The sequence below is a fragment of the Alishewanella sp. HL-SH06 genome (assembly GCF_052656265.1).
The window spans coordinates 3,764,948-3,822,618 of sequence record NZ_CP199752.1 but is presented as its reverse complement, the minus strand read 5'-3'; the positions used below and the strand labels follow the sequence as shown (position 1 = coordinate 3,822,618).

40 protein-coding genes and 2 pseudogenes (2 of these 42 running past the window's edge) are annotated in these 57,671 nt (G+C 46.9%); 29 read left to right on the top strand and 13 right to left on the bottom strand.

All coding sequences use genetic code 11. The annotated features are described in order from the left end of the window. The 8 genes and pseudogenes from ACUJFK_RS17460 to ACUJFK_RS17425 form a co-directional block, all read right to left on the bottom strand. On the bottom strand, window positions 1–2,946 hold the 5' portion of the coding sequence (locus ACUJFK_RS17460; protein ID WP_445425645.1) for an efflux RND transporter permease subunit. It extends 303 nt beyond the left edge of the window; 2,946 of the gene's 3,249 nt are visible here — the first part of the coding sequence; it begins with the start codon at window positions 2,944–2,946; its stop codon lies off the left edge, out of view. A 12-nt stretch (window positions 2,947–2,958) separates the two neighbouring features. Next, window positions 2,959–3,996 carry an efflux RND transporter periplasmic adaptor subunit gene (locus ACUJFK_RS17455; protein WP_445425644.1) on the bottom strand — a complete coding sequence of 346 codons (1,038 nt, stop codon included), beginning with the start codon at window positions 3,994–3,996 and terminating at the stop codon, window positions 2,959–2,961. Between the two features lie 310 nt (window positions 3,997–4,306). Next, window positions 4,307–5,014 carry an ABC transporter ATP-binding protein gene (locus ACUJFK_RS17450; protein WP_445425643.1) on the bottom strand — a complete coding sequence of 236 codons (708 nt, stop codon included), beginning with the start codon at window positions 5,012–5,014 and terminating at the stop codon, window positions 4,307–4,309. A 1-nt stretch (window position 5,015) separates the two neighbouring features. After that, the gene (locus ACUJFK_RS17445; protein ID WP_445425642.1) at window positions 5,016–6,218 is read right to left on the bottom strand and encodes an ABC transporter permease; all 1,203 of its coding nucleotides are present in this window, start codon (window positions 6,216–6,218) and stop codon (window positions 5,016–5,018) included. Then, the gene (locus tag ACUJFK_RS17440) at window positions 6,215–7,366 is read right to left on the bottom strand and encodes an efflux RND transporter periplasmic adaptor subunit (protein ID WP_445425641.1); all 1,152 of its coding nucleotides are present in this window, start codon (window positions 7,364–7,366) and stop codon (window positions 6,215–6,217) included. Before ACUJFK_RS17440 ends, ACUJFK_RS17445 begins: the two co-directional genes overlap by 4 nt. Further along, complete coding sequence (locus tag ACUJFK_RS17435; protein WP_445425640.1) at window positions 7,363–7,971, bottom strand: TetR/AcrR family transcriptional regulator; 609 nt, start codon at window positions 7,969–7,971, stop codon at window positions 7,363–7,365. Before ACUJFK_RS17435 ends, ACUJFK_RS17440 begins: the two co-directional genes overlap by 4 nt. A 117-nt stretch (window positions 7,972–8,088) precedes the next feature. Further along, window positions 8,089–8,748 (bottom strand): annotated as a pseudogene (locus tag ACUJFK_RS17430) (TonB-dependent receptor plug domain-containing protein); the annotation flags it as partial. 16 nt (window positions 8,749–8,764) lie between these two features. Further along, the gene (locus tag ACUJFK_RS17425) at window positions 8,765–10,162 is read right to left on the bottom strand and encodes a TSUP family transporter (RefSeq protein WP_445425639.1); all 1,398 of its coding nucleotides are present in this window, start codon (window positions 10,160–10,162) and stop codon (window positions 8,765–8,767) included. 404 nt (window positions 10,163–10,566) lie between these two features. Here ACUJFK_RS17425 and ACUJFK_RS17420 point away from each other — a divergent pair, with 404 nt between their 5' ends. Then, window positions 10,567–11,367: an alpha/beta hydrolase gene (locus tag ACUJFK_RS17420; RefSeq protein WP_445425638.1), complete on the top strand. Its 801-nt coding sequence runs from the start codon at window positions 10,567–10,569 to the stop codon at window positions 11,365–11,367. An 82-nt stretch (window positions 11,368–11,449) separates the two neighbouring features. Here ACUJFK_RS17420 and ACUJFK_RS17415 read toward each other — a convergent pair whose 3' ends face one another. Then, window positions 11,450–12,754, bottom strand: a complete 1,305-nt coding sequence (locus ACUJFK_RS17415; protein WP_445425637.1) for a helix-turn-helix domain-containing protein — start codon at window positions 12,752–12,754, stop codon at window positions 11,450–11,452. Window positions 12,755–12,987: 233 nt separating this feature from the next. Here ACUJFK_RS17415 and ACUJFK_RS17410 point away from each other — a divergent pair, with 233 nt between their 5' ends. The 6 genes from ACUJFK_RS17410 to ACUJFK_RS17385 all read left to right on the top strand — a co-directional run bounded on the left by ACUJFK_RS17410 (window position 12,988) and on the right by ACUJFK_RS17385 (window position 23,243). Continuing rightward, window positions 12,988–15,735: a TonB-dependent receptor gene (locus ACUJFK_RS17410; RefSeq protein ID WP_445425636.1), complete on the top strand. Its 2,748-nt coding sequence runs from the start codon at window positions 12,988–12,990 to the stop codon at window positions 15,733–15,735. 15 nt (window positions 15,736–15,750) lie between these two features. Beyond that, window positions 15,751–17,253 (top strand): tryptophan halogenase family protein, encoded by a 1,503-nt coding sequence (locus tag ACUJFK_RS17405; RefSeq protein ID WP_445425635.1) that lies wholly within the window; start codon window positions 15,751–15,753, stop codon window positions 17,251–17,253. 11 nt (window positions 17,254–17,264) lie between these two features. Further along, window positions 17,265–18,680, top strand: coding sequence for a glycoside hydrolase family 30 protein (locus ACUJFK_RS17400; protein ID WP_445425634.1), 1,416 nt, complete (start codon window positions 17,265–17,267; stop codon window positions 18,678–18,680). Next, window positions 18,670–21,213 carry a glycoside hydrolase family 3 N-terminal domain-containing protein gene (locus ACUJFK_RS17395; protein ID WP_445425633.1) on the top strand — a complete coding sequence of 848 codons (2,544 nt, stop codon included), beginning with the start codon at window positions 18,670–18,672 and terminating at the stop codon, window positions 21,211–21,213. The genes ACUJFK_RS17400 and ACUJFK_RS17395 overlap by 11 nt, the downstream gene beginning before the upstream one ends. A gap of 90 nt (window positions 21,214–21,303) precedes the next feature. Further along, window positions 21,304–22,527, top strand: coding sequence for a sugar MFS transporter (locus tag ACUJFK_RS17390; protein WP_445425632.1), 1,224 nt, complete (start codon window positions 21,304–21,306; stop codon window positions 22,525–22,527). After that, entirely contained in the window at window positions 22,527–23,243 is a 717-nt protein-coding gene (locus ACUJFK_RS17385) for an SGNH/GDSL hydrolase family protein (RefSeq protein ID WP_445425631.1), read from the top strand. Before ACUJFK_RS17390 ends, ACUJFK_RS17385 begins: the two co-directional genes overlap by 1 nt. A gap of 279 nt (window positions 23,244–23,522) precedes the next feature. On the opposite strand, the gene ACUJFK_RS17380 is transcribed toward ACUJFK_RS17385, so the two are convergent. Both ACUJFK_RS17380 and ACUJFK_RS17375 read right to left on the bottom strand, forming a co-directional pair. After that, on the bottom strand, window positions 23,523–24,818 hold the full coding sequence (locus ACUJFK_RS17380) for a type II toxin-antitoxin system HipA family toxin (RefSeq protein WP_445425630.1): 1,296 nt from the start codon (window positions 24,816–24,818) through the stop codon (window positions 23,523–23,525). Then, a complete protein-coding gene (locus ACUJFK_RS17375) occupies window positions 24,818–25,168 on the bottom strand; it encodes a hypothetical protein (protein WP_445425629.1) in 351 nt (116 codons plus the stop codon). Before ACUJFK_RS17375 ends, ACUJFK_RS17380 begins: the two co-directional genes overlap by 1 nt. 865 nt (window positions 25,169–26,033) lie before the next feature. On the opposite strand from ACUJFK_RS17375, the gene ACUJFK_RS17370 reads away from it, so the two are divergent. From ACUJFK_RS17370 to ACUJFK_RS17345, 6 genes are all read left to right on the top strand, one after another. Continuing rightward, window positions 26,034–26,417: a class I SAM-dependent methyltransferase gene (locus ACUJFK_RS17370; protein ID WP_445425628.1), complete on the top strand. Its 384-nt coding sequence runs from the start codon at window positions 26,034–26,036 to the stop codon at window positions 26,415–26,417. Beyond that, window positions 26,372–26,704 carry a hypothetical protein gene (locus tag ACUJFK_RS17365; protein ID WP_445425627.1) on the top strand — a complete coding sequence of 111 codons (333 nt, stop codon included), beginning with the start codon at window positions 26,372–26,374 and terminating at the stop codon, window positions 26,702–26,704. The genes ACUJFK_RS17370 and ACUJFK_RS17365 overlap by 46 nt, the downstream gene beginning before the upstream one ends. A gap of 45 nt (window positions 26,705–26,749) precedes the next feature. Beyond that, the gene (gene tnpA, locus ACUJFK_RS17360) at window positions 26,750–27,034 is read left to right on the top strand and encodes an IS66 family insertion sequence element accessory protein TnpA (protein ID WP_226752469.1); all 285 of its coding nucleotides are present in this window, start codon (window positions 26,750–26,752) and stop codon (window positions 27,032–27,034) included. A 2-nt stretch (window positions 27,035–27,036) separates the two neighbouring features. Then, window positions 27,037–27,393 carry an IS66 family insertion sequence element accessory protein TnpB gene (gene tnpB / locus ACUJFK_RS17355; protein ID WP_445425237.1) on the top strand — a complete coding sequence of 119 codons (357 nt, stop codon included), beginning with the start codon at window positions 27,037–27,039 and terminating at the stop codon, window positions 27,391–27,393. A 92-nt stretch (window positions 27,394–27,485) separates the two neighbouring features. Next, entirely contained in the window at window positions 27,486–29,066 is a 1,581-nt protein-coding gene (gene tnpC / locus ACUJFK_RS17350) for an IS66 family transposase (protein ID WP_445425506.1), read from the top strand. A 28-nt stretch (window positions 29,067–29,094) separates the two neighbouring features. Beyond that, window positions 29,095–30,168, top strand: coding sequence for an HNH endonuclease domain-containing protein (locus ACUJFK_RS17345; protein WP_445425626.1), 1,074 nt, complete (start codon window positions 29,095–29,097; stop codon window positions 30,166–30,168). Between the two features lie 551 nt (window positions 30,169–30,719). Here ACUJFK_RS17345 and ACUJFK_RS17340 read toward each other — a convergent pair. Both ACUJFK_RS17340 and ACUJFK_RS17335 read right to left on the bottom strand, forming a co-directional pair. After that, the gene (locus ACUJFK_RS17340; protein WP_445425625.1) at window positions 30,720–32,771 is read right to left on the bottom strand and encodes a metallophosphoesterase; all 2,052 of its coding nucleotides are present in this window, start codon (window positions 32,769–32,771) and stop codon (window positions 30,720–30,722) included. A gap of 64 nt (window positions 32,772–32,835) precedes the next feature. After that, a complete protein-coding gene (locus ACUJFK_RS17335; protein ID WP_445425624.1) occupies window positions 32,836–35,625 on the bottom strand; it encodes a TonB-dependent receptor in 2,790 nt (929 codons plus the stop codon). A 381-nt stretch (window positions 35,626–36,006) separates the two neighbouring features. Here ACUJFK_RS17335 and ACUJFK_RS17330 point away from each other — a divergent pair. The 16 genes and pseudogenes from ACUJFK_RS17330 to ACUJFK_RS17255 form a co-directional block, all read left to right on the top strand. Continuing rightward, a pseudogene (locus tag ACUJFK_RS17330) lies at window positions 36,007–36,444 on the top strand (phytase); the annotation flags it as partial. 1,327 nt (window positions 36,445–37,771) lie between these two features. Continuing rightward, the gene (locus ACUJFK_RS17325; RefSeq protein WP_306178790.1) at window positions 37,772–38,413 is read left to right on the top strand and encodes a peroxiredoxin; all 642 of its coding nucleotides are present in this window, start codon (window positions 37,772–37,774) and stop codon (window positions 38,411–38,413) included. 60 nt (window positions 38,414–38,473) lie between these two features. After that, the gene (locus ACUJFK_RS17320; RefSeq protein ID WP_306178789.1) at window positions 38,474–39,343 is read left to right on the top strand and encodes an MBL fold metallo-hydrolase; all 870 of its coding nucleotides are present in this window, start codon (window positions 38,474–38,476) and stop codon (window positions 39,341–39,343) included. Between the two features lie 19 nt (window positions 39,344–39,362). Then, entirely contained in the window at window positions 39,363–39,536 is a 174-nt protein-coding gene (locus ACUJFK_RS17315) for a hypothetical protein (RefSeq protein WP_371930778.1), read from the top strand. Between the two features lie 356 nt (window positions 39,537–39,892). Continuing rightward, the gene (locus tag ACUJFK_RS17310) at window positions 39,893–41,530 is read left to right on the top strand and encodes a methyl-accepting chemotaxis protein (RefSeq protein WP_445425623.1); all 1,638 of its coding nucleotides are present in this window, start codon (window positions 39,893–39,895) and stop codon (window positions 41,528–41,530) included. A 389-nt stretch (window positions 41,531–41,919) separates the two neighbouring features. Beyond that, the gene (locus tag ACUJFK_RS17305; RefSeq protein ID WP_445425622.1) at window positions 41,920–42,816 is read left to right on the top strand and encodes a methyl-accepting chemotaxis protein; all 897 of its coding nucleotides are present in this window, start codon (window positions 41,920–41,922) and stop codon (window positions 42,814–42,816) included. A gap of 483 nt (window positions 42,817–43,299) precedes the next feature. After that, window positions 43,300–45,348, top strand: a complete 2,049-nt coding sequence (locus tag ACUJFK_RS17300) for a TonB-dependent receptor (protein ID WP_445425621.1) — start codon at window positions 43,300–43,302, stop codon at window positions 45,346–45,348. Between the two features lie 319 nt (window positions 45,349–45,667). Next, complete coding sequence (locus ACUJFK_RS17295) at window positions 45,668–45,865, top strand: hypothetical protein (RefSeq protein ID WP_226752267.1); 198 nt, start codon at window positions 45,668–45,670, stop codon at window positions 45,863–45,865. Window positions 45,866–45,961: 96 nt separating this feature from the next. Next, the gene (locus tag ACUJFK_RS17290) at window positions 45,962–46,543 is read left to right on the top strand and encodes a class I SAM-dependent methyltransferase (protein WP_445425620.1); all 582 of its coding nucleotides are present in this window, start codon (window positions 45,962–45,964) and stop codon (window positions 46,541–46,543) included. Then, the gene (locus ACUJFK_RS17285) at window positions 46,510–48,951 is read left to right on the top strand and encodes a DEAD/DEAH box helicase family protein (RefSeq protein ID WP_445425619.1); all 2,442 of its coding nucleotides are present in this window, start codon (window positions 46,510–46,512) and stop codon (window positions 48,949–48,951) included. The genes ACUJFK_RS17290 and ACUJFK_RS17285 overlap by 34 nt, the downstream gene beginning before the upstream one ends. A gap of 691 nt (window positions 48,952–49,642) precedes the next feature. Continuing rightward, window positions 49,643–50,521, top strand: a complete 879-nt coding sequence (locus ACUJFK_RS17280) for an NAD(P)-dependent oxidoreductase (RefSeq protein ID WP_226752264.1) — start codon at window positions 49,643–49,645, stop codon at window positions 50,519–50,521. A 192-nt stretch (window positions 50,522–50,713) separates the two neighbouring features. After that, complete coding sequence (locus ACUJFK_RS17275) at window positions 50,714–52,984, top strand: chondroitinase-B domain-containing protein (protein ID WP_445425618.1); 2,271 nt, start codon at window positions 50,714–50,716, stop codon at window positions 52,982–52,984. A 45-nt stretch (window positions 52,985–53,029) separates the two neighbouring features. Next, window positions 53,030–55,204: a heparinase II/III domain-containing protein gene (locus ACUJFK_RS17270; RefSeq protein WP_445426803.1), complete on the top strand. Its 2,175-nt coding sequence runs from the start codon at window positions 53,030–53,032 to the stop codon at window positions 55,202–55,204. Window positions 55,205–55,209: 5 nt separating this feature from the next. Then, on the top strand, window positions 55,210–55,554 hold the full coding sequence (locus tag ACUJFK_RS17265; RefSeq protein ID WP_236130480.1) for a cupin domain-containing protein: 345 nt from the start codon (window positions 55,210–55,212) through the stop codon (window positions 55,552–55,554). Between the two features lie 2 nt (window positions 55,555–55,556). Continuing rightward, window positions 55,557–56,864 carry an MFS transporter gene (locus tag ACUJFK_RS17260; RefSeq protein ID WP_445425617.1) on the top strand — a complete coding sequence of 436 codons (1,308 nt, stop codon included), beginning with the start codon at window positions 55,557–55,559 and terminating at the stop codon, window positions 56,862–56,864. A gap of 4 nt (window positions 56,865–56,868) precedes the next feature. Next, window positions 56,869–57,671, top strand: the 5' portion of a protein-coding gene (locus ACUJFK_RS17255) for a sugar kinase (RefSeq protein WP_226752260.1). It continues 130 nt past the right edge of the window; only the first 803 of its 933 coding nucleotides appear in the window; the start codon lies at window positions 56,869–56,871; the stop codon falls past the right edge of the window.

The following is a 57,671-nucleotide window of genomic DNA, read 5'->3' as shown; positions in this document are numbered from 1 at the left end:
AATGCCGGCAAGGGCAATCATGCCAATCATCGATGTGGCGGTGAAGGCTTGTTGCATTATCCAATGTCCTGGCAATATCCCAATTAAGGTTAGCGGAATGGGCGCCATAATAATCAGCGGCACACCGTAAGATTTAAATTGTGCCACGACTAATAGATAAATCAGCACTAATCCCACCGCATAGGCTAATCCCATATCGCGAAAGGTTTCATAGGTTATTTGCCATTCACCGTTCCATTTTATGCCAGGTTGGGTAGATGCCTGGGGTGGGGCGATAAAGTGCTGCTTGAGATCAGGGCGTTGCTGCTTCAGGTGCTTACTGATTTCGAGCATGCCATACAACGGGCTGTCGCTGCCACCGGCTAGATCCGCAGTGACAAAGACGACCGGTCGCAAGTCTTTCCGATAAATTGTTTGTTGTCTTGATGTGGTTTCAATGCGGAGCAACTCACCTAGTGGCAAAGTGGTACCATCTCTTGTCGCAATGGGTAACTGCAATAATTGTGTTAAGTCTGCTAGCTCAGCCTCGGCTAAGCGCAGCGAAATCGGTGTGAGTTGATAGTGCTGTGCTGAGTATAAATACCCGGCAGCCTGACCGCTGATGGCAAGTTGAATGCTTTGATTAATGTCACTAACCGCCACGCCGAGTAAAGCCGCTTTTTGTTGATCAATCTGGAACAACCAACGGGTCTGGGCGGCTTCCTGAGTTGAATCAATGTCGGTAACATGGCGAGTTTTGGCGAAGAATTGTTTGAGCTCAGTAGCAATAGCTAACTGGGTGGCATAGTCTGCGGCGTACACTTCGGCTACCAGAGGTGCCATCACCGGTGGCCCGGGTGGGACTTCGACCAATTTTATGCTACTGCCTTCTGGCACCATGATCTGTGAAAGCTGTTCGCGAATTTGCAAGGCGATGGTATGACTTTGCTGATCACGCGCTGTGTGCGGATAAAGGTTAACCTGAATATCGCCATGCCACGGCTGTTGGCGTAAATAATATTGCCGGACCAAGCCGTTGAAACTAATCGGTGCCGCTGTACCGGCATAAGTTTGTAAATGCGCGACCGCAGGATGTTGTAGTAATTGCTGGCTGATGTCGTTAAGCACTCGCTGCGTTTGCTCAAGGGTGCTACCTTCAGGTAAGTCAACAATGATTTGAAACTCGGATTTATTATCAAAAGGTAGCATTTTTAGCACTACAGCTTGTTGTTGTACTAACAACATTGAACTGAATATCGCAATAAGTAGCGCCAATAACATCAGTAACCGATTACGTTTACCCTTCTGTTGGTCTAAAAAAGGTGACATCAGCCGCTTAAATAGCCGCTCACTGCCAGCGGTTGAGGTGTCGTGATGTGCGTCCTTCGGCTGATAATTAGCAAACACTTTATAAAATAACCAAGGCGTGAAGATAAAGGCGACCAGTAACGACAACAACATTCCCATACTGGCGTTAATCGGGATCGGGCTCATATAAGGTCCCATCAAACCCGACACGAAGGCCATCGGCAACAGCGCCGCGACTACGGTAAAAGTTGCAAGGATGGTCGGAGCACCAACCTCATCAACTGCTTTAGGAATGGCCTCTAGCAGACTTTGCTTACCCTCCAACCAATAGCGATGCAGGTTTTCCACCACAACGATGGCATCATCGACTAGAATGCCGATCGAGAAAATTAAGGCGAACAGTGACACCCGGTTTAAGGTAAAGCCGTAAGCCCAGGACGCAAAAAGTGTCAGAGCCAGGGTAATAATCACCGCCATACCAACCACGAAGGCTTCTCGCCAGCCAAGAGCAAAGCCAACCAACAGTACGACTGAAAGCGTGGCGAATAACAATTTTTTAATCAGGGTGTCGGCCTTGGCTTTCGCGGTCTCGCCATAGTTTCGACTAACCGTGTAGCGCACACCATGCGTCATGTAATCGTCACTCAATGCTATCAGCCGCCGTTCAATGGCCTGAGTCACTTCAACCGCATTCACGCCCGGTTGTTTGGACACATACAAGGTGACTGCAGGGTATTGGTGTAGTTGAGTGTCGTCAGATCCTGCGCTGATATCGCTTCTATCAGCGTGCACGATATGTTGCACATAGCTGGTTGGTTCAGCAGGTGCAAGAGTAATGTCAGCAACGTCACCTAAATACACCGGTACTTTGCCGTTTTCGGTTTGTCTGACGGCGATAATAAGCCCGGCTACGTCTTCAGGCGTTCGCAGCGGGTGGCCGGATTCTAATAAAATCTGTTGCTCCTGCTCCAGCATGCCCATTTGCTGGCTAAGCCCCTGGCTTTGTAATAACGCAGCCTTAACACTGGCCAGGTCAAGCTGGTAGGCTGCCAGCTGCGCGACACTAAAACGCACTAACAGTGAATCCTGGGTATCACCTATCGGATAAATATCTCGGGTGCCCGGTACTTGCTGTAGTTGTTCAGCCAAACTTCGTGCCGCAGCACTGAGTTGGCTGTGAGTAACCGTCTCGCGATCTCCCCACAGCGTGACCGCAAATACGGGCACATCATCTATTCCTTTAGGTTTAATTAAAACCGGGCCAATACGGCTATCTGCAGGTTGCCAGTCTGAATTAGCATAAAAAGCATTATAAAGACGAACTAGTGCATCGGTGCGGTGCTCACCGACTTTAAATTGCACGGTCAAGACGGCCATGCCGGGTTCAGATACCGAATAGATATGTTCAATACCGGCAATTTCAGCAACGATTTTCTCGGCAGGCACAGCGACCTGTTTTTCCACCATGGCGGCACTGGCGCCGGGATAGGCGATAAAGACATTGGCGAAGGTGACTTCAATTTGTGGCTCTTCCTCGCGTGGGGTCACCCAAACGGCGAAGGCACCAAGTAAAAAACCGACCAATGCCAACAAAGGCGTAAGTTGATTTACTCTAAAAAAACGGGCCAGCTGACCGGCAATACCAAGCGATTTAGTCATGCCAAACTCCTGCTATTCCATTATCGCTGAGGGTTGTTGACCCGTTGCAGGCAGTGACGCATTGGCTATAACTCGATCGCCTGCTACCAAACCGGACAGGACTTGTAGTGTACTATCAGGCAACTCCTTTACCCGGACCGGCTGTAAGATGCGACCACTAGGAGAGGCTAACCACACGGCTAGCATTTCGCCCCGTTTTACTAGCGCGAGCTTGGGGATAACCAACATAGTGTGCTCTGCTATTTTTAGCTTCAAACGATGCCAACTTCCAGGATAAAGACCATGTTCTCGATAATCACCCTGAGGTAAATCAAGCCGGAATAAAAAGCTATGGCCAAGCCGATCAGCTTCCGGAGCGATTTTAAGTTGGATGTTGTTAAGTGGAAGTACCGTGCCATCCTGCGCAACCAATTGTGCCATAGTGACTTGCTGGGCTGCAGCCACGTGTTGCTGCGAGAGTTGGCCACTTATTCGCAAGTGCTCCAGACTTAATCCCCGAATTAAAGGTTGTCCGGGATTAGCCAGTTCACCTAACTCGACAAAACGTTGCTGGACAATGCCAGTATACGGAGCGCGCACCACGGTTTGTTCCAGTTGTTCAGCTGCCGCCATTAATGCTGCCTGTGCTTGTTGATGTCTTGCTTTGGCAGCGGCGAAGTTAGCATTGGCCTGATCCAGAGCGGATTTAGCGACCAGCCCTTGTTCATGTAGTTCCGTGATCCGCTGTTGCTCTTTTTGCATTTCATCAAGCCGGGTTTGGGTTTCGTTGGCTTGCGCCTGAGCTTGTTTAAACCTCGCTTGCTGTTCGATATCAGTAAAGCGCACGATGATGGCGCCTTGTAAGACCATATCATTCACATCATAAGGAAGCTCAGTGATACGTCCCGAGGTTTGTGCTGAGACTGTCGCGGACGAGATGGCTTCGATTGTTACAGGCAGTGTTAGCCATTGTGGAAGAGTTTGCTGCTGAACCGTAAACCAGGTTTGCGCCTGAACAGGTGTAAACAAGAACACTATAAGCGAGATAGCGAGATTGCGTAGCGAATACATTGTTTACCCCTACTAAGAGAATAAATGTTTAATAACCAGGTTATTATCAAATTTAAACCAGACGAATTATACTTTAGGGAAAAATAATAAAGTTATTAACTTACAAACAGACTCTTCGTCAATCAGTTCATGAGCCATATGTCCAAAAATCTGTCTAAAATTAACGCAAAAAAGGCTAATGCAGCAATCATTGTTAATGCAACAGTGCATGCTGAACAAACCGCGGTTTGCATATCTGCTGATAATTCGGTCATGTCATCAACCAGATTGTTTTGCACCTGTTGAGTCAGGATGCCTGAGCTCAGATAAATCAAAACGCTCTGCCTTCACCGACTTCCTCATGCGTCACCCCATCTCGAATATGGTAAATCCGTTTAAAGGTTGGAATGATTTTTTCGTCATGGGTCACCACAATCACCGCTGTTTGAAAACGTTTAGCCATCTCGTTGAGCATCCGTATTACGGACAGTGCCCTGACAGAATCGAGGGGGGCAGTCGGTTCATCGGCCAGGATTACCGGCGGTTTGTTCACTAATCCACGGGCAATGGCAACGCGCTGTTGTTCACCACCTGATAACTGAGATGGCATGGCATGAGCCCGATGTTGCACATCCAACGCAGTTAGTAGCGCCATGGCGTGTTTCCTAGCGGTGATATTGTCCATACCGGCCAGCATAGGCAGTAAGGCAACGTTATCCAAAACATCGAGAAATGGAATTAAGTACGGTGCCTGAAAGACAAAACCGATTTTATCGCGGCGTAATGCTCGCAGATCCTTAACCTGCCAGCGCCCGTCAAAAATCACTTTATCACCCAGGGCTATTCGTCCCGCAGTTGGATCGATTACCGCTCCCAGACACTTCAATAACGTACTTTTACCCGAACCGGAAGGCCCGATTAAGCCGACGACTTCACCGGGAGCAACTCGCATATTAACATTTTTAAGTGCCAGGAATGCAGTATCACCGGTGCCGTACTGTTTGCTGAGTCCTTCAATATGAATGCCTTGTGTGGGCATTTTAACCTCCAATCGCTTCTGCCGGATCGACTTGAAGCGCCATTCTGATCGCCACCAGACTGGACAATACACAGATCAGCATTACCACAAAGAAACCGATAACAGAATCCAGCGGCAGCAGCAGAACATATTTGGGGAAAAGCGGGGCAGCAAAGGTTGCCGTGATTTTACCGACAATAAATCCGAGACCGCCGAGCACCAGTGCTTGCTGTAAGATCATCCAGGCGATAGTCCAGTTACGGGTGCCGATAAGCTTTAACACCGCTATTTCGCGGATTTTATCCATGGTCAGGGTGTAGATGATAAATGCAACGATTGCTGCACTGACTACCGCTAAAATCATCAGGAACATTGCTATCTGGCGTGCTGAGGTGGCAATAAGCTTACCGATGAGAATTTCTTCCATTTGCAGACGGGTATACACCGTCAGCCTGTTCCAGCGCCGGATGGATTCGGCGATGTCCTCAGCATCATAGCCGGGTTTAATGCGGACCAACACCGCATTGACGGAATGATTAACCAGCTGTGATTCCACTACGGACTCCAATAACCCCGGAGTCGCTGGCCGGTTAAACATCGGATTGTCGGCAGTCCGGCGCCGTTGCATTAAGATGGCATCATTGTCTTTCAAAAACTGTGCTTCCTGCGCATCCTTAAGCGGGATAAAAATCATCGGATCCCCGCCGGATGACACCATGCGCCGGGTTAGGCCAACCACGCGATAATAATTGCGGCGGATTTTTATTTCATCATCCAGCATAAACCCGGAAGCGATATCCGCAACAGCTTCATAATGACTGCGGATGATATGCCTGCCCGCCACAAGTTGCGGTGGCCAGCCGGCAGTACCGGGGCCATCCGGGGCAATACCAACCACCATGACCCGAACATCACGCTCACCTTTTTGTACCTGCATCGTCAGGTAGGTCACATTGGTGGCCTCAGATACACCCGGAATACCTCTGATCGCGCGCCACCAATCATCCGGCAAACTGGAAGATTCAGCATAAGGCCCTAAGGTATCCTTTTGCACGACCCAAAGCTCAGCACCGCTATTATCTAACAGCACACGACCATCATTAACCATACCCCGATAGACGCCTGCCATGATTAACGTTACGCCAATTAATAGCCCAAGTCCGGCACCGGTAAAAATAAATTTACCCCAGGAGTGCAGAATGTCCCGGCCAGCCAGGCTAATCAACGACCCGCTCCCGGTATCGCCTCAGTGACTTTGATTCTGCTGTTAAAACCGAGCGTTTTTTCACTATAAACGACGACCGAGTCGCCAATTTCTAAACCTTGCAGCACTTGCACATGACCAGCGAGATCGGTTCTCCCCAAAATTACCGGTACAAACTCTAAGTTATCATTATCCACTTTCCATACCCCGCGTTGTCCCTGTAATGAACGAATGGCGGCAATGGGGATACTTGGGCCCGGAGCTAAGGCGGGAAGTTTTACAGTGATTTCTGCTAATTCGCCTACTGACGGCAAAGGGAGAGGTGGCTGTGCAAAAATAATTTTGGCTAACATTTCTTCAGTCACCGCATCCGCCTTGGGTTCAACCCAAAGTACCGTGCCAGGCAAGGTTTGAGATTGCCGGGAGCGCAAGATAATCTCGGCTTGCAGTCCTGCGGTTAATCCCTCGGCGCTATGCTGATCAAACCGGGTATTAACCCATAAACTGGCCGGGTCAATGAGCTCGATAATGGTTTGCCCGGCTACCACGGTAGAGCCCGGCTCAGCGTTTCTTGCTGCCACCAGTCCGTCAGCTGAAGCAACGAGCTCCAGATTTTGTTGTTGTGCTATCAGGACCTGTTTTTCGGCGCGGAAGCGGGCAAGATCTGACAAACTGGCACTCAGGGTGGCACTGGCGATGGCCAGCTCCTGTTGTTTTGAGAGCAACATTTCTTCACTGGTTCCGCGGGTTAATATCAGTTGCTCATAGCGCCGCGCCTGAGTTTTGGCATACTCCTCTTTGGCCGCGGCTTGCACCACTGCTGCTTCAGCGGTTTTAATCGCAGCTTCCTGAGCCTGGATTTTCTGATCAAGGTCAATCGTATCCATCTCTCCCAGTACTTGTCCGGCATAGACGGTGTCTCCAACATTCACTTTGATGGAGCGGAGCTTACCGTTGATGATAGGGCCAATTTTATAGGTATAGCGAGCCTGAACGTTACCTATGCCGGTAAGTTCGGGTGTAATTGATCTGGATTCCACGGTGCTTAGCGTGACTGCAATGGGTGCGAGAGGCCCTGATCTTAAAGCGACGAAGAAAAATAAACCGACTAACGAACACAGCATTACGACCAGCAAAAGATGTTTAGTCTTTAAAGACGAGATGCTCATGTATTGTCTCCGATCCCGCGCTTATATATCGCAAACACACCGGCAGCATCACGATTAATAAGACTGATATCATCAGCAATAAGCGCCTGCATCACCAAGCCCTGGATAGAGCCAATAAAGAGAACTACCGCGCTCTGAATATCCAGCTCCGGAGGCAAGGCGCCGTGCGTCACGGCAGCCTTAAGCAGATGCGTGATCCTATCTTTATATCTAGCCAGTAAGCGTGTTGTCATTTTTTTGGGCAGTGTTGCTCCCGGACGTTGTAATTCGCCAAACAATAATCTTGGAACGCCCGGATGCTCTGTTACAAACTGGATATGTGTCATAAAGACTGCTTCAAGTGCGACTAACGGCGAAGACTTATTGTCGGCAGCCTGCTCAATTCTTAACAGCAAGCGCTCAGCTACCCAACCCATAACCGCTTCCAGAATACTGTCCTTGGTCGCGAAATGTCGAAATAGGGCCCCTTGCGTCAGTCCCATTTTTTTGGCGATTGCAGAGGTTGTGATATCACTGGGATTTTGTTCTGCGGCTAACCTCAAAACGGCGTCGACCGTTGCGGCCTTTCGCTCATCAGCGGGTAGGTGTTTGCGTGGTTCACTCATGGCGAATCCTTAAGATAGTAATCAATTACTATCTTAGTTGCTAATGCTAAGAATGCAAACTTAAATTTTAGGTTGTTCTAATTAAAGATGTCTTGAAATGTGAAAGTGCGGCTGACACTATAGCTGGACATTCCAAAGTGCATAGGCTTCAGTAGATGCAGTGCCGAACGGTAACCTATCGTATTGTGAAAAAGGTTCGTAAACACCGGCACTTTGTTTTTTTGCGTAATATTGCGTATTGAGATACAGCTCTGCAGCCTGAAAAATCAGTAACGTCTCTGGCTGCCACAGCAGCTCTGCATGAACTTTGTCAGCAGGAAGTAACGGCAGCTCCGTACCAATATCGCTAAGTTTACTGTTGATTTTGGTATAGTTTGCCTTAAGTTTGAGGCTATCAGTAAACTGCCATTGTGCCTCTATCTCACTGCCCCAGAGTTTAGCATCACCCTGCTTAAGCTGATGAATAGGTAGGCCAGATGGTGCATGCAGCTCTGCGGTCCTGGCTTGGTAGATATAGTCATCAATGGCGTTATGAAAGACAATAAATGAAACATTAACGCGCTGCGTAAAATAACGAATACCGACATCTTTGTTGAAAGAATATTCCTGCTCAAGCAAGGGGTTACCCTGCTGATAGGCTGCCACGCCGCCATGAACGCCCTTAGCATAAAGATCAAACACAGAAGGCGCCCGGAACCCCCTGGCCAGATGTGTGGTCGCTAACCAACTATCAGCAAATTGCCAGGTGAGTCCTAAAGAGCCACTTAATGCATTCCACTGACGCGAGTCGCTTTCACGCGTTGATTAAATCTGCTTGCTGCTTCATATGGTCGAAGCGTAAACCAATTTCCGTTACCCACCGTCCTGCTGATTGTCGTTCAAAGGCAAAAACGGAATAACTTTTGCTGTTAGCATCCGGAATCAGATTGCCCACATGGGTATATTGCTGCTTATTTACTACATCAATACCCAGTTCGCCTTGCCAACCACCTATCGCCTCATGCAATACTGAAAAGCGACCCTGATAACGATTAAGCTCAAGGCTCAAGTCAACGGTATCGTCATTGAGTGCCTGATAGGCAATACCGGTTCCTGCATCGCGCAGGTTTTGCTGCCAGCTTAAGCGTGATTTTATTAATAACACATCGTTAAATTGATAAGCGCTATCAAATAACACGTTGTGATTTTTCAGGAATTGGCCGGTGGGTTGACCGTTTTGTTGCAGATAATTCTGGTCATTCGACCAAAATGTATAGCGTAACGTGCTTTCAAATGTGTCATTAACAAAACCAATTGCAGAGGCTAAATCCCGTGCTTTGAAATCAGTAAAAGGGATCTCTCCGGAAAAAAGTGGGGCAGTACCGCTGTTGTTTGCAGGATAGGTTAGCACCTTAGGTGTTGCGAAGTTGTCCGCCTCGGTTTGACCTAATCCTAAATAGCCGCCCCAATTATTGTAGCTGGCATCGCCATCCAAATAGAGGCTACGCTGGTTGTTGTTCGAATGATATTGCGAAAAGAGCGTTGCGCGCTTTATTCCTGTCGAGCCTGAATCAAGCAGTAGAGGTCTGCTGATAACATTGACAACACCTCCCATCGCATCGGCGCCGTATAATACACTCATGGGACCTTTCACGACCTCAACCCTATCAGCTAAAACCGGATCAAGGTTAGGTGGGTGTCTCACGCCATATTGCTGATGATCCTGCGGGACTCCGTCTAAAAGAATACGGATCCGATCACCGCTAAGTCCTCTTAAAACCGGTTTGCCTGATTGAACACCCGTTGCAACGTTACTAACACCGGCCATTTTTTCTAAGCGTGCTCCTAAAGACAGTGACTGCATCCGAAAGCGCGTGACCAGCAATGTGTAAAGGATAATATCAGCGCCGGTACCAAATAAACTGGCACACATGCCACCTGAAATTAAGATCACCAACATCATCAGCAATTCACTGTACTGAGGCTTCCTCATTTTCGCTTGGCAGCCGCGATGTGATGCAAGACTGTACACCACGGCAAAGGCAGTTATTAGACTGAGGAATAGTGCTTGGATGATATAAACCGGTAAATTTTGCAAAGATTGCATCCCCAATATAAAACCAACGAAACAACAGGGGATCATCCATAACAACGGTTTAAAAATTTTGCGGTCTGTGGCTTGGCTTAAGATAAAAATACTGGCACTTGTCATGCCAATACTTTGGCGGCAAAGGCTTTGATGGTAAAGTCTGGAAGAATTTAATTTTGTTGAAGGTTCTGTATCGACGGAGTAAACATGGATTGTTTTAAAACGAATATCAGCTAACAAGGCAAAGTAGACATTCGTTTTTCCGAGAGAGCCTAAACTGAACAGCTGCTTCATCGCTCATAGCAGACGATCAAGTAACTGGATGAGTGCTGAAAATGGTATTTCCGTGAAAATGCAACGGGTGGTAATCAACCATTGATCGTGGTTGTAAATTCGGGTGCCGTTTTGCACCCCGCATAGTGCAGCAGCGTCTTCCAGAATTATGTAATGCAAAACGGGCGAAACCTACAACACAGTGTAAAATTTATTGAGTTGTTAATGTACCTACTCACTATGTGGAGAAGTAAATGCGATTTAAAAAGTACATATTCCTATTACTGTCCATGTTTTTGGTGAATTACTCAGTATTCTCAAAAGAATGGCGCAATATTCCCTACGTGAGCCACAATAGCGAGACCAAAGCTTACCTCATTGAGCGAGGAGTACTCGATATATACTGTCCGGAAGACAATGAAAAACGACCCGTTATTATCTGGTTCCACGGTGGCGGCTTAAGATCCGGCGAGAAAAATCTACCTCAAAGGCTATTAAATCAAGGCGTATGTGTTGTTTCACCTAATTATCGCCTGTACCCGAAGGTTAAATCCCCAAGCTACATCGAGGATGCTGCTAGTGCGGTAGCTTGGGTTTATCACAATATTCAAGACTTCGGTGGTGATCCGAACAAAATCATTTTATCTGGTCACTCTGCAGGAGGTTACCTCGCGCTTATGGTCGGTATGGATATCCAGTGGCTTGCGAAGCATAATGTCAATGCAAACAAATTAGCTGCACTGGTCCCGTTTAGCGGCCATACTGTAACCCACTTTACCGTGAGAGAAGAACGAGGCATCAAAGGTGAGCAACCTGTTATAGACGCTTTCGCGCCTCTCTTCCATGTTCGAAAAGATGCACCTGCCATTACACTAATAACCGGTGATAGAGAGCTTGAGCTTCTTGGCCGTTACGAAGAGAACGCTTATTTTGAACGTATGATGAAAGTAAACGGTCACAAATCTACCCGAATTTTTGAACTGGATGGCTACGGACACGATATGGTAGAGCCAGCGTTACCGCTGCTGTTGCAAATTGCTAAAACATATGAATAGAGAGGCAACTAAATCGCTTAACAATTATCCCAAGTTATACTAAAGCTTTACCGTGAAAATCTATTAAAAGGGCTTTATTTTATTACTTGAATATCGCTACCTTTGAGTTATCACTAGTCTGCGTCAGCAGTTGTTCGCGGTACTGACTTGGTGTCATGCCCTCCAGCCGTTTAAAGAAAGTATTGAAAACCGATTTACTATTAAAACCTACCTCAAAATAAATATCGGTAATACTTTTCGCAGCAGGGCCTTGTTCAGCTAGAAGGAGCTTGGCTTCTGTTATCCGGTAGCGGTTGATATATTCGTAAAAATTTTGTTGGTAGCACTGTTTTATCGTCAGTGAAATCTTTTTCGGCGGATAACCTACCGCTTCAGCCAGTTTATCCAGGGTAATTTCAGGATTAGTATAAAATTTCCTCTGCAGCATCAGTTGCTCCAGTCGTTTTGCGACTTCCTGGTCAAAATGGGCTGAGTTTTCTTCTTTCGACTCAAACAATGGCTCTTCTCTGACGGGAGCCACTGTTACAAAAGAAGTGAAGCGTAAAAAAATCAGAATGTTCAGAGCAATGAAGTTTAGATAATAACTACTTAGTCCCACCACATTCAGCAAATCTAAATCAAAGTCGTTCGCAAGATAACCATATAGTTTTAAGCAGTTGAGTACAGTATCGATGGTAAAAATCAAGAAAAAGGCAGTCAGCATAATTTTTAACCAGGCGACATCTGACGTTTTGGATTCAGCCTGCTCATGCCGTAATTGCTTACGATAATTCCACACCAGCAAAAAGCACCAGCCAACATAACCGATACGGATAAAGCGACCGAGCGTTTCGATATATAAATGCGGGCCGGAATACGCAATATGTTGCGACTCAATCAGCGTATGTTGCGTGGCATAGTCTTTCAGATAGAAATTCACCAGCATATGTAGCACATAAATACCCAGCGGCAGCAGGTGCCAGCTGGCAGCGGGCTTTAGCTGCACATCTTTATACAGCAGGGTGCGGACAAAAAAGTACAGTAAAGGCCCGTCCAGGTAGTAGGCAAAGCTAAATACAAAAAACCAGTCTGGTGAGCTTTCCAGTAGCCAAATGCGGAAGTGCGTGCCCCAGAACATCAATTCATGCAGCGGGATCAGGAAATGACAAAATAAAAATAACACCAGAAAGCGGTTGCTAAGGGAGGATTGCCCGGCCGCAGCAGTCAATAAACTAGCCAGCAATAAACATTCAAAGGCGGTTACCACCATTAACAGGTCATGGAAATTGAAAAGAATCGTGTCCATAAAAGCAGAAACCTGTCCGTTGAGGTGGTCGCAAAACACCTGAGCACTTTGGCTGTGCCAGAAATCGCTCGTCACTATGCCTTGAGTCATCTGATTCGGCAAGCAATTTTATTAACCATCTACTGATTCAAATCAAAAAGCAAAGTAAATATTAAGCAATTAAATCATGTGCTTATTTGGGTTCGACTTTATTCGAACTTACCGCAATACAATTTTTTTGCAGGTTTGACCTTATTCAAACGACAAAAATATTTCACTCCATTATGGTCAAAGTGACGTTAATGCATGTCTTTCACCATGCTAACGTTTACTACTGGTTCAAGGAGCATAATATAATGAAAAAGAATAAATTGCGTATGGCTATGCAGCAAATTCTCGGTATTGCTGTTGGTTTAAGTTTTATGCCAGCCATAGCGACAGCGCAAGACAGGGTAAACAATCAAACTGCCGAAGACACAATCGAAGTGATTACCGTTAAAGGTATTCGTCGTAGTATGGAAACGACCGTTGATATCAAGAAAAATGAAATCGGCGTAGTTGAAGCGGTTTCAGCAGAAGACATAGGAAAATTGCCGGATCAGAGCATCGCCGAATCTCTTACCCGGCTACCAGGTTTGGCTGGTCAACGGGTCAATGGTCGAGTCCAAGTGATCTCGATCCGAGGTCTGGCACCGGATTTTTCGACAACCACTCTTAACGGCAGGCAACAAGCCAGTGCCGGTGATAACAGGGCGGTAGAGTTCGACCAATATCCTTCAGAGCTAATCAATGGCGCGGTAGTCTACAAAACCTCTGATGTCGCTATCGCCGGAATGGGGTTATCCGGTACGGTTGACCTACGTACTATCCGGCCACTGGCGCATGGTGAACAGGCTATTGTATTTAACCTGCGCGGCGAAAAGAGTTCCTTTGATCAGATACACTCGGAAATCTCCCCCAATGGGTGGCGTGGCAGTGCATCTTATATCGATCAGTTTGCTGACAACACCATCGGTGTTGCAATTGGCTATGCGCACATGGATACACCAACGCAGGTTAAGCGCCACAAAGCCTGGGAGTGGAGCACTGTGGATCAGGCGCTGGAAGGCACCGCAAATGACGATGCGCTGGGGTTAGTCGGCCAGGAAGTAACCGCCGTGGCCCGCAGTCAAGTGCGCGACGGTATGATGGCAGTGTTCGAATACCGGCCAAATGACCAGTTCCACTCTGTATTGGATACGTATTACTCCAAATTTAAACAAGATGAGATAATGCGTAGCGCCATGTGGTTTTCAAACCAGTGGACGGGCGACGGCATGCAATTTTTGAATCCGACATTTGACAATTTTGGTGGCACCAAAGTGGTGAAAAGCGGTGTTGCCACTAACCTGCGCCCGGTATTGCTCAGCGGTAACAACACCCGTGACGATGAACTGAAAGCCATTGGTTGGAATACCCAATATAAACTGGACCGCTGGACGCTGGAAGCCGACTTATCCTATTCTGGCTCTGAGCGCGAAGAGCAGGTGCTTGAAGTCTATGCCGGTTTAATCCCTACGGGCAGTTTTGACAACATCGGTTTCGATATCAAGCCGCTGGGTTTCCCAACCTATACGCCGGGTATTGATTATGCCGACGTGAATAAAGTTCAGCTGAGCGATCCGGCCCCCTGGGGAGGTTGGGGACACGATGGCGCCATTCGCTTCCCGCATGTTAAAGAAGTAGTTCGTGCCGCTGAATTAACCGGCCGTTACGATCTGACCGACAGCGCGCTGGGTGAACACTTCAGTTCATTTGATGTTGGGGTTAACTACACCGAACGTAACAAAGACAAGGTCGTTGACGATAATGACCTGTTCCTGAAAAACGGCAGAGCGCCGGTCAAGGTCGATACGTCTTTACTGCTGCGTCCAACCTCGCTGGCCTATGCCGGTATTCCGGGGTTCCTGGCCTACGATATTATGGCAACGGTCGATCGTTACTATGATACCAAACCAATCCTGGATACCAACAGATGGAACAAAGCCTGGGCAGTAGAAGAAGAAGTGCTGACCAGCTTTATCCGCTTAAACCTGGATACCCAACTGTTTGGTCGTCCACTAAAAGGCAATATTGGTACCCAATTCGTCCAGACCGACCAGCTATCGCGCGGTTTCCTCGCCAGCGATTACCGGCCGGATAACCCGGCAACCCTGGTACAGGTTGAAGAGGGCGCCAGCTACAACGATGTGTTACCGGCGCTGAACCTGAGTTTGGAAGTACAGGACGATCAATTTGTCCGCCTCGGTTTAGGTAAAACCATGGCGCGGCCACGTATGGATGAAATGCGGGCCAATATCACCGCCGGTGTTGGCGTCGACAGCCGGCGCTGGAGCGGCAGTAGCGGTAACCCACAGTTAGAGCCATGGCGCGCGAAAGCCGTCGATTTAACCTATGAAGTCTATCTGGGGGGTAGCAGCTATGTTGCCGCCGGTGCTTTCTTCAAAAAGCTGGATAGCTATATCTACACCCAGAACTTTGATTTTGACTTCTCTAACGCACCGAATAACTCCAACGTTGAACCTGTTAGCCCGATCGGTAATATGAGCCGGCCGGCGAATGGGCAGGGCGGTAATATCCGTGGTCTGGAATTGAGTATGTCACTGGATATGGGGCAGTTCTACCAACCGCTGCAGGGCTTTGGTTTTATCGGCAGTCAATCCTGGACCGACTCCGACATCAAACCAGATGGTCCATCCAGCGGCAACAAGCTGCCAGGCTTATCGGATCGGGTACGTGATCTGACCTTTTATTATGAAAACGACGGCCTGTCAGCCCGGATCAGCCAGCGTTACCGCTCAGCCTTCCGTGGCGAAGTGGTGCAATTATTTGCTACCCGCGGTTATACCGAGGTACTGGCAGATAAGCAGGTTGATGCCCAGTTAAGTTATAGCTTTGACGACGGACGCCTGGCCGGTTTAACGGTGTTATTCCAGGTCAATAACCTGACGAACTCACCCTACAGCACCCGGCTGAGCCTGCTGCAGGAAAATGGCGGTAACTTCCCTGAAGTTTACGAAGAATACGGCAGACAGTTCCTGTTTGGCGTCAGCTATAAACTTTAAGGGCCATAAATCACAATGTCTGAAGCAATTGAGCATATTGTGATTGTCGGTGGCGGCTCATCCGGCTGGATGAGCGCCGCCTTGCTGTCAAAACTGCTGCAAGGCAAAGTCCGCATCACCTTAGTCGAGTCTGAACAAATTGGTACTGTCGGGGTGGGCGAAGCCACCATCCCGGCCATTAAACGCTTTAACTATCTGGCGGGTATTGATGAACTCAGTTTTATCAAAGCCACCGGTGCCACCTTTAAATTGGGAATTCAGTTTGTTAATTGGCGAAATGGACAGGACGATTATTTCCATGCTTTTGGTACCCTGGGCCGGCAATGGGAATGGCTGAGCTTTTACCAATACTGGCTTAAATTACAACAAATCGGCCAAGCGAGCCCGCTTGGTGATTACTGTATAACCAGCAAAATGGCCCAGCAGCATAAATTTATGCCGGCCGATGCCAATCGCCAGCAATCTCCGTTGCGGGAAATCGCCTATGCCTATCATTTTGATGCCGGTTTTTACGCCCGTTTTTTACGAACACTATGCGAAGAGCGCGGCGTAGAACGAGTGGAAGGCATGATTAGCCATGTTGCCCGTAACGAAATCAATGGTCATATCCGGCATTTGCTTTTGGCCGATGGCCAAACGATTACAGGCGATCTGTTTATCGACTGCTCTGGTATCCGTTCGTTATTGCTGGGGCAGACACTCGGGGTAGGCTACGATGATTGGAGCCACTGGTTGCCGAATAACAGCGCCATGGCCGTGCCCTCAGCAACGCTCAGTGATATCCCGCCTTATACCCGCTCTACGGCGCATAGCGCCGGTTGGCAATGGCGCATTCCACTGCAGCATCGTACCGGTAATGGCATGGTGTTCAGCTCGGGTTTTCTCAGTAACGACCAGGCCCGCGAAACTCTGTTGGCTAATCTCGATACACCGGCGCTAGCTGAGCCACGGCTAATCAACTTTAACACCGGTAAGCGCAAACAAATGTGGTGGGGAAACTGTATAGCAGTGGGTCTGTCGAGTGGTTTTCTGGAACCTCTGGAATCAACCAGCCTGCATCTGGTGCAAACGGCCATTATCCGGCTGATTACGTTGTTTCCGGATAAGCGACTGTGTCAGGCCAATATCGATCAGTACAACCTGCAAGCGGCCAACGAAATGGCCCAAATCCGCGATTTTATTATTGCACACTATAAAGTCACCGAGCGCACAGACTCTGAATACTGGCGTTACTGTCAGCGGATGCAGGTGCCGGATTCGCTGGTGCAAAAGCTGGAGATTTTCCGCGCTTATGGCCGCGTGCATCAAATCCCCGACGAACTTTTCCGCGAAGACAGTTGGGTGCAGGTGCTGCTGGGACAGGGCCTGCTGCCAGAGAGGTACGATCCGTTGGTCGATCTGAAAAGCGAGGCGCAGATCCACGAATTTGCAGCGACCACTGCTGAGGTGATCCGCAGTTGTGTTGAACCGATGCCAAGCCACAGCGAATTTCTGGCCCGGCTGGCGGCGAAAACCTGAGGAAAATAATAATGAAAATAATCCGCAACACTCTGGGTACCATGATACTCGGGGCCTGGCTAGTGTTACCTGCGCAGGCGGCCAGTGGTTTCCTGACCACGGCCGATCAGCAACATCTGCTCAGCAGCCAACCTGCGCTCTGGCAGCAACCGCTGCAGCAGGGTTTACCCTTGCTGCAAATCGACAGCCAGCAGCAATTCCAGACGATGGATGGTTTTGGCTACACCCTGACCGGCGGCAGTGCCATGCACATAATGCGGCTGGATCCGGCCCGGCGGCAGCAATTATTGCAGGAACTGTTCGCCCGCGATCAAATGGCCATCAGTTACCTGCGTCTCAGCATTGGCGCTTCCGATTTAGACAGCGAAGCCTTTAGCTATAACGATTTGCCGCCCGGTCAAACCGATCCGAAGCTGACGCATTTTTCCATCAAAGCGGATGAACGTTATCTGATCCCACTACTGAAGGAAATTCTTGCCATTAACCCGGAGATCAGTTTGCTGGGCAGCCCCTGGTCACCGCCAGCCTGGATGAAAAGCAATCAGTCGACGGTCGGCGGCGAACTGTTAACCCGGTTTTATCCGGCCTATGCCCGCTATTTTGTCCGTTATATTCAGGCGATGCAGGCACACAACATTCGTATTGATGCCATCACCGTACAAAACGAACCGTTAAACGCCCACAATAATCCCAGCCTGCTGATGCATGCCTGGGATCAGGCCGCCTTTGTCGGACAGCATTTAGGCCCGGCTTTTCAGGCTGCCGGCATCAAAACCAAAATCCAGATCTATGACCACAACACTGATCATGTGGAATACGCCATCAGCGTATTAAATGATCCGGTAGCACGGCCCTATATCGATGGCTCGGCGTTCCATCTTTACGGTGGCGAAATCAGCGATCTGACAGCACTGAAACAAGCTCATCCGGATAAACATATCTATTTTACCGAGCAATGGGTGGGTGCGGGTTCTGCCTTTGGCAGCACCCTGCTGTGGCATATCGAGCATCTGATTATCGGCGCGCCGGCACACTGGGCCAAAAATGTGCTGCAGTGGAACCTGGCAGCCGATCGCGAATACAAGCCTTATACCGCCGGCGGCTGCAACAAATGTCTGGGCGCCTTAACCATCGACCAGCAGAAGATTGAGCGCAATGTGGCCTATTACATCATTGCACACGCCAGTAAAACGGTGCCGCCCGGCTCAATCCGTCTGGCAAGCCACAGTGCCTTAAGTACGGTAAAGCATATTGCCTATCGGCGGCCCGATCAGCGTGTGGCGCTGATCCTGCTGAATACTGAGACACAACCGCAGCCATTAAATTTGCAACTGGATCACCAGCTACAGCCCTTTAGTCTGCAGCTGCCGGCGCGCGCCGTACTGAGCCTGATTTTGCCTGAACAAGGAAATAACAATGACCAATAAAGTGATTTTAACCGCAGTCGCTTGCCTGCTTAGTCTCGGTGCTTGTCAGCCGCCCGCCGAAAACAACACCACGGCAACGCCGACAACGTCTGCAACGCCGGCCGCCGATAGCGGCAACCTGTCGCTGTGGCCGGCCTTGCAACCGGCAATCGCTCTGGATCCGGCACAAGAGCAACAGATCGAACAGCTACTGCAAAATATGACTGCCGCCCAAAAAGTAGCACAAATTATCCAGCCCGACATCCGCTGGATGACCGTTGAAGACATGCGCCAGTATGGCTTTGGCTCCTTTTTAAACGGTGGCGGCGCCTTCCCGAATGATAACAAAGCCGCCAGTGCTGCAGACTGGCTGGCACTGGCCGAAAAAATGCAGCAGGCGGCACTGGATACCAGCCTTGATGGCCTGGCTATTCCTACCATCTGGGGCACCGACGCCGTGCATGGACACAATAATGTCCGTGGCGCAACCATCTTCCCGCATAACATAGGTCTTGGCGCTACCCGTAACGCCAAGCTGGTCGAAGCCATAGGCCACGCAACTGCCAAAGAAGTGGCCGCCACCGGTATTCACTGGATCTTCGCCCCCACTGTCGCTGTTGCCCGTGATGACCGCTGGGGCCGCAGTTACGAAAGCTACTCCGAACAACCGGAACTGGTGGCCGAACTGGGTGCGGCTTTGGTAAAAGGGATCCAGGGCCAACCCGGCAGCCAATTTCTGCAAGGCGCCCACCGCATCGCGACCGCCAAACACTATCTGGCCGACGGCGGTACCACGGGGGGGCGTGACCAGGGCAATGCCGAGCTAACCGAACAACAACTGATTGCGCTGCATGCCCAGGGCTATTTCAGCAGCCTGAATGCCGGCGTACAAACGGTGATGGCCTCTTTTAGCAGTGTCAACGGCAGTAAAATGCATGGTAATCAGTACCTGTTAACCGATGTATTAAAGCAAAAACTGGGTTTTGATGGCATCGTCGTTGGCGATTGGAATGGTCACGGCCAGTTACCCGGCTGCAGTAATCAAAGCTGTGCCGCGGCAATCAATGCCGGTATTGATATCATTATGGTGCCGGAAGACTGGCGTGCTATGTATCAGAATACGCTGGCTCAGGTCAGTGCCGGGGAGATCAGCAGCGCGCGGCTGGATGATGCCGTGCGCCGTATCTTGCGGGTTAAACACCGCGCCGGTTTATTTCAGCAGCCGTTACCGTCGGCAGTGCCCGGCGCCGGTCAGCAGCAGCTGATAGGTGCGCCAGAGCATCTCGCCTTAGCGGAACAGGCAGTGCGCGAATCGCTGGTACTACTGAAAAATAACCAGCAACTGTTACCTTTAACGCCCAAGCAGCGCGTGCTGGTCGCCGGTGATGGTGCCGACTCGATCCCGAAACAAAGCGGTGGCTGGTCTGTCACCTGGCAGGGTACCGGCACTACCAATCAGGATTTTCCGCAAGGTAAAACCATTTACGCCGGGATCGCCGCTCAGGTTACCGCCGCTGGCGGCAGTGTTGAACTGAGTGCTGATGGCAATTTTACGCAGCAACCTGATGTGGCCATCGTGGTGATTGGTGAAAACCCTTATGCCGAGTTTGATGGTGACACCCCGACGCTGGATTATCAGGCCGGTGTTAACCGCGATGAAGCCTTATTAAAACAGCTGAAAGCGCAGGGTATTCCGGTGGTAACGGTGTTTCTGTCTGGCCGGCCGCTGTGGGTGAATCCGGAGCTGAATGCCTCTGATGCCTTTATCGCCGCCTGGTTGCCCGGTACCGCCGGTTATGCGATTGCTGATCTGCTGTTCCGCGATGCGGCAGGACAAATTCGTCACGACTTTAGCGGTAAATTGGCCTTCTCCTGGCCTGCCAATGCCGAGTCACAGCCGCTGAATTTCGCCGATACCGATTACCAGCCACTGTTTGCCTTTGGTTATGGTTTAAGTGTGCATCAGCTCAGCGAGCTGCCACAGCTATCGGAACAGGTTGCCGAAACACAAAAAGCCACCACTCAGCTCAGTCTGTTTGAACGGCGTGCGCAGCAAGGTCTTAGCCTGCAGTTGCGTCAGGGGAATGAGGTGGTTACTGTCGCCGGCAATAAAGCCGCTACCTCCGATCGCAGCCTGCAACTAACCGCCGTAAATTGGCAAAAACAGGAAGATGCGCTACAGCTCAGTTTTAACAGCAACAACGCCGCCCAGCTGGTACTGCAGGCGAGCGAAGCGCTGGATTTAAGCAGTTATGGTCAGTTGGTGTTCGATCTGAAATGGAACCAGGCGCCTACGGCAGACGTCATGCTGGGCATGTCTTGTGGCAGCGGTTGCGGTGGCCAGCTGCCATTGGGCGACTTGCTACAGCAAAAGGTTAGCGGGCAATGGCATAAACTGACTATTGATCTGGCGTGCTTTGCCAATGCCGGTGCCGCCCTGAATCATCTGTATCAGCCATTTAATTTGCAAAGTGCTGCGCCCTGGCAGGTCAGTCTGGCCAATATCCGGGTTACCCCGGCCACGGCTGCTGCCGACTTAAGCTGTACTAAATAAGCTGCGCTAAACCAATAACTACCTCGGCCGCAAGCGGCCAATATCATAACCAGAGCGCCCGTTAAGGGCGCCGGATTTAAGGGATGTGCAATGAAATCACTATCAACCGCTAACACTCAGGCTATCAGTGCTCTGGCGTTACCCAGCCTGACCTTCCTGTTTTTTATCTGGGGCTTTATCACCTGTCTGAACGATATTCTTATCCCGCATTTAAAAGCGGTATTCGATCTTAACTACACCCAGGCCATGCTGATCCAGTTTTGCTTTTTTACCGCCTATTTTCTGGTGTCGCTGCCGGCAGGTGCGCTGATTAACCGGGTTGGTTATCAGCGCGGTATTGTTACCGGCCTGCTCATCGCGGGCTTAGGTACGCTGAATTTTATTCCGGCAGCGCACTTTCACAGCTACCCCTGGTTTTTGGTGGCGTTGTTTGTGCTGGCTTCCGGGATCACCATTTTGCAGGTCGCGGCTAATCCGTACGTGTCGGTGCTGGGGCCAGAGCGCACCGCCAGTAGCCGGCTCACCATGACACAAGCCTTTAACTCTCTCGGCACAACGCTGGCGCCATTGTTTGGTGCGGTGCTCATTCTGGGTTCGTTGGATAACAGCCCCGGCGCCTCTGCGGTCCAGCTGCCCTATCTGTTACTTACCGGGGTATTATTTCTGGTTGCCCTGGTGTTCGCTAAACTTAATTTACCGGCGGTACAACATCAGCAAACTACCTCAGCACTGGCCTGGGGCGAGCTGAAATCGCACCGGCTGTTGCTACTGGGAGCCGTCGGTATCTTTGTCTATGTCGGTGCCGAAGTCGCTATCGGTTCGATTCTGGTCAATTTTATTGGCTCTGCGCATGTGTTACAGTTAGCCGAATCCGAGGCGGCCCATTATGTGGCCTGGTACTGGGGTGGGGCGATGGTCGGTCGTTTTATCGGTGCGGCCGTAATGCAGCGCGTAGCCGGTGGTCTTATGCTAAGCCTGCACGCCGCAGCGGCGATTGTACTGTTGCTGTTGGCGATGAACAGCAGCGGTCAGCTGGCACTTTGGGCTATTCTGGCGGTGGGGCTGGCTAACTCCATTATGTTCCCGACGATTTTCAGTTTGTCGTTGCGCGGACTAAAGCAACACACCGGTCAGGGCGCCGGGTTATTGTGTCTGGCGATTGTCGGCGGCGCGATAGTGCCTTTACTACAAGGCGTGCTGGCCGATACCTTTGGCCTGACGCAATCATTACTGTTACCGGTAATCTGTTATGGCTACATTGCCTGGTTTGGCTGGTGTAGTTTGCAAGCGGCGCAAGCTGGCAAGGGGGAATAATGAAAAATTATCTGTGCGGTATCTTACTCTGTACCCTGTTGCCGTTTGCTGCGGCGGAGACGAGCTTGAACATTAGCGGTTATGTGAATTACGAAAAGTATCAGCAGGCTAACCAACAGCTGCTGGCGCAACAGCCACAGGGTGTACCGGTGGTATTTATGGGCGACTCCATCACCGAGTTCTGGCCATACCAACGCCCGGCGTTTTTTGCGCAAAATAATTTTATCGGTCGTGGCATCAGCGGCCAGGTCAGCCACCAAATGTTACTGCGTTTTAGGGAAGATGTGCTTAACCTCAAACCGCAGGTGGTGGTAATTCTGGCCGGCACCAATGACATTGCACAAAACAGCGGCGCCATCGATTTACCGCGGGTAGCCGACAATATTTTCAGTATGGCCGAGCTGGCACGCGCGCACGGCGCCAGTGTTATTCTGTGCTCGGTATTACCGGCCAGTGATTTTCCATGGCGCAGCGGCCTGCAACCGGTGCAGCGTATTGTTGAGCTTAATCAGCTTATTAAGCAGTACGCAGTGCAACAGCAACTTCCTTATGTAGACTATTATGCAGCCATGAATGATGGCAAAGGTGGTTTGCGGGTACCGGATTTTACCAGTGCTGAAGATCTGGTGCATCCCAACGCCGAGGGTTATGCGGTGATGGAGTCTTTAATTACACCCGTTATTGCAAGTGTGATCCAAGCCCGCAGTAATAATTAAGTCAAGCAGCCTTAATGAGGCAAAATGCTGACGCTCAGGTACTTCGCTTGAACAACGCTGCCAGCTTACCCGGCTGGCAGACACGGCAAAATTGAATATTTGCTAAAATAGGCCTGCAGGTTACATACTCTTTTAAGCATAGAAAATTTTGCTTTTGTTTAAAGCACTACTCAATTACTTGCAAGTCACAGACATTTGTATTGAATTAAATTTTCAACCCATTAGCTTTTAATCAATTGCTAACATTAATACCTTTTCAATTTAAACGTTGCTGATATATTACAGCCAAGGGCGTGACATCGTTTCCATTCGCCCTTGAATACGTTTTAGCATGACGTGTTTAAGTTCGTCAAAACCTGTAACACTATTAAAAGCTTTGTCTAAATTCTGCGATACCTTTTTAACCAAAGAATGGATAAGTTTCTTCGCGACCTTTTGGTTCAGCCCCAGTTGAGCGGCAAACGCAACAAAATCATGCTCAGTATAATAGCCATAATTTTTGTATGAACTAGTATTTTCTGCGTCTTTCACTTCACTCTCCATAAGCCAGATACTTAGCTCAGAACCATCGTATTCCTTGTATGGTGCTACTGATACCATGTCATATATTTTTGAAAATCCGATTGCAGTGTCACTGTCAAGGGGCCTGACCAAGCTCATGTTTTTCATGTGTAAGTCGTTATTCCCAACGAGGTACGCCATGAGTACGTGCAAAAAACCATCCTTAAGTATTTGAGCGTGGTAACCGCAGCTTGCGTGAGCCACTTTTAATGCATGTTCGTAGGATAATGCCTCGCTACTTTTGTTCCCTGGCGCAACCTCCATGACAGAAGCCAAATCTTCAATGAATCTTGTATTTCTGCCGGTGGTGTCTAAATCAAACCGACTCGTCACATAGGCCAGTTCACCACATGAAAACGGCACAAGGGCATGATCTGCAACATCAAACCCAGTCAACTGACAAAGCCGCATAATAATAAATTCGTTGATTGCTAAATGGGGTAAATCTCTTGGGGATGGTTTTACGATGTATGGACCTATACCAATGCTGACTGTTAACGTTTTCCTGGCGCCAGGTTTATGAGTGAGAAACATTTTAGGCTGAACCCCTGAAATGGACGCTCTGCCTAGAGACCTCATGGCTACTTCATTAAATTCATGCCTGGCAAAATCGATGGTGAAGCCTTTAAGGTTTTTCTCTGGTAATTCAGCTTTTTGAGCTGCATCTTCATATTTGAGTAAGTTCGGCAGCACCTTAATTGGTCCTATCAGCTCTTCGCCATGTGCAAGTAGGAGACCGAATTTGTCATCTATATCCAGTCTGGCTAGCTTCGCTTGGTGGCGCTTTACCCACCCCTCGCTCATTAGATTAGTAAAAAATGCAGGTAGGTAATTCCTGTGTAATGGGAACTCAGTCAGAGGGAGGTTAGCACCAATCTTAGCAAGCCCGCTTTGTAAGTACTTCGTGTCATAACGAAATTCATATTCGTAACCGGCTTGAACTGAATACTCAGTGATTGTCCCCGCTAAGTGATCATTGCAATACACAAAACCAATACGTGTTGGAGCGCTCATTACTTATTACCCTGACGCTTACCAATATAAAGTTGCAAACCAACAGCACCAATTAGGTTATTAAGCTTGCCTACAGATACAGCATCCACTCTCTGGATCGAGTTGTAATAGGTTTGCATCGATACGCCGGCAAAAGCCACCAGTTCAGATATGGAAAGATCCCCCTTATGCGCCTCAATGCTACATTGCACTGTTTCGCTGCTCACTGGGCGGTACCCATCTAATGCTGACTGCTGCAATTTTGCCTGTATGTTTTCGTCCAAATGCACCATCGTTTGCTGTAGTTGATTGCGTTCTTGAATGAGCTCCTGCAGTGATGTAGAGAGGGAGGGCATGCTATCTTTGGACATATTAAGGCCTCTTAACTTACTTTAAAAAAGTATTTTCGATTTCAAATCTATCATATTTTCTTTTTAAGAATAGCATAAGCTTACTTTATGTCTTTTTAAATTAACTTATTTGATTTTTTTCAATTATTTTATTTTATAGGTTAGGTCTTAATGCAACATCTAAATTTTCTGACGGCTTAAACGTTCCCTTTTTTGCTGGAAATGCGGATAGGTCTGATAGGTGTTCTAACTGTCGATTAAATTGTTAATTAAATTCAGCTAAAAATTTTGCTTCCTAATGAAATTATAATGATTCTTATTACTTCTTTTGTTTCTGTTATTAAAAGCTTGGGGCAGTTGTCAATAAAGTTAATTTTTAATGTGACATTGCCTTGGTCTTTTTAGGGCTAAATAGGGCTTTTTCTCGTGATTTTCATAATGAAATTTTTGGCGGATTTTTGAATAAACACCTTGCAATCCTTGATTTTAATGGTATTTTATTCATTAGCTATTGCAAGGGAGTGCCGCACTCCGGAGGCAGAGGTCCCGCGTTCGAATCGCGGCGGGTGCACCATATAAATCAACCACTTACGCGAAAGCTGAGTGGTTTTTTTATTTAGTGTGCCACGATTGTGCCAAGATTGTGCCAAGCCGCAATTTACAATCTGTGATTATTCAATTATTTTGACCTCTGCTCGCTTTCGCGATATACCGCCCCTCTTGGACAAGTACCTTTCCAAACATCCAAGATTTAAGAGTCCAGTCTCGTTTTATCAAAATCTATGCTGCGGTATAGCTTCATCTCCTTTTTTAATCGTGTTGCGATTGCTTGGTTTATAGATAATTGGTACAACATCAATGTTATCAATTTAAAACTACTGATGCGATGAGCAAGAATGTTGAGATTTACCATCTAGGTGCTGCATTATTTGCAGCGCAGTATGATGCTTTACACTTTGAGCAAGTACATGCCAGTTGGCAACAATATTGGCCAAAAGAGCATATGGTTCTCGATATTGGTGCGGGTAGTGGTCGTGATGCATTGTGGTGTGCCAAACAGGGATGCCAAGTGGTGGCTGTTGAACCTGCGGGCGATTTACGTAAATTAGGGCAGCTCAAAACAGCGGGTTTTGCTGTGCAATGGTTAGATGACAGCTTGTCAGAATTAAAAGCCTGTTATCAGTTAAACCTGCAATTTAATACCATTTTCTTAGCGCAGTTTGGATGCATATCCCACCTCATGAGCGCGAACGCGCTTTTCGAAAAATAACAAATCTACTTGCTCCAGGCGGGCGAGTTATTTTAACGCTGCGTTATGGCACTTTTACTGATAAGCGAGAAGCTTTTACCGTAAGCGTGGACGAAATAGCTGCACTTGCCAAGCAATTTGGATTAGTGCTGCGCTTCGTTTCAGCGAACACATCAGATGCAGGTGGCCGAGATGATGTGACTTGGCAAAATGTGGTGCTGGAGTTACCCGATGATGGCAGTGGTAGCTTAAGTAAAGTTCGGCACATTGTAAGCGTAACGCCAACCACACATTCCTATCCTAACTGATCAACATTACCCTGTCTGCCTCTTTAAATTATCAGGGTAATCATCATGAAACGCACTAAAGAACAATGGCTGGCCTTATTCGCCGAGCAAGCCCAAAGTGGCCTTACTCAAACGGCATTTGCTAAACGACAAGGGATTATCCCGACCTATTTCAATCTCCGTAAACGCCAGTTGTTGGCTCATCAGAATGATGACACCGGTTTCATTGAATTAGCACCACAAAGCTCGCCACTGGCCCGGCATATCCTGCTACGCAAGCGTGATATGGAATTGCAACTTCCAGCAGGGACGGATGCACTCTGGTTAGCCGCCTTGCTCAGGGCACTTTGACCATGAAAATGTTCCTCGATGTGCTTAAGGTCTATTTGCATAAACAGCCGGTCGATTTTCGCAAATCCATTAATGGCTTATCGTTGCTGGTCGAGCAAGAGATGCAGCTCTCGCCATTTAGCGGCGCATTGTTTGTGTTCTGTAATCGGCAGCGTACCCGGTTAAAAGTGCTGTACTGGGATAGCACTGGGTTTTGTCTGTGGTACAAAAGGCTTGAAAAAGACACGTTTCGCTGGCCAAGGCAGATGCCAGGTAAAGTGTTGTCTATTAGCGAGCAGCAATGGCATTGGCTGTTGCAAGGTGTCGATATTCAAAAAATCACCGCGCACCAGCCGCTGCATTACCAGAGTGTGGGTTGATATGCCGATCGGCTATAAATCCTGTAGATCGCATCCAAAACAATCTAAATCTTACCAAGCACTTAGCCAAATTGGCCGTTACAATAACGGCTATGAAAAAGATACCAGATACCCTACCTGATGACGTTGAACTGCTTAAGAAAATGCTGCTTGAGCAGACAGCGCTACTTGCCAAGCATGAGCAAAAGCTTGAGCGAAAACTGGCGCAAAAAGACAAACGCATCGCTAAATTAGAGCGGGTTAACCAGCAGCTGTCGGATAAGCTGCAGCAATTGCTGGAGCGCTATAACCTGAAGAAGTATCAGAAATTTAGCCCCAGCAGCGAGACCTACGAAGGTGAAGGCGAAGTCTTAAATGAGGCCGAACAGCTTATTGAAGAGCAGTCCGTAGCGACAGAGCCAGACACTCAGACGACCGAGAGCGCTGAGAAAACCGTCAAACCACGTCGGCCGCGTATTATTCCTGAATTGCCCCGCGTTGACGTTATCCATGACATTGACGATAAAACCTGTGCCTGCTGCGGCCATGCGCTGCATCAAATGGGTGAAGAAGTCAGTGAGCAAATCGAGTTCGTGCCAGCACAAATCCGGGTGCTTAGGAACGTGCGGCTGAAATACAGCTGCCGGCAGTGTGAAACCAATGGCACTAAGGTCGACATTAAGATTGCCGATGTACCGCCTGCGGTTATCCCTAAGAGCATGGCCACGCCAAGTTTACTGGCGCAAATCATCAGCAGCAAAATGCACTATGGGATGCCACTTTACCGACAAGAAAAACTGTTTAATGAAGCCGGCATTGAGCTTAGTCGTCAAACGATGAGTCGTTGGCTGATAACCTGTGCAGATAAACTTAAACCGCTACTGGCGTTAATGAAAGCTGAGCTTCTGAAACAGCCGGTGCTGTGGGCAGATGAAACCACGGTCAATGTGCTAGATGTTGAGAAAAGCACCTGTTACATGTGGGTATATGGCTGTGGCTTAGAGAAAAGTACCGGCCCTAAGCTGGTGCTGTTTGATTATCAGGATAGTCGCAGCAGTAAACATCCCTGTGACTTCTTATCCGGCTTTAACGGTTATCTGCAGGTCGATGGTTATGCCGGATATGAGAAAACTCACGCAACCTTAGTCGGTTGCTGGGCGCATGCCAGACGCAAGTTCGTTGAAGCCCAAAAAGCACAGGGCAAAGGCAAAACGGGTAAAGCGGATGTGGCCCTTAACCACATCCAGAAACTCTATGCACTGGAGAGTAAATTAAAAACTGCGCCGCCTGATAAGAAGTATGACGCCAGACAAGCACTAGCTAAACCACTGCTAGAACAATTTAAAAGCTGGCTGGATAAATCAAGCGAGAGTGTCACGAAAGAAAGTTTACTGGGAGTGGCTATCACGTATAGCCTGAATCAGTGGCCCAAACTAATCCGCTATCTGGGTGATGGCCGATTAAATATCGACAACAACCGTGCTGAGCGCGCGGTCAAACCGTTCGTGATTGGTCGCAAGGCGTGGCTGTTTGCCAATACCAAGACGGGTGCACAAGCCAGTGCGGCGCTGTACAGCCTGGTTGAAACCGCCAAAATCAATGGTCTGGAACCGTATGATTACTTATGCCGCTTGCTGACAGAGCTGCCCAAAGCCAATACCCACGAGCAACTGCAACAACTCCTGCCTTACTGATCACCAGCCACACCGCAAGGTGTGGTTGTTGTTACGCTTACGGCACATTGTGATCAACGACAGCAAAGCTTCTACGTATAAATTGGCGATATTGCGAACTTTAGTCAGGATAGCGGAGGCACATCCTGGCGCTGTGTTGGATAAGCAAGATGGCAACGTGACGATATCGTTGGGTTTAGTGGCATTATATTGGATCCGCTTGTTTAAGCGCTTAGTGGATAACAATATTCAGCAGAGTTCAGATCCCGCCAAAGGCTTGGGCTTTGTTAAAGAGCATGGCTGGGGTTTATTACAACATCTGACTGCGGATGATTTTGCAATCGGTAACTTATACACAGGGCAAGAAGCAAAAGCCTTGCAGCAGCTAATGACTGATACGTTAAATACTATAAAAGCCGGCCCTGTTAATTATATTTGGCAGGGCAGTAAAGATAATCGCTTGTTTAGTATGGCCGTGAGTAAAAGAACACGGCAGGCTTCAGTTTTAATAGATAAAGTTTTTTTAGACAGCTTCGGCAGTTTTATTTTGCGAGAAGAGATGTGGCAATGTTTTCGGCAATATGGCTGTTGGATAGAGCCCATGCTGGTGCAGCAGTGGGTCACAGAAATGAAGAAATATCGTTTAAATCAGCAACAGAACCTTTCACTCGAGACCTATCATAATCATCTGCGCTGGCTAGATCATAAGCATGATACAAAGTTAGTGAGAAACAAGGTTGAGCAGCTTAAAAAGCAGGGTATCAAGGTGGCTAGTGTTTGGACAGGCAACAAGTTATATAGCTATGACATTGATCACTGTTTACCTTTTAGTTATTGGCCTAATAACGATTTGTGGAATTTATTGCCCGCGAGTACCAAAGAAAATCGAGTGAAAAGTGCTAGAGTTCCAAGTCAAAAACGTTTAAACAATGCAGAAATGCATATCAAAGAATGGTGGCAACAAGCTTGGGCTAGCAACGTTGAGCGGCAACGCTTTTTTATCGAAGCAGAGCTTTCGTTACCCAACATCACCAGAAGCAGTAATGACTTTGACGAGGTGTTCGCTGCGCTGCAGTTCCAATCATTGGGTATAAAGCAGCGCTTACAGGTAGCTGAGTGGTGATTTTGGCCTCTTTTAAATCAAGTAATCTATTTCGTCTCCATCTGCTCATTGGGTATCTTAGTTTGTTCGGCTAGCGATTATGCTCCACAGAACTTACCACTTTTCCCGAATTAAAAACGGAAGCAAAAGTCTCTCCTGTGATCCGCACATCACGCTGTGCACGCTTCACTGCCCTTGGGCTTGGAGTCAGACCAGAATTTAGTATGCAACGTTGCCCAATCAATATTTAGTGCTTGAAAGTTTTGCTGAACGCTTAGCTTGGCCCCAAATTTAAAGCTGAATATATACAGATAAGTTTGCATTTTTGTCCTTACCATTTTGTTTTTACGTGTCTTCACTACTTCGGCAAACAGTTAAAAAAATGTTATGCTAAAGTTGAGCACAGTTTGTGTTTTCAGCAGTTATTCCCAGCAATTCGTAAAGTCATGTTGTGACAAAAATATACCGAGCATAGGAACGAAATTAACGCTCAGTATTCCTAAGACAAAGTTGTTACATTGAAAGCAAACGTTTTTGCTTATATTTTTCTAAGTAACATTTGCATTGTAAGCTTATTCCGCAACAGCGTTTGTCAGATCAGTAAGCTTTCCGGTCGCCTTATCTATCAAAAAGTGCTGGTTAGGATCACCGTGCTGAAAAGCATGCATAATACTAAACAGAGCCCCAAATTGTTTGCGTACCGACATTGATAGTGACTGTTCAGGCTGCGACAGTATCTTATTGGCTTCTTGCTCGGGTTCACTTGCCTTTAAATGCTCAGTGAGCCACTTATACTGAAATAAACGCTCAGCACTAATATCGGCCAATGCAAGTTGTCCGGCATTACGCAAGCGGTAAAAATCGGTGACTAAATCTTTACCTTGCCAACTAGCTAAGGCTTGAGGTGTTAACCCGGCTTCTGTAATCAAGTTGCTAGCTTGTTGCTCAGCATGTTGCCAGTTTGCAGTTGCGCGTAGCGCTGCAAAGTTGGTTAAGGCTGTTAGCGGTATATCTTCAGTAAGCTGTGCCAGGGTGAATAACGCCAGTCCATCCACTTGCAACAGCACCTGACGCAACTGCTCTGGCCAATCTGCAGGTAAAAAACGTTGTCGGGTAAGTTCGCTAAGATGACCGTTGGTAAAATCCCTGTAGTTAGTGCTTTGTAAAATAGCTGGATCCCAGGTATTTTCTGCCCCAGCGGCCGTTAATGCCAAATGTTCCTGCTGATAATGCGCAAATAGCTCATTAAATCGCGGGACTTTGGTTAACACTATCGTTTCCGCTTCAATTTGTTGTGGATATAAGGTTAGTAGCTTATAAGCCGGCACGTAGGCGGCAATAGAAGGGGCCTGAATATTAACTAAATAGCGGCCATCGTCTAAGTAGACGGTGCCGGTATTGTTTAAATGCATATGACCGCCAATATGAATAGTAACTCCTGTTGCAGCCAGTTTTCTGGCCGTTTCATTAGCAGGGCTGCGGTTAAGTTGCATTCGGGTTGAACCAAAAAGCTCAGCCATAGCATTAGCTTGGCCCTGATAATAGTCTGTCATCGGGTAATGGCTAAAGGTGATCAGAGTTTTCCCCTCTTTTGCTGCGCGTTCAGCGATCTGTTGCATCCATTTAATAACATGCCTTTTATGGCTCAGCATGGCGTTGTAGCCCGCATTACCTGAGCCTAAAAAAGCCTGATGGCCTGATGTGCCCTCTGCTTGCTGCGGATCAATTTGATAAACATTCGCATCGACAGCCAGCAGCCATAAACCCGGCACAGGCTCTACTAAATAGCTGCTGTCTGGCACTTGTTGACAATGGCTGTAGTGTGACTCTTTGTATGTGCCACCAGTACCTTGTAGGCAAATTTCATATTGACGCTTGGTAAAATTAGCCTGAGTAAGCGCCTCACTAAATTGATAATTTGTTGTGTCGTAGTGGCTATAAGGCGTTTCCCAGTACAGGTAATCTGACGTAGGATAAAAGCCAAAGTCAGACAATTGCTGTAGCAGTCCCTCATAGCCAAGTTCCTTAACTTGCTCCGTACAGGTTATGTCAGTTTGAGCTGGGGCGTTTAGTGGGCAAGCCGGGCTTCCAGGGCTGAATACTGCGTGCGGTTGACCATTGGCATTAAGGTAATCAGGCTTGCCTGCTGGGCGGCTAAAAGGTTTCACCGGATCATGGTTACCGTTGGTTAAAAAAAATTGCATGCCGTATTCTTGTTGGTATTGACGTAATATTTTGCTTAAACCTTGCACATGTGCAGGCTGACCGTCGTCGCTAAAATCGCCTGGTAGCACGACTAGCTTAACATTACGCTCTGCCAAATCATCAAGCGCAGCCAATAAGGCAAAGTAGTTTTCGTTAAATAAACGGGTTGATCTTAGCTGAGTTGCCATTGTGCGAATGGTGGCTTGATGGCCGCTTGCTGAATTAACCGGGCCGGGAAAATCGGCCTCGCTAAAGTCGGCATAAATATCATGAAAATGCACATCGGGTAAAAAGGCAATTTGTACTGGATGCTGCGCCGGCGTGGCCGAGACGGTGTGTTTATGTTGATGCTTTGGTTGGCAGGCGCTAATAAAGAGTACTAGTAGTATCGCGCTTAGGTACGATCTAATGCTGAGCATGGAAACTCCTAAAAAAATCGGCCACAGTATTACCGTGGCCGAGTTAGCGTTTTAATAATGTGTTTTAGAAATCTGCGCGCAATCCTAAACTTATACGACGTCCAGAATACTCATTTATTACCGGGAATGCAGGTGCGAGCGTGTAGCCTTTAGTCGCTTCATCCGTGACATTAATTGCTTTTAGGCTCAGTTTAATGTTGTCGTTAAGCTTATAACCTAGCGCAATATCAGTTTGACCGTAGGCATCGCGGTATACTGGATACAAGCTGCGTTCAATTACTTCAACATATTTGTCTTTATAGTTATAAGAGATGCGGGCATCAAAACTTTCATTTTCATAATAAAAAGTAAAGTTCCACGTGGTGTCGGCTAACCCTTCTGGTGGAGTGGGAATATCCAAATCAGATGAGCCTGTTAGGGTGTTATCCAGTATGGTGTAGTTAGCATTAATACCAAAGCCGTCTAATACTGGGTGTAGTCTACTCAGCGGCAATTGTGCGATGAGTTCCAGCCCCGTTACTTTGTATGAGCCTTCAGCGTTGACGGGTTGATAAACATCAAACTCATAGTAACCATCCAGCGAGCCGTTGGCATTAAGCTTTTCTACATTGGGTACTGTACCGGTTAATTCTTGACGAACCACCCCTTCAATATCTTTCCAGAAATACGATGCAGCTAGTAAACCGCCGTTTTCCAGATACCATTCCACACCCAGTTCCCATTGTTTGGCATAGGTTGGTTTCAGATCGGGGTTACCATCAGTAAAGCGGAACGAGTTCCAACTAACAGAGCGTTTGTAGGCGATATTTGTTAATGCGGGGCGCATCAGCGTTTCTGAGGCGGCGGCCCGGACTAACACGTCATCGAGCACTTCCATGGTCATATTTAGGCTGGGTAACAGTTCGTTATAGCTGCCTTCTTTCGATATGGGCTCGGTCGTAAACCCAGTAGAGCCATCAGCGTTCTGTATTTGGTGATAGCCAAAAGACAGCACTGAGGTATCCACTGCTCTAACGCCAGCATTTAAAAATACGGGTTTACCAGCGAGGTCAAAGTCCATATTGGCCATTGCATACAGGCTAAGCACTTCTTCATCTACCCGGTAGTAATCTTTTGCATTAAAAGGCACAGAGAAACCGCTATAACGAAACGTATTGCGGGCGTAATCGTTAGATATTTGCATCCAGTTTAGATCTTTTGGCTGATAATTGCCGCCCGGTACGATATCGGTGACCAGCTGTAGCTGGCTATCTGCCATGGTGCGGGTATTGACCCATTCGCTACTGCCCGCTGTAGGGCCTTGTATTTTGGTTGCACCAAACTGCCGTTCTTTCGATTTGTCGGTGTAACGTACACCGAACTGCACACTGCTTAATGCGGGTAAAAATCCCAGTTCTAACGCTTTTTTAAAGTCGAGTTGCGCAGCGTATTTATCATCAGTGACGTTTTCCAATTCGGTTTCATAGGCTTCGAACAGGTAGCTTTCAGGTGAGCTGTACATATCAAAGCCGGCACTGGCTAGCGTTTCACCACCATTGGCTGTCCAACGGCTACGCGAAGGCGCATAAGCTACGTGTTTCAGGTTGGCGTAGTCTAATGTTTTATCAGCGCCAGAGTAGCCGACTAAAGCATTAATATCCCAGCCTTGTAGCTGCCAGTCTAGCGCGAGACTATATTGCGTGAAGTCGGTATCGTTTATCCGTTCTTTACTTAAAAACTCATGCTGAGTTGCGGTGTAAGACACATCAGTTAGCACGACGATACCGTACTCCGCCAAAGTGGTGTCATCATAGTCGTGAATCGTTTCCAGCGTACTGCGGCTAGAGGCGGTGTAAGCGGCTGCGTCATACTCGTCTTCAACTGATTTGTAACCCCCCAACATGGCATCGAAAGTCAGGCTAAAGGTATTAGAGGGTTTATATTGTAAAGAGGCAGTAGCTCCCCACTTATCTTGATCATTCAGATAAACCCTGTCGCCGACCTTATCTTGAAAGATAATACGGTTAGTTTCATTTTTATCTAATCGGTCGTTAACAGTTACGCCTGCATCACGTTCCAGCACTGTGATGGCCTGCGCTGAACGTGCGCCAGAGGCTTCCAGAAAACGGCCCATAGGTCTGAAGTTAATACCAGAGTTTGAATCGGTGCGGTTAGTGCGCTGGCTTTGAGAAAAGGATACTAGAGCCCCCCAGTTACCAAAGGTATCACTGGCAAGAATAGAGAGTTTAGGATCGATCTCTTTCGAAATAGAGTTATGTGCGCCTTCAGCAGATAAAATAAATTTACTATCACTATAATCAAAGGGTCGTGCCGTACTAATGTGAACTGAACCGGCAATACCGCCTTCTTCATCAGCAGCTGAAGGCGACTTTTGCACTGTAACGCTTTGTATAATTTCTGAAGCAAAAATATCAAATTCAACATCACGACCGCCACTACCCGATGCAGTGGCAAGGTTATTAATGGAAACATGCGTAAATTCGGTAGGTAAGCTGCGCACATTTACTTTACTACCTAGACCTTTGTTTCTTTCTATGGTCACGCCCGGCATCCGCTGCAGAGCTTCAGCCAAGTTTTGCTCTGGGAAATCAGCAACATCAGTTGCTACGATAGAATCAGAAAAGCCCGTATTCGACTTCTTTAGATCTACGGCGCGCTCTAGGCTGCGGCTGTAACTACCTTTAACAGAGATAACTTCTAGGGACTCCGCTTCTGCTGTTGTGACATCGGATGCAAGAGCCAAGCTAACCAAGGGTGTAGTGCTTAGAATGCCGCCTACTAAAATACTCTTCATTAAACGAGCTAAAACTCGTGGTTGAAAGTGAGGAAAATCTTGCTGCTCTAAAAAAGTCATAACGTGATTCCATCTGTAAAACTGCTTCCGTGGCAGTAGTGGTTGTTTGCTTCTAAACGCAGCAGCAGTTTATAGAGGGTTTGAGATGCTTTTGTTTCAGAAATGTGAAGTATTTAAGGCGCTATATGCTTTTGTGAATGATGCTGATGGAGGAGCAAAAGGTACTTAAAAACTCTTGCGCATCGAGGCTGTCTAGGTTAGGGCTCTACTGCTAGCACATATCCCTAGCTAGGTTTAAATGTGTAATGTTTAGTGACATTTTCCTAGACGATTATCGATCTCACACAATGTATTGAGCCGATTACACATAACCTAACAATTATCCAAAAGACAAATTGTATTCTTATGCGGCAGTAGCTGCGATGGTAAGTTACTGATAATAGCAACGGTGTGCTCTTTGTAGGTGAAGAAGACGAGGGGATCTGGCGTTTTGCCGCAACGGCCAATGCTAGCGGCGACGGGGAGTTGATCATTAAAGTCGATGGCGAAACTTTAGTCGATGACGTAGAAGGGCTGGCGCTGGGCTACCATGCTGGTAAACCTTTATTAATCGTTTCCAGTCAGGGCAACGATAGCTATGTAATTTACGATGCGTTGCAGCCTTATACCTTGCGCTTACAGTTCCGGGTGGGCACCCATTATCAACTGGGTATTGATGGCGCTTCGGAAACAGATGGTTTAGATCTAACGACTCGTTCGCTAGGTCCCGGCTTTGAGCAAGGTGCTTTTATTGTGCAAGACGGCCGTAATCATATGCCAGAACAGGGGCAAAACCTGAAATTAGTTCCTTGGCAGCCGTTGCTAGAAAAGCTTTACTAAGCCGTTTAATCATACTGCCACCTGATTGTCATAAAATTTTCATCAGTTGGCGGTATTATGTATTCAGTAGCAGGTTTCCCTACTCCCTGTATGTTTACCAATTTGGTTAAGTTGGGGGGCTTTCCCCCAGCAATTTTATCTCATACCTTTCATTTACAGCGAGCCCTTCAGCTACTTTTCTAAACTGATGACAGCGGGACGTTAGTCATAACTGTTTAAGTGTTACGCTTACCTCTATATTAATTATTAATCCGTACTAAGATTTACCGTTATCAAGTATGCAATCCCCTGAAACTCCTGAACCTCTTTAGCTTTCAGGTTCATAGCTCAGGTATTGAGGCGTTAAATGATTGGATCACAGAGCGAGAAATTGGCGGCTTCAATTAGTGGCATTTTGCTAAACTGAGGTATTTAAATAATCCGCTATCGATATCCCATCTCTATTTCTTGATCTAATGCGGTTAGCTCAGCTATGACAGAGAGTCTTGTGTGATAGATACAGCCCGCTCAGAAATAGGATGACGAGACCAGCTTTGTCGAGCTGACCACACAAGGCATGATACTCAATCAAAGTATTATGTTGAAAAAACGCGATGTCGAGCCGCACTTACCGCCCGGCACGGATGCCTTGTGGTTAGCGGCGTTGCTCCGGGCGTTTTAACCATGAAGATGTTTATCGACCCACCGAAAATTTACCTGCATAAACAGCCCGTGGATTTTAGAAAATCCATCAATGGCTTGTCGCTGTTTGCGTTTTAAATGGTGATGCCGTGATGCTTATTCGCTCTATATCGCGCTCTGCGCTTTGCTTAAGTTTTTCTTCGTTCTGTGAATGTGTTTCTGCATAAGCATGAGTAATAAGTGAACCATTCTGTACCAGAAGCATGAGTAAGCTGAGTTGGGTTAAGCGTGTCATTAGGAATCTAAAATATTAGATTTCCCTAAATGTTATAACGTCTCAAAAAGGTATTCAGGTGTTTTGTCTGCGACATTTTGTCGCACTTGTGCGGCAGTGCGATGTGATGACTCCGGCATTTTTCCCTTGCCATGCCAATTTGTAGGAAAGACATGTTAGAGCTATTAATGAAAAAAAATTTATATCTTTATGATTTTATTATTAATTTCTTATAATTGGGTTCGTGTCTAGGATCGGGAAGCAGTGGCTTGCAGTCAGTTTCAATCAAATTCCAGTAAAATAATCTCTATTTAATCGCTAAATTCGATTAGGTTAATCAGAAATGTTTATTTCCATTGGTTATAAGCTTAGTTTACTTTGTTATAAGCGAATTCGCTGAAGCACTCTTAAAAACCAACCGAGGAATACAAAATGTCTGAACAAAACGTGACTTTCCCACAACTGAACAAACCGGCTCCGGCCTTTAATGCGAAAACGACCCATGGCATGAAAACACTGGAAGACTATAAGGGTAAATGGCTGGTGCTATTCTCACACCCTGCTGACTTTACGCCAGTGTGTACCACCGAGTTTATGGGCTTTGCTACCCGTGCTGATCAGTTTGCCGCGTTAAACTGCGAGCTGCTAGGTCTGTCAATCGATAGCGTGCATTCACACATTGCCTGGGCGCGCAGCATTGAAGAAAACTTCGGCGTGAAAATTACCTTCCCTATCATCGCCGACTTATCGATGGAAGTTGCAAAAGCCTACGGCATGATCCAGCCGGGTGCGAGCGATACTGCTGCGGTACGGGCTACTTTTATTATCGACCCGAACGGTATTTTACGGGCAATGGTGTACTACCCAATGAGTAATGGTCGTAGCATAGACGAGTTTGTACGTGTATTAAAAGCGCTACAAACCAGTGATGAACACAAAGTGGCGACACCAGAAAATTGGCAGCCAGGTGAAGATGTCATCGTACCACCACCAGCAACGATGGCGGATGCCGAAATCCGTAAAGATCAAGGTTACCAATATACTGACTGGTATTTCAGCAAAAAATCGCTGTAAACCGTCTGATGTTTCCAAGAGCTGCGCCGCAGCTCTTGCTTTCACTTCTTAGGAGGGGTTATGGATCCTTTAGTACATATTAAAGCCTTTTTAGATAGCGACAGTGAAACCTTTAGCTATGTCGTGGCGGATTTAACGTCGGGCTTGGCGGTGATTATCGATCCGGTACTGGATTTTGATTACAAGTCAGGCCGAACCTCGACCAAAAGTGCAGAAGACATTCTGGCTTATGTCGAGCAGAAAACCTTTAAGGTGGAATGGATACTGGAAACACATGCCCATGCTGACCATCTTTCAGCTGCGCCGTTTTTTAAAGAAAAACTCGGCGCTAAAATTGGTATTGGCGAACATATTCAGCAAGTACAGGGAATTTTTAAGCAGATTTTTAATCTTGAAAAAGAATTTCTGCCTAATGGCGCCCAATTTGATCGCTTATTTAAAGATGGTGAAGAGCTCAAAGTTGGCAGTTTATCGATCAAGGTAATGCATACCCCTGGCCATACGCCAGCGGATCTGGCTTATATCGTGAACGGCAACATGGCCTTTGTTGGCGATACTTTATTTATGCCTGATGTCGGTACGGCACGCTGCGATTTCCCGGGTGGCAGTGCTAAAACCTTATACCAGTCGATCAAAAAATTGCTGTCACTACCCGCGGAGACGGAAATCTATATTTGCCATGATTATCCAACCCAAGGCCGTAAGCATGAATACAAAACAACGGTTGCTGAGCAACTTGAGCACAATATTCATGTAAACAGTGAGATTTCAGAAGAGGCCTTTGTGCAAAAACGCGAGGCGCGTGATAAGACCTTATCGATGCCACGGCTAATTTTGCCTTCGATCCAGGTCAATATCCGCGCCGGGCAGTTACCGCCAAAAGAAGACAACGGCCAAGTTTATTTGAAAGTTCCTATTAATATGCTGTAACGGCACCCAGAGAAATATTGTGACCTATATTTTGTTAGGTGCTGCACTAATTGGATTGAGCCTCGGTGTCTTCGGATCCGGAGGCTCCATCCTAAATGTTCCAGTATTGATGTATTTGGTTGGACAACCTGCCGAAATAGCGATTGCTTCTTCGTTAGCTATTGTTGCTCTTATTAATCTTGGGGCAGCGTAGCAAATGTCTTTAACAAGCGGATCAGTTATCGGCATCTAATTTGGTTTGGGCTCCACAGTATGGTGGGTACTTATCTGGGAGCATGGGGTGGCACCCTTGTTAACAGTAAAATTCAGTTAGTTGTTTTCGTCATCTGAATGTTAGTTGCCGCTGTCGCAGGCGCAGCTTGGTAGGGAATTTTATATTCTTATTTGAATAAGCATATATCAAAAAAGAATTAATTAATTTACAGTAAGCGTTGCAGCAAATTAGTGCAACATGCATAGCGATGTTGCTTATATTATTGCGTTAGAACAAATATCTTATCTTTAATTTTTGCTAATGTAAGGCAATTCATTTCTCTGTAAGGTGTTGTTATGCATGCTAGTCCCACAACAAGCTTATCCTATACCGGTTTATCGATAGGTAAAAAACTGTTTATTAGTTTTGGCAGCCTTAGCGTGCTAATGCTGGTGGTTGCCGTAGTGGTGCAGCTGGCACAGCTGGCAATGGATACGGCAAGGGCCAGTGCAGCAGATAAGCGTAATCTGGCGGTGTTGCAGCTGGAAAAAGAAATCGATCACTTGGTTTGGGCTAACCAGCTGGCGAACAGTATTTTGTTGCAGCAGTCTTTTGCCGGACAACTTAATCCGCAACAATGCGCTTTTGGCCGTTGGTACGAGCAATTTAAAGCCTCAGACGTGTATAAAAATGGCAGCACAGAGCTGCGTCGGGTATTAGATTCGATAGATGCACCACACAAACAGTTACATCAGAGTGCCGTCAGTATTGCGCAAGCCGCCCCAGATCAACGTGCCGCTATTTACCAGCAAGACTCCCTTTCGGCTTTGACACAAGTGCAACAGGCGCTGGGCGAGCTGCACACTATTTTTCAGGCTGAGCGCAACGCCATTATTGCAAAGGCAGAAGTGACTGATCGTAACGCTATGCGGGCGGTTTGGGCCGTGTTGGTGTTAACTCTGCTGGCTGCGGTGTTATTTGGCCTGTGGCTGCGCCGGGTTATCTCTTTACCTATGAAACAACTCACCCAACGAGCTGAAGCCATTGCAGCCGGTAACTTAGCGGGCGAGCCATTGGTTATTCAAAGCCGCGATGAAGTTGGTTTGGCTGCGCAGGCGTTTAATATCATGCAGCAGCAATTGCGTCAGCTGATTAGCAATTTGGTGCAAAAATCAGATCAGGTAGCTGAGCACGCCGCCCGAGTATCGGACATTACCAGTCGCACCGATGTTGATTTACGGCGTCAGGTAGCAGAAATAGAACAGTTGGCCACCGCCATGAACGAAATGGCCTCCACTATTGCAGAGGTGGCAAAGCATGCGCAGAACACCTCTGACGCGACCCATCAGTCAGAGCAACATGCTGAGCAGGGGCAAAAGATAGTGCGCTTAGTGATCAACAGTATTAATGAAATTGCGTCAGAAGTGGATAATGCCTCTGTTACCATCAGCCAGGTACAGCAGGAAAGTCAGAATATTGGTGCTATTTTAGATACTATTCAGGCTATTGCCGAGCAAACGAACCTGTTGGCGCTTAACGCGGCTATCGAAGCCGCGCGTGCCGGCGAGCAGGGCCGTGGTTTTGCCGTAGTGGCAGATGAGGTGCGCACGCTGGCCGCACGTACGCAAAGCTCGACCACTGAAATTAAAAACCTGATCGAGCGGTTGCAGCACAGTGCCGCCAATGCGGTTAACACCATGAATGCCGGCGTGACGAAGGCGCAGCATGGTGTGGCCATGGCCGATAAAGCCGGTGCAGCACTGACTGATATTATGCAGTCAGTAAGCGCAATAACCGATATGACGCTACAAATCGCCAGCGCAACCGAAGAGCAAAGCACGGTAGTACAAGAGATGGACAAAAACCTGTTAAGGGTAAATTCACTGACGATGGATACCAAGCAGCGCTCGAATGAAGCAGATACAACCTCTGCTGAACTGGAAAACATGGCCGGACAGTTACGTGGTGAGAGCCATCGGTTTACAGTGAATTAGTACTAGGAAAAGTAAGCCTCTCTGTTAACGTAGATCATTATTTTCTTGATACCATTTAACAGGCAATACAACGCAAAACGGATGTATATTTGGCTAGGCCAGCTCCTATGATGTTCTTGAGCTTTACCGCAGGCCGTACTTTTTTAATAAGAGTGAACTGTTTGCGCTAGGCCTAGCTAAAAATTAACTGTGAGTTAATGAGTTGAAGTAAAAATACATCGTTAACATACTAATATAAAACCCATGGTCGTCTTGTCGATTTTCGCTATTAGGTGATGTGGTAGCCCTTAACGTCAGGGCATGCCACCTCTACAACTCGGCTCTGTGTGAACCTGTCCCCCCTAAGTGGTGCAAGTGTCAAAATATTAAAATCTCAAAGTGCAACAATTGTGACCAAAATTATCGTAAATCGTTTTTTTAAACTGTCTGTCTTTAAAGCTATGGACAATACGACTGCTATTATCGAGTTTACTCCTGATGGAGTTATAGCAGATGCTAACGAGTTATTTCTCTCCGTTATGGGGTACTCGAAGGACGAAGTCATTGGGAAACACCATAAAATTTTCTGTCATTCGCAGTTCTACGATGAGAATCCTCATTTCTGGAAAAAAATCAGTTTAGGTGAGCCATTTTCAGGGCTATTTGAAAGAAAAAATAAACTTGGGCAGGCAGTTTGGCTTGAAGCTACTTACAACCCAATAGCAGATAGTAACGGAAAAGTAACAAAGGTAGTAAAGTTTGCTGCCAACGTTACCAATAGGATTTTGCAAGCGAATTCTGCAGCAGAGCAAGCAGCAGCAACTTCTGAACAAACATCACAAATAACACTGCAAGCAACTAGCGTCCTCGAAGAGGCGATTAGAACAACCGATCTTATTGTTCAAGAAGTTAGTAGTGCAACCTCTGTAAGCAAAAAGCTTAATGAGCAATCGAATTCAATAAAGGACATTGTAGTCACTATTTGGTCGATAGCAGATCAAACTAATTTATTTGCTTTAAATGCCGCTATTGAGGCTGCTCGAGCGGGAGAATCAGGGCGTGGTTTTGCTGTTGTGGCAGATGAAGTTAGAACGCTAGCCGCAAGAACCAGTGAAGCTACAAGCAAAATTGGAAATGTGATTGATAGTAATGCGCAACTCATTGGGCAAATCTATAACCAGATGGGAAAAAGACAAGCAGCATCCGAAGATGGACAGATAAAAATTTCAGGTGTTAGTCGTGGCTTGAATGATGTAAAAAATGGCGTTGATAATATGGCACAAGTCATATCAGGCCTAAAACAATAGCTTATTTGCAAAAAAATATAATATCTTCTGCTCATGTCGGCTTTTCGCTCCTAGTAAAGTTCGTCTGTATGCCAAAACTGGAAATTCAGTCCGTTTTTTTCAGCTATGTCTAATGATCTTTTGGGCTTGATGTTTCAGATGAATGATGCTGCGCTCTGGGTACTAGTTTGAAAGAAATAGCCGCTTAGTACTTTGGTCCGCATAGTGTTAAAGCGAGTATAAAGAAGTAATTAAATTTAGTGCTTCCGTTGGCATTGTCATGCAATACCTTGATTTACGGATTCTCCATGTTTAAGTGCTTATTTATAAAGAAATTTAATTCACGAGCTGAGGCTCTGCTTACTGGCATTTTTCGGGATGATTGTTTAGTAAGTTAAGCGAGTTTATCGCTAGCTTGTCTACTCACTTATAGCCATTATTACTTCAGTATCATCACTGAATAAGTTATACGTATTACCATTACCCCACGGTTAAGGGCAAACCATGCATAAACCCGTTATTCTTATTTTTAGCGTTTTCAGCCTGTTTTCATACTCTAACAGCCTACAAGCTGATCCTTTGTCGTCACATGCCATAGAGAATATTTTAATTAAAGGCCGGCAGATAGACTTACTGGGTCACAGCAGTAGCGCATCTGAAGGCATTATTGGCAATGCCGAGATTTTAGATCGGCCTTTATTGCGCACTGGAGAAATTTTAGAATTTATACCCGGTATGGTTGTGACACAGCATAGTGGTAGCGGCAAATCTAACCAATATTTTTTAAGGGGCTTTAATTTAGATCATGGTACCGATTTCTCGAATTTTGTAGATGGAATGCCAGTCAACATGCGCAGCCACGGTCATGGCCAAGGTTATACCGATTTAAACTTTATTATCCCTGAGATTATCAGCCAAATCGATTATCAAAAAGGCACCTATCTCGCCAACAGCGGCGATTTTTCTGCCGCAGGCTCAGCACGTTTTGGCTTGCAAAATACTACCCCTAATGAAATCTCTTTGACGCTTGGAGAGAATGCCTATCAACGTGTTTTAGCAAAAGGCAGCTTAAATACCGCGCAGGGCAATTTGTTATTAGCGTCAGAGCTACAAGGCTATGATGGCCCATGGCAAGATATTTCTGAAGACACGCGTAAAGTAAACCTGCTAAGCCGCTACAGTCAGCGCCTTGAAAACGGGCAGTTTGCACTCACTGTTATGGCATATGACAATAGCTGGAACGCGGCTGACCAAGTGCCCCAACGGGCCATTAACGACGGCTTGATTGATCGTTTTGGTTCTCTAGATACTACCTTAGGGGGAGAAAGCTCACGCTACAGCGTGTCTGGCAGTTGGCTTAACGATAACTGGCAGGCGAACGCTTATATTATCCGCTCAGAACTCGATTTATGGTCAAACTTTACTTATTTTCTATCTGATCCGCTAAATGGCGATCAATTTGAGCAAACCGATTCTCGTACAATTTATGGTGGGGAAATAAGCCGTAATTGGCATCAACATGTCGGCAGTATGGCTGCAGAGTATGTTGTAGGTGTGCAAACCCGTATTGATGATATTGCCGAGGTAGGTCTTTACAACACGCAAGCCCGCCAAAGACTGAATACCGTGCGTGAAGATGCCGTATTACAGCGTAGCATTGGCTTGTTTAACCAAAACACTTTTGCGTTAACCGAGCAATGGCTGCTGCATATTGGTGCCCGTTATGATGTGATGCGCGCCCGTGTAGACAGTAACGAAGAGGCAAATAGCGGTAAGTCATCCGAAGGCATTGTGTCGTTTAAAGGCGGGCTTAGTTATCAAATGAGCCCAAATTGGCAAAGCTATTTTAATGTGGGGCAAGGTTTTCATTCTAATGATGCTCGCGGCACTACTGCAACTCGCGTACCCCAGACGGATGAAGCCGTTGAGCCTGTTGATTTTTTAGTGCGTAGCAATGGCGCCGAGCTTGGTATACGTTATTTTGATAGCGTTACCTTCAATGCTTCAGCAGCATTATGGTACTTAGATATGGACTCAGAATTATTATATGTGGGTGATGCGGGTACCAATGAGCCCAGCCGTGCATCACGACGCTATGGTTTAGAGATTGCAGCATATTATTGGTTGAATAACAGCTGGAGTATAGATACTGAACTCGCACTTACTCGCTCACGGTTTACCGAAGAGGCAACTGATGAAGGTGAGTATATTGATGGTTCATTACCAATGGTATTCAGTATGGGGCTTATCTATAAAGCGGATGACGTTTGGCAAACGAGCTTACGGCTGCGCCATTTTGGTAAGCGCACACTAGACAGTTTTAATGAACAACGCTCTGCATCGTCTACCGTGCTAAATGGTAATCTAAAATACAACTTGTCAAATTGGCGTGTTTCAATTGATCTTCTTAACATACTGAACAGCAAAGCCAGTGATATAGAATACTTTTATGCGTCAAGATTAAACAATGAAGCTGCAGAAGGCATTGAAGATCGTCATATACACCCTATGGAGCCAAGAACCGTAAGGATTAGTGCAACTTATGCTTTTTAAAACTACCACAATAACGAAAATAAAAAGCACGAATGACCAAAATCACAGGATGTTTTGGTCAATTTACGCTACAGCGTAACAAAGAATTGAGTTTGGTTCATGGCGTGAATAGAGTGGGTATTTAGAGTAGTGCTAACACCTAAAGCCATCTAAAAAGTGTTGAAAAATTCGACACTAGAACTCATCGGTTACGATTGTTGAATTCCCGATTTTGTAACATATTTGTCGGGCTCTAAATCACAAAAGCGCAATGGTGAACTGATCGAGCCCCATTCAATAATTAAGAGTGTTGAATTGACTGAAGGCAAGGAGCCCGAATATGAAATGGATATTGGTTGCAGTACTCATGCTTATTCATAATCCCCTAATCGCTTCAACTCAGTATTCTCAATCACAATGTAAAGAGTTAAAAGATCAAAGAGAATACATTCGTAAGCGCATGAATGCAGGCTATGGTGTTGCTGGCGGCGGGTGGGTGGTTGATATGGCGAAAGTGATGTTGATGAAAGCAGGCTAAGCACCTGTCAAAATTGCTTTAGTGCGCATATTTATACGTTGCTCAAATCATACTTTATTGATACTACTAAACAACATCATGGATTGAGACGGTTTTATGTCGGTGAGTTATTACGATCAGCAAGCTGCGAGCTTTGCGCATGACACCCTCAGTGTCGATATGACGTTGCTTTATGACGAGTTTTTGCCGCTGCTGGCGCCGGGTAGTGTTATCGTCGATGCCGGTTGCGGTGCAGGTAGGGATAGTCGCTTTTTCCTGTCTAAAGGGTTTCAGGTATTGGCCTTTGATGCCAGTAAGGCGCTGGTCGACATCGCTGAACAAGTTACCGGTATCGCGGTGGCACATAGTACCTTTCTTCGCTTTACCCCTCCGATCAACGTTGATGCTATTTGGGCGTGTGCCTCGCTGTTGCATGTGCCTAAAGTTGAGCAGCAAGCTACGTTTCAGCATTTAGCGCAATGGTTAAAACCCGAAGGGATCCTGTACTGCTCTTACAAGTATGGTGACAACGACTATGCCAAAGCAGGGCGGCAATTTACTAACGCCAATGAGGCGCGCCTAGCTGCGTTCTTAGATGGTTCTGGTTTGCGTATAAAAAAAGTTTGGATCAGTGCCGATGCACGCCCTGGTCGCGCTGACGAACAATGGTTAAACGCGATTTTGGAGAAAACTGCCTGATGGTGCAGCAGTTATTCCAAGGCAAGGTGCTTACTACAGGTGGCGCAAATGACCCGCTATTACCCAAGTTATTAACGGCAATTAATCACGCAACAGAAGTGGAAATCAGTGTGTCGTTTATTCAGCCATCGGGGTTGCAGTTGCTGTTGCCAGCGTTAACCGATGCGTTAAGCGCTGGCGCTAAAATCAAAATACTGACCTCTGATTATTTGCATATCACCTCGCCAGAGGCATTACGCCAGCTGTTGCTGCTTTGCGAGCAAGGCGCCCAAGTGAAGCTGTTTTGTTGCCAAGCTAACACGCCGTTTCATATGAAAGCCTATATCTTTGTCAAAGGCTATGAGGGGGTGATGGAAGAGGGCTGCGCTTATATTGGCTCCAATAACATTAGCCGTACAGCACTGTTAAATTCTCATGAGTGGACATTACGCCATGATTTTCAGCAGAAATATGCTGTTGAGTGTCAGTTTACTGATATTCGCCAACAATTTGCTACCATATTTAGTCACCCACAAAGCCAGCCACTAACAGAAGCACGATGGGCGGCTTATTTGCAGCGCTACCAACAAAATAAACAACAACGCTTACAGTTAGTGGATGCGGTTATTGAAGAAGAGCCGCGTTTTACGCCCAATGAGGCGCAGTTGTTGGCATTAGCGGCGTTAAGCGAAAGTCGTCAACAAGGGTATAAGCGCGGCTTAGTGGTACTTGCAACCGGCATGGGGAAAACTTGGCTGGCAGCGTTTGACGCCAAGCAATTGGCCGCCAAACGTGTGCTTTTTGTAGCCCATCGTGAAGAAATTTTATTGCAAGCGCAGCAAAGCTTTAGCCAGTTAAACCCGAATAAAAGTAGTGGTTTATATCTCGGTTCAGAAAAAGCACCCGAGGCTGACTTGTTATTCGCGTCTATCCAAACGTTAAGTAAAGTAGCGCACTTACAGCAGTTTAAACCTGATCACTTTGATTATGTGGTTGTCGATGAATTTCATCATGCAGCCAGCCCTAGTTATCAGGCATTATTAGATTATTTCAGCCCTGAATTTCTATTGGGGCTAACCGCCACACCTGAGCGCAGTGATCAGGCGGATATCCTGGCGCTGTGTGATAACAATTTGGTGTTTGAGCGCAATCTTGTGCATGGCATCGAAAGCCGTATCTTGGTGCCATTTCATTATTATGGCATTTACGATCAGTTTGTTGATTACCAAGAGATCCCGTGGCGCAGTGGTAAGTTTGATCCCAAAGCTTTAGACAGCGCTTTTGCTACGCGAAAGCGGGCTGCACACATTTTTGAGCACTGGCAAAAACACAAACAACAGCGCACCTTGGCCTTTTGTGTGTCACGCCGACACGCCGATTACATGGCCGAGTATTTTAATACGCAGGGCATCGCTGCGGCTGCGGTTTATCAAGGCAGCGCTTTACGGCGCAATGAAGCATTAAGCCAATTGCAGCAAGCGCAGTTGAGTGTGCTGTTTTCGGTTGATTTATTTAACGAGGGAACTGACTTACCCGCTATTGATACGGTGTTGATGTTACGGCCAACAGAGTCAAAGATTTTGTTTTTACAACAATTAGGTCGTGGGTTACGCCAAGCTGAACACGTCGGCAAAACGCATTTGGTGGTGCTTGATTTTATTGGTAATCATCAGTCATTTTTAAATAAACCGGCAGCGCTGTATAACGTGAGTGGTATTAAAGCCATTATTAGCACATTGGCAAAGCAGCCGGTGATTGCGCCAGGTTGTTATATTAATTTTGCACCAGAGGTTATCAACGTTTGGCAGCAGCTTGTGCGTAACATGAAAAACACGGCGGCTGAAGATTTTCAACAATTGCAGTTAGAGCTTGGGCATCGCCCCACTGCGGCAGAGTTTGTGCTAGCGGGGTTCGATATCAAAAAAGTGCGGGATAAACACGGTAGCTGGTTTAACTTAGTGGCAGAGCAAACTGAAGATGCTGAAATGGCGTTGCTGCTTCAGCGCTATGGCAATTGGTTACGCGAGGGTGTCGAAACGACCGGCATGACCAAATGCTTTAAAATGATCTTGCTGCGGGCTTTTTTAGCGTTAGATGGGTTTAGTGCGCCTGTTAGTACTCACCAATTAGCTAAACAAAGCCGGCAACAAATTTGGCGGCGGCCAGATTTAGTAGAGAAAGACGTTCCCGCTGCACTTAGGCAAGACAATAACAGTGAAAAATGGCATCAGTATTGGTATAAGAACCCGATCCATTTTTATGCCAAACAAGATAAAGCGGCTAGCAAGCCTTGGTTTGTTTTGAATGCAGGGCGGTTTGCCGCTAACTTTGAGGTTCGTCCTGCTGATATTGAAGCGCTCACGGCGTTAACACATGAGTTAATTGACCTGCGATTAGCGCAATATTTATTGCGTGATGCCCTGGTTTGATAAGTCTTAAACACCTTAGTAGGCAAAATCGAGTTGGCTAAAAAGCAGTTCGCTGGGTTAAATCGACATGTTGCCACCAAAATTGCACTTCCTCGAACCACCGCAATGTCTCTTATTGTGTTATGCCGGGTTGAAATGGTGTTCGCTTGGCAATAGCTGCCGCATTATACCGACATGCGGCGGCCACATCTTGGTATTTTGCATGAATGTCGACGCTAGATGTACACAACTATCTTACCAATATCTGAATTTAGTTATTACCACAAAGTTAGCGCTCGCCGCATGGCAGTGTTTTGGTGGTTACCTTGCTCCCTATCTCACTAATTAAAATAATTTATCTTAACTTCCCTTTAAAATCGTGGGTTAGCAGAGAGGGGACAGGCTTTTTTGCATTAATTGAAAAGGGGTTTTTGTGTCTTTACTCCGCTCATTTTTACTTTTGGTAAGCTATGTTTAAGTACTTTTACCATAATTTAACCAAGAAATTGGTTGACAAATTGGCAAGAAGTAAATAGCTTTGCTGTCATACCGGGTGGTAAGCTTATGACTTTAGACAAGCAATTTACGGTCGGTACCTGTTAGTTCTACAACAGCATTTACGCGTTGCAACAATGCAACAATACAGTTTTTTGTGGTGTACAAACGTTTCTTTGCACCATTGTCAGTGCAGCAAAAAAATTAGGGGTGAACAATGTCAAAACCAACGATCGGCTTCATCGGCCTTGGCCTTATGGGCGGCAACATGGTCGAAAATCTACAGAAAAAAGGTTATCAGCTGACGGTAATGGATCTTAACAAAGACGCAGTTGCAGCCTGTGTTGCCAGAGGTGCATCTACAGCCAGCACGGCAAAGGAACTGGCCGCATCAGTTGATATCGTCATGCTTTGTCTCACCACCTCAGCTATTGTTGAAAAAGTGGTTTACGGTGACGAGGGTATTCTCGCAGGCATTAAACCTGGAGCGGTACTGGTAGACTTTGGTACCTCTATTCCAGCGTCGACGCGCAAAATCGGTGCTGACCTCGCCAAAAAAGGCGCGGGTATGATCGACGCCCCCCTAGGTCGTACACCGGCACACGCTAAAGATGGCTTACTGAATATTATGGCTGCCGGTGATCAGGAAACTTTCAACAAAGTGCAGCCGGTGTTGCAAGATCAAGGCGAAAACGTGTTTTATTTGGGCGAATTGGGTGCAGGCCACACCACAAAACTTATCAACAACTTCGTTGGTATGACGACCGTTTGCGCCATGTCTCAGGCATTTGCTATTGCTGATCGTGCTGGTGTTAATCGGCAACAACTGTTCGACATTATGTCGACCGGGCCTTCCAGCTCACCCTTTATGAAGTTCTGTAAGCACTATGCAGTAGACAATGTGAGTGATCTTGGGTTTTCACTGGCTAATGCTAACAAAGACCTTGGCTATTTCCTGCAAATGGTTGAAGACCTTGGTACCGAATCAAAGATTGCCAAGGGCTCATCAAGTGATTTGCAAGCCGCATTCGATGCTGGCATGGGCAACGGCAACGTGCCAGAGATCTTCGATTACTACCGCGAACTTAACAAATAGCGCGATTTGTCAGCCTGTCGACGCTATCCGAGCTATCCATTCCTCGAAGAGGACAGCTGCTCAGTTTTAAAGAAGCATCGACGGTGGATTAGGCGCTAATAAGATGGAATTTATTAGCGCAGGAAGTAACTCCCTTACTTCATGCTCTTACAGTAATGAAGCGAGTCTCAGTATTGAGGTGCAAAAACCATAATGCGTTTATTCAAAGATTATCTGCTAAACATGTGCCTGGCTCTGGTATTAGTCCCAGTATCAGTTGCTGCATTCGCTACTGAATATTTTGTCGCGAGCAAAGACGAGTACAAGGCGATTTCATCGAAACTGGTTGCAGGTGACAAGATCATCTTGAAAAACGGGGTATGGACCGACTTTGAGATCCTGCTGGAAGGGCAAGGTGAGGCTGATGCGCCCATAACGTTAACGGCAGAAACCAAGGGTCAAGTGATCCTGTCTGGCCTGTCTAATCTTCGGTTAGCCGGTCAGCATCTAGCCGTTTCTGGTTTGGTGTTTAAAAACGGTTATACCCCCAGCAGTGCCGTTATTGAGTTTCGCAAAAACAGTAATGCGTTAGCCTTCCACTCACGGGTGACGGAAGTCGTTATCGATAACTATAACAACCCGGATAAGCAGGAATCGGATTATTGGGTAGCCTTGTATGGGCAGCATAATCGGTTAGACCACAGTCATTTCGTGGGTAAACGTAATAGAGGCGTTACCATTGCTGTCCGATTAAACAGCGAACAGAGTCAGCAAAACTATCACCAGATTGATCACAACTACTTTGGTTATCGTCCTACCTTTGGCTCTAATGGTGGCGAAACACTGCGTATTGGCACCAGCCATTATTCCCTTACCGATTCTTATACCTTGGTTGAAAACAATTACTTCGAACACACCAATGGTGAAGTAGAAATTATTTCGATCAAGTCCGGCAAAAATACCCTGCGTGGCAACGTGTTCTTTGAGGCCCGCGGCACGCTGACCCTGCGCCATGGTAACGGTAATATTGTTGAGCAGAATATATTTTTGGGTAATGGCGTGGAGCACACTGGTGGGATACGTGTTATCAACAAAGATCAGGTGATCCGTAACAATTATCTGCAAGGTTTAAAAGGCTATCGATTTGGCAGTGGCTTTACGGTGCTAAATGGCGTCCCGAACTCGTCAATCAACCGCTATCATCAGGTCGAAAACGCCCTTATCGTTAACAACAGCTTTATAGACGTTGATCATATGCACTTGGCGGCCGGTAGCGATGCCGAACGCACCGCGGTGCCTATCAACTCCGTGATGAAAGATAACCTGATTATCAATACCAATAAACAGCAGCCTTTCAGCCTGTTTGATGATGTAAGCGGCATAAAACTCTCCGGTAATATTGCCAATACCGAGCTGCCAGCCGCGCTGAGCTATGGTGTAAAACGCCAGAACGTCGCTCTTAAAAAAGCTGAAAACGGCCTGCTTTATCCCGTGTCGGGCAAGCTAAACGCTGGGGCGAAGCGCGACTTAAAGGTACTGTCTAAACAAGATACCGGGGCAAGTTGGTATCCGAAATCGCCTGGGTTTGTCACATTTGATTCAGGTCAAACACATCAAGTGGCACAGGGTGCAACGGCTTTATTAGCGGCAATAGACCAAGCCGGTGAAGGTGACGTTATTGTGCTGGCTAATGGTCAATATGATATCTCAAAACTGATCAAAATTAATAAAACGTTAACCATCAAAGCGGCACAAGCAGGTCAAGCCACGTTAACCTTTGAACGTTCCGCCTTGTTTGAAATTCAGAACGGCGGCAGTTTGAAACTTGAGGGCTTAGTGATCTCTGGGGCAAATAGTCCTGACTCGGCGGGTAATTCTGTGGTTCGAACCCAAAAATGGGGCATGGTTGATAACTACCGCTTTGTGCTGCTGAACTCACACATCTTAGCGCTGGATATCAATCATACCTTTGATTTTTTCGTCACGGGCAAGGGCGCCTTTGCCGATGAGATCAGCCTGATGGGTAACACTTTTGACAATGTGACCGGCGATATTCTGGTTCTTAATACTGAAATTGAAGATTTGGGCATTTATAACGCCGAGTATGTCACGGTAAAAAACAATACCTTTAACAATGTGCAGGGTGCGGTGGTGAAGCTTTATCGTGGTGGTACCGATGAAAGCACATTTGGGCCGCTTTTGCATATGGCAGATAACACGTTAAACCAAGTGGGTTATGGCAAGCGCAACAAAAATAAATCCAGCTTGTATTTGCACGGTGTACAGGTTGCCAACATTCTGCAAAACACGCTAGTTAAGTCTGCGCCAATAGTGGTAGAGCATACGGTTGGTGAGCCCATAACGGTTATTAAGAACAATCTTTTTGATGCCACACAAGCACCCACTGTCACTGAACTCAGGGTTGAAGGGCCGCACACGGCAGTCATTGACGATAACAAAACCCTAAATACTGACAAGAGGTAGCTGCAGATGAACATGTCAAAATTACTGTTAAAAGTAACGTCGCTGATGCTGGTTACCTTGGCCTTTATACTGCCATTTGCTTTGCAAGCGGCTCATCCTAATTTGGTGATTACACCCGCTGATGTGTCTGAGATGCGCAAGGCCATTTCTAAGCCAGGACGATTCTCTAAAGCGTATAGCGATCTAAAAAGCCAAGTTGATCTGCAATTGGCTCAGCCTATTAATGTTCCTGTACCGAAGGACGGTGGTGGCGGTTTTACCCATGAACAGCATAAGAAAAATTATCAGCTAATGTACAACGCCGGCATTGTTTATCAGCTTAGCCAAGATAAAACTTATGCCAATTATGTACGTGATATGTTGCTGGCTTATGCAAAGTTGTATCCAACATTAGATGTGCACCCCGCACGAAAAGTGGAGTCACAAAATCCTGGTAAGCTGTTTTGGCAAAGTTTAAATGAGGCCGTTTGGTTGGTACATACCATCCAGGCTTACGATTTTGTTCACAGTGCGCTCAGTGCACAAGACAGAAAGCGCATTGAAACCAAGCTGCTTAAGCCTGTTGCGCTGTTTTTGTCAGAGGGGCAACCCTCTACCTTTAACAAAGTGCATAACCATGGTACCTGGGCAACCGCCGGGGTGGGTATGGCCGGTTATGTGATGAACGAGCCAGAGTGGGTTGAAAAAGCGCTTTACGATTTGGAAAAATCAGGCAAAGGCGGGTTTTTAAAGCAACTGGAAGAATTATTTTCCCCTCAGGGTTACTACAATGAAGGGCCATATTACCAGCGTTACGCCTTATTGCCTTTCGTTACCTTTGCCAAAGCGATTGAAAATAACGAACCGCAAAGAAAGATTTTTCAGTATCGTGATGGGATTGTATTAAAAGCTATAGATACCACTGTTCAATTAAGTTATGACGGTTTGTTCTTCCCCATCAACGATGCGATAAAAAGTAAGGGTATCGACACCATCGAGTTGGTGCATGGCGTTGCGCTGGCATACAGCCTAACGGAGGCGCCCGGCTATTTGGATATCGCTAAGCAACAGGATCAGATTATTCTCTCTGGCGATGGCCTAAAGGTGGCGCAAGCGCTGGATAAAGGTTTGGCTGAAGCCTATCAATTTGACTCCGTTGCCTTTGGCGATGGCAGTGATGGCAAGCAAGGCGCGCTAGTGATTATGCGCAGCCAGTTAGCGGGTGATCAGGCCGTACTGTTTAAACCTGCAGCGCAAGGTCTTGGCCATGGCCACTTTGACAAGCTCACCTGGCAGTTTTATGACCTGGGTAAAGAAATTGTCTCTGATTATGGTGCGGCGCGTTTTCTCAATGTGGAAGCCAAATTTGGTGGCCGTTACCTGCCTGAAAACGAGAGTTACGCTAAGCAAACGGTGTCGCACAATACGGTGGTGGTGGATGAAACCAGCCACTTTAATGGCGACGTTGAGTTAGGCAACCAGCACTCGCCTGTACTTAATTACTTTGAAACCAGCCCGTTTGGCTCTGTTACCCGCGCGCATATTGATACGGCTTACCAAGGTGTTCAGTTAAAGCGGACTATGGCGTTGGTTAATTTACCAGAACTTAAAAAATCCATAGTGCTGGATGTGTTTGATGTTGTTGCAGAAAAAGCCCATCAACTTGATCTGCCGCTACATTACCAAGGCCAACTTATTGATACGAACTTTGAATTGTCGGTGAGTACCCAACAGCTTTCGGCGCTAGGCACTAAAAATGGCTATCAGCATCTGTGGCTCAAAGGCCGTGGTTTACCCAAGCAGGGGCTGGCTAAGGTGTCTTGGTTAAATGAGAACGGACGCTTTTATACCCATACTAGTTTGGTAAATGGTCAGGAAGAATTTCTGTTCACCCAGATCGGGGCCAACGATCCTCACTTTAATCTACGCAATGAGCAAGCTTTTGTCCGCAGAGTAGAGAACAGCAAGCAACATCACTTCATTTCCGTACTTGAACCTCACGGCGAATACAATCCAAGCGAGGAATACACGCTAGATGCAGAAAGTCAGCTCACTGAGCTTGGCTACAGCCAACAAGATGAACTGCTGTTGGTCTATATCACTATCGCAGGTAAGTCATACCTGATTGCGATTAACCAAGCGGCAGAGGGTTCAGTTAATCAACAATTTCAATATCAACACCAATCGTATGTCATTAACGGTCGACTGGCTGTTTTTGCACTGAACGATGATGAGGAGTAAGACAGATGAGCAAGCAAAGTAACCATTTTATCTCTGGTGCTGAGGCCGAGATTGAAGATTTGGGCGGCGGCTTAAAACGTCAGCTACTGGGTTATAACGACGAACTGATGATGGTGAAAGTGTGGTTTGCCAAGGGTGCCGAAGGTTATGTACACAAACATCGTCATTCACAGGTGACCTATGTGGAAGAAGGAGAATTTCACTTTAATGTTGGTGGGGAAATCAAAGTGATGAAACCCGGCGACAGTTGCCTGATCCCTCCTTTTGTAGAGCACGGTGCAGTATGTCCTACCGGCGGTATCTTAATTGACACCTTCAGCCCGCCCAGAGAAGACTTTCTAGAGGATTAATCATGAAAATTAAAGGTTTACGCTGGTGGGTGGTGATGTTGATCGCGCTGGCGACCATCATTAACTACATTGACCGTCAATCGCTCAGTGTGCTCTGGCCAGCTATTGTAGAGGATTTATTTCCTGAAAAATCAGCGCTGGAACGCAAACAAATTTACGCAAACATCTCTGTGGTGTTCGTGTTCGCCTATGCCTTTGGTCAGGCAATCTTTGGCAAGATTTTTGACTGGGTGGGTACCCGCATCGGTTTCGTGCTCTCTATCGGTGTCTGGTCATTGGCGACTATTATGCATGCTCTTGCACAAGGCGTGCTGAGTTTCGCTATTTTCAGGGCGATCTTGGGGGTTGCCGAGGCGGGTAACTGGCCTGGTGCCACTAAGGGTAATGCTGAGTGGTTTCCAATCAAAGAGCGTGCATTAGCGCAGGGTATTTTTAACTCAGGTGCGGCCATTGGCGGCATTATCTCTATCCCATTGATTGCGTTTCTTACCGTTTATTTTAGTTGGCAAATGGTGTTTGTGATTATCGGTCTGGTGGGTTTTCTTTGGCTGGTACCTTGGCTGATTTTAGTTAAAGCGCCACCTGCCATGCATTCATGGATTACCGAAGAAGAACGCGACTATATCCTGACCGGTCAAAAACCGAAACTGACGCCGCAGCAGGCAGCTTTGCCAGAAGAGGCAGAATATAACCCTACTACCAAGGAGCTGCTTTCTCGCAAGGAAAGCTGGGGCGTCATTATTGCTTCTGCGGCCATCGATCCAATTTGGTGGTTGTTTGTGTTCTGGATCCCGATTTACCTGAATGAAGTTTACGGTATGGATGTGAAGTCTATCGGGATTTATGGCTGGGTACCTTATGTGGGTGCCATGTTTGGTGCCTGGTTTGGTGGCCTGCTGGCCCAGAACAGACTGAACGCGGGTTGGAGTGCGGATAAAACCCGTAAACTGACCATCACCTTGGGCTGCTTAATTATGTTGCCATCATTACTTGCGATGGCCGATCCAGGAGAGCCTGTTATTGCGGTGTTAATTATGGCTGTGATTTTATTTGGTTTCCAAACGGCTATCGGTAACGTGCAAACACTGCCTAGCGATCTTTACAGCAAGCGTGCAGTGGGTACCTTAGCCGGGTTTTCTGGCATGGCGGCTAAGTTAGGCGCAGTGGGGCTGACCTCTTTGGTGCCTTACCTTACAGCAGACGGCAATTACACTCCCGCGTTTGTGATAGGCGCCGCATTAGCCATAACCGCAGCTGCCGCGGTGTGGATTTTGATCCCCCGTATCGAACCTTTAAAGAAAGCTGAGTAAGAACATGACGAAGATATTTTTTCTTGGTGAGTGCATGGTTGAACTAAGAGAACTGGATGACTCGACGATGGGGCATTCGTTTGCTGGTGATGTCTATAACTCAGCGGTATATATGAAACGCTGTTTTCCAACAATAACCGTATCCATGATCACCGCCATTGGTCGTGACCGACTCAGTGAAAAAATGCTTAGCCGATTTAAAAGTGAGGATTTAGACACACAGTTTGTGTTTCAACATCCAAGCAAAGTGGCGGGTATGTATTTCATTGAGACTGATAGCGCGGGTGAGCGGCGTTTCACCTACTGGCGTAACGATTCCGCCGCCAAAAAAGTGGTGCAGTTTCTAACCGATGATGTAGTTGAACAATTAACGGCAGCAGACATGTTCTTTTTTTCAGGCATTCCGCTGGCCATTATTGACGAAGACAGCCGAGACGCCTTTTGGCAAAAACTGGCTCGCTTAAAGCAAGCTGGCGTGAAGCTGGTGTTTGATCCCAATTATCGGGCGCAGCTTTGGGCGAGCAAAGATGCGGCAATTGAGCAGTTTAATAAAGCCTTTCAAATAAGTGATATCGCCTTACCTGGCGTTGAAGATCTTAGCGTGCTGTATGGCATTGCGTCTGCAGAAGAGGCGCTAGACTTTTGCCAGCAATATCAACTGGAGGAAATGGTGGTAAAAAATGGGCCGCAATCCGTTGTCACACAAATTGGCACAGAACGGCACAGCCACCAGATCACCCCTGTTACCAATGTTGTGGATACCACCTCTGCCGGAGATGCGTTCAATGGCGTTTATTTAGGGGCGCG

Excerpts from the sequence above, each read along its gene's own strand:
- ACUJFK_RS17455 (WP_445425644.1), bottom strand. The coding sequence starts at position 3,996 with ATGTATTCGCTACGCAATCTCGCTATCTCGCTTATAGTGTTCTTGTTT.
- ACUJFK_RS17450 (WP_445425643.1), bottom strand. The coding sequence starts at position 5,014 with ATGCCCACACAAGGCATTCATATTGAAGGACTCAGCAAACAGTACGGC.
- ACUJFK_RS17440 (WP_445425641.1), bottom strand. The coding sequence starts at position 7,366 with ATGAGCATCTCGTCTTTAAAGACTAAACATCTTTTGCTGGTCGTAATG.
- ACUJFK_RS17435 (WP_445425640.1), bottom strand. The coding sequence starts at position 7,971 with ATGAGTGAACCACGCAAACACCTACCCGCTGATGAGCGAAAGGCCGCA.
- ACUJFK_RS17425 (WP_445425639.1), bottom strand. The coding sequence starts at position 10,162 with ATGACAAGTGCCAGTATTTTTATCTTAAGCCAAGCCACAGACCGCAAA.
- ACUJFK_RS17420 (WP_445425638.1), top strand. The coding sequence starts at position 10,567 with ATGCGATTTAAAAAGTACATATTCCTATTACTGTCCATGTTTTTGGTG.
- ACUJFK_RS17410 (WP_445425636.1), top strand. The coding sequence starts at position 12,988 with ATGAAAAAGAATAAATTGCGTATGGCTATGCAGCAAATTCTCGGTATT.
- ACUJFK_RS17405 (WP_445425635.1), top strand. The coding sequence starts at position 15,751 with ATGTCTGAAGCAATTGAGCATATTGTGATTGTCGGTGGCGGCTCATCC.
- ACUJFK_RS17400 (WP_445425634.1), top strand. The coding sequence starts at position 17,265 with ATGAAAATAATCCGCAACACTCTGGGTACCATGATACTCGGGGCCTGG.
- ACUJFK_RS17395 (WP_445425633.1), top strand. The coding sequence starts at position 18,670 with ATGACCAATAAAGTGATTTTAACCGCAGTCGCTTGCCTGCTTAGTCTC.
- ACUJFK_RS17390 (WP_445425632.1), top strand. The coding sequence starts at position 21,304 with ATGAAATCACTATCAACCGCTAACACTCAGGCTATCAGTGCTCTGGCG.
- ACUJFK_RS17385 (WP_445425631.1), top strand. The coding sequence starts at position 22,527 with ATGAAAAATTATCTGTGCGGTATCTTACTCTGTACCCTGTTGCCGTTT.
- ACUJFK_RS17380 (WP_445425630.1), bottom strand. The coding sequence starts at position 24,818 with ATGAGCGCTCCAACACGTATTGGTTTTGTGTATTGCAATGATCACTTA.
- ACUJFK_RS17375 (WP_445425629.1), bottom strand. The coding sequence starts at position 25,168 with ATGTCCAAAGATAGCATGCCCTCCCTCTCTACATCACTGCAGGAGCTC.
- ACUJFK_RS17370 (WP_445425628.1), top strand. The coding sequence starts at position 26,034 with ATGAGCAAGAATGTTGAGATTTACCATCTAGGTGCTGCATTATTTGCA.
- ACUJFK_RS17365 (WP_445425627.1), top strand. The coding sequence starts at position 26,372 with ATGCATATCCCACCTCATGAGCGCGAACGCGCTTTTCGAAAAATAACA.
- tnpA (WP_226752469.1), top strand. The coding sequence starts at position 26,750 with ATGAAACGCACTAAAGAACAATGGCTGGCCTTATTCGCCGAGCAAGCC.
- tnpB (WP_445425237.1), top strand. The coding sequence starts at position 27,037 with ATGAAAATGTTCCTCGATGTGCTTAAGGTCTATTTGCATAAACAGCCG.
- tnpC (WP_445425506.1), top strand. The coding sequence starts at position 27,486 with ATGAAAAAGATACCAGATACCCTACCTGATGACGTTGAACTGCTTAAG.
- ACUJFK_RS17340 (WP_445425625.1), bottom strand. The coding sequence starts at position 32,771 with ATGCTCAGCATTAGATCGTACCTAAGCGCGATACTACTAGTACTCTTT.
- ACUJFK_RS17335 (WP_445425624.1), bottom strand. The coding sequence starts at position 35,625 with ATGACTTTTTTAGAGCAGCAAGATTTTCCTCACTTTCAACCACGAGTT.
- ACUJFK_RS17325 (WP_306178790.1), top strand. The coding sequence starts at position 37,772 with ATGTCTGAACAAAACGTGACTTTCCCACAACTGAACAAACCGGCTCCG.
- ACUJFK_RS17320 (WP_306178789.1), top strand. The coding sequence starts at position 38,474 with ATGGATCCTTTAGTACATATTAAAGCCTTTTTAGATAGCGACAGTGAA.
- ACUJFK_RS17310 (WP_445425623.1), top strand. The coding sequence starts at position 39,893 with ATGCATGCTAGTCCCACAACAAGCTTATCCTATACCGGTTTATCGATA.
- ACUJFK_RS17300 (WP_445425621.1), top strand. The coding sequence starts at position 43,300 with ATGCATAAACCCGTTATTCTTATTTTTAGCGTTTTCAGCCTGTTTTCA.
- ACUJFK_RS17295 (WP_226752267.1), top strand. The coding sequence starts at position 45,668 with ATGAAATGGATATTGGTTGCAGTACTCATGCTTATTCATAATCCCCTA.
- ACUJFK_RS17290 (WP_445425620.1), top strand. The coding sequence starts at position 45,962 with ATGTCGGTGAGTTATTACGATCAGCAAGCTGCGAGCTTTGCGCATGAC.
- ACUJFK_RS17285 (WP_445425619.1), top strand. The coding sequence starts at position 46,510 with ATGGTTAAACGCGATTTTGGAGAAAACTGCCTGATGGTGCAGCAGTTA.
- ACUJFK_RS17280 (WP_226752264.1), top strand. The coding sequence starts at position 49,643 with ATGTCAAAACCAACGATCGGCTTCATCGGCCTTGGCCTTATGGGCGGC.
- ACUJFK_RS17275 (WP_445425618.1), top strand. The coding sequence starts at position 50,714 with ATGCGTTTATTCAAAGATTATCTGCTAAACATGTGCCTGGCTCTGGTA.
- ACUJFK_RS17270 (WP_445426803.1), top strand. The coding sequence starts at position 53,030 with ATGCTGGTTACCTTGGCCTTTATACTGCCATTTGCTTTGCAAGCGGCT.
- ACUJFK_RS17265 (WP_236130480.1), top strand. The coding sequence starts at position 55,210 with ATGAGCAAGCAAAGTAACCATTTTATCTCTGGTGCTGAGGCCGAGATT.
- ACUJFK_RS17260 (WP_445425617.1), top strand. The coding sequence starts at position 55,557 with ATGAAAATTAAAGGTTTACGCTGGTGGGTGGTGATGTTGATCGCGCTG.